At 71.9% G+C, this 56,955-nt stretch carries 50 protein-coding genes and 1 pseudogene (1 of these 51 only partly in view); 25 read left to right on the top strand and 26 right to left on the bottom strand.

The window, feature by feature from the left end; translation table 11 throughout:
- On the top strand, positions 1-236 hold the 3' end of the coding sequence (locus DMB66_RS39615; RefSeq protein ID WP_125809256.1) for a DUF456 domain-containing protein. Its footprint begins 262 nt before the window's first position; the window shows 236 of its 498 coding nt (coding positions 263-498); the start codon falls outside the window, past its left edge; it ends in the stop codon at positions 234-236.
- Positions 237-238: 2 nt separating this feature from the next.
- Here the strand turns inward: DMB66_RS39615 and DMB66_RS39610 are convergent, their stop codons facing one another.
- Complete coding sequence (locus tag DMB66_RS39610) at positions 239-1,573, bottom strand: D-alanyl-D-alanine carboxypeptidase (protein WP_370320103.1); 1,335 nt, start codon at positions 1,571-1,573, stop codon at positions 239-241.
- Between the two features lie 77 nt (positions 1,574-1,650).
- A complete protein-coding gene (locus DMB66_RS39605) occupies positions 1,651-2,085 on the bottom strand; it encodes a hypothetical protein (RefSeq protein ID WP_125809255.1) in 435 nt (144 codons plus the stop codon).
- Positions 2,086-2,317: 232 nt separating this feature from the next.
- On the opposite strand from DMB66_RS39605, the gene DMB66_RS39600 reads away from it, so the two are divergent.
- Entirely contained in the window at positions 2,318-2,671 is a 354-nt protein-coding gene (locus DMB66_RS39600; RefSeq protein WP_125809254.1) for an Lsr2 family protein, read from the top strand.
- 931 nt (positions 2,672-3,602) lie between these two features.
- Here DMB66_RS39600 and DMB66_RS39595 read toward each other — a convergent pair.
- The 4 genes from DMB66_RS39595 to DMB66_RS39580 all read right to left on the bottom strand — a co-directional run bounded on the left by DMB66_RS39595 (position 3,603) and on the right by DMB66_RS39580 (position 6,714).
- Positions 3,603-4,466: an LLM class flavin-dependent oxidoreductase gene (locus tag DMB66_RS39595; RefSeq protein WP_125809253.1), complete on the bottom strand. Its 864-nt coding sequence runs from the start codon at positions 4,464-4,466 to the stop codon at positions 3,603-3,605.
- A 14-nt stretch (positions 4,467-4,480) separates the two neighbouring features.
- Positions 4,481-4,948 carry a MarR family winged helix-turn-helix transcriptional regulator gene (locus tag DMB66_RS39590; protein ID WP_125809252.1) on the bottom strand — a complete coding sequence of 156 codons (468 nt, stop codon included), beginning with the start codon at positions 4,946-4,948 and terminating at the stop codon, positions 4,481-4,483.
- Between the two features lie 97 nt (positions 4,949-5,045).
- Complete coding sequence (locus tag DMB66_RS39585) at positions 5,046-6,173, bottom strand: PP2C family protein-serine/threonine phosphatase (RefSeq protein WP_233625165.1); 1,128 nt, start codon at positions 6,171-6,173, stop codon at positions 5,046-5,048.
- Between the two features lie 124 nt (positions 6,174-6,297).
- The gene (locus DMB66_RS39580; RefSeq protein WP_125809250.1) at positions 6,298-6,714 is read right to left on the bottom strand and encodes an ATP-binding protein; all 417 of its coding nucleotides are present in this window, start codon (positions 6,712-6,714) and stop codon (positions 6,298-6,300) included.
- A gap of 43 nt (positions 6,715-6,757) precedes the next feature.
- Between DMB66_RS39580 and DMB66_RS39575 the strand changes: the two genes are divergently transcribed.
- Both DMB66_RS39575 and fgd read left to right on the top strand, forming a co-directional pair.
- Positions 6,758-6,955 (top strand): hypothetical protein, encoded by a 198-nt coding sequence (locus tag DMB66_RS39575; RefSeq protein WP_125809249.1) that lies wholly within the window; start codon positions 6,758-6,760, stop codon positions 6,953-6,955.
- Entirely contained in the window at positions 6,952-7,950 is a 999-nt protein-coding gene (gene fgd / locus DMB66_RS39570) for a glucose-6-phosphate dehydrogenase (coenzyme-F420) (RefSeq protein ID WP_125809248.1), read from the top strand. Before DMB66_RS39575 ends, fgd begins: the two co-directional genes overlap by 4 nt.
- Here fgd and DMB66_RS39565 read toward each other — a convergent pair.
- Positions 7,947-9,035 (bottom strand): glycosyltransferase family 2 protein, encoded by a 1,089-nt coding sequence (locus DMB66_RS39565; RefSeq protein WP_125809247.1) that lies wholly within the window; start codon positions 9,033-9,035, stop codon positions 7,947-7,949. The two genes, fgd and DMB66_RS39565, sit on opposite strands and share 4 nt — an antisense overlap.
- Before the next feature lie 377 nt (positions 9,036-9,412).
- Here DMB66_RS39565 and DMB66_RS39560 point away from each other — a divergent pair, with 377 nt between their 5' ends.
- Positions 9,413-10,069 carry an HAD family phosphatase gene (locus DMB66_RS39560; RefSeq protein ID WP_233625164.1) on the top strand — a complete coding sequence of 219 codons (657 nt, stop codon included), beginning with the start codon at positions 9,413-9,415 and terminating at the stop codon, positions 10,067-10,069.
- 38 nt (positions 10,070-10,107) lie between these two features.
- Here DMB66_RS39560 and DMB66_RS39555 read toward each other — a convergent pair whose 3' ends face one another.
- Complete coding sequence (locus DMB66_RS39555) at positions 10,108-10,539, bottom strand: hypothetical protein (protein WP_125809246.1); 432 nt, start codon at positions 10,537-10,539, stop codon at positions 10,108-10,110.
- 130 nt (positions 10,540-10,669) lie between these two features.
- Positions 10,670-12,553, bottom strand: a complete 1,884-nt coding sequence (locus DMB66_RS39550) for a Xaa-Pro dipeptidyl-peptidase (RefSeq protein ID WP_125809245.1) — start codon at positions 12,551-12,553, stop codon at positions 10,670-10,672.
- Positions 12,554-12,707: 154 nt separating this feature from the next.
- On the opposite strand from DMB66_RS39550, the gene DMB66_RS39545 reads away from it, so the two are divergent.
- From DMB66_RS39545 to DMB66_RS39535, 3 genes are all read left to right on the top strand, one after another.
- Positions 12,708-14,378 (top strand): sodium:solute symporter family protein, encoded by a 1,671-nt coding sequence (locus DMB66_RS39545; RefSeq protein ID WP_233625163.1) that lies wholly within the window; start codon positions 12,708-12,710, stop codon positions 14,376-14,378.
- Between the two features lie 27 nt (positions 14,379-14,405).
- The gene (locus DMB66_RS39540) at positions 14,406-14,714 is read left to right on the top strand and encodes a hypothetical protein (protein ID WP_125809243.1); all 309 of its coding nucleotides are present in this window, start codon (positions 14,406-14,408) and stop codon (positions 14,712-14,714) included.
- A 113-nt stretch (positions 14,715-14,827) separates the two neighbouring features.
- Entirely contained in the window at positions 14,828-15,073 is a 246-nt protein-coding gene (locus DMB66_RS39535; RefSeq protein ID WP_233625162.1) for a hypothetical protein, read from the top strand.
- Between the two features lie 26 nt (positions 15,074-15,099).
- Here DMB66_RS39535 and DMB66_RS39530 read toward each other — a convergent pair whose 3' ends face one another.
- On the bottom strand, positions 15,100-16,227 hold the full coding sequence (locus DMB66_RS39530) for a sorbosone dehydrogenase family protein (RefSeq protein WP_199752894.1): 1,128 nt from the start codon (positions 16,225-16,227) through the stop codon (positions 15,100-15,102).
- Positions 16,228-16,379: 152 nt separating this feature from the next.
- Here DMB66_RS39530 and DMB66_RS39525 point away from each other — a divergent pair, with 152 nt between their 5' ends.
- The 6 genes and pseudogenes from DMB66_RS39525 (at position 16,380) to ggt (ending at position 28,918) form a co-directional block, all read left to right on the top strand.
- Complete coding sequence (locus tag DMB66_RS39525) at positions 16,380-19,442, top strand: M14 family metallopeptidase (RefSeq protein WP_125809242.1); 3,063 nt, start codon at positions 16,380-16,382, stop codon at positions 19,440-19,442.
- Positions 19,443-19,545: 103 nt separating this feature from the next.
- Positions 19,546-21,039, top strand: coding sequence for an alpha/beta hydrolase (locus DMB66_RS39520; RefSeq protein ID WP_125809241.1), 1,494 nt, complete (start codon positions 19,546-19,548; stop codon positions 21,037-21,039).
- 62 nt (positions 21,040-21,101) lie between these two features.
- On the top strand, positions 21,102-22,874 hold the full coding sequence (locus DMB66_RS39515; protein WP_125809240.1) for an ABC transporter ATP-binding protein: 1,773 nt from the start codon (positions 21,102-21,104) through the stop codon (positions 22,872-22,874).
- A complete protein-coding gene (locus tag DMB66_RS39510) occupies positions 22,871-24,790 on the top strand; it encodes an ABC transporter ATP-binding protein (protein WP_125809239.1) in 1,920 nt (639 codons plus the stop codon). Before DMB66_RS39515 ends, DMB66_RS39510 begins: the two co-directional genes overlap by 4 nt.
- Before the next feature lie 73 nt (positions 24,791-24,863).
- Positions 24,864-26,797, top strand: a pseudogene (locus DMB66_RS39505) (acyl-CoA dehydrogenase family protein).
- 318 nt (positions 26,798-27,115) lie between these two features.
- The gene (gene ggt, locus DMB66_RS39500; RefSeq protein ID WP_370320092.1) at positions 27,116-28,918 is read left to right on the top strand and encodes a gamma-glutamyltransferase; all 1,803 of its coding nucleotides are present in this window, start codon (positions 27,116-27,118) and stop codon (positions 28,916-28,918) included.
- Positions 28,919-28,955: 37 nt separating this feature from the next.
- On the opposite strand, the gene DMB66_RS39495 is transcribed toward ggt, so the two are convergent.
- From DMB66_RS39495 to DMB66_RS39450, 10 genes are all read right to left on the bottom strand, one after another.
- Positions 28,956-29,621 (bottom strand): hypothetical protein, encoded by a 666-nt coding sequence (locus DMB66_RS39495; RefSeq protein ID WP_125809237.1) that lies wholly within the window; start codon positions 29,619-29,621, stop codon positions 28,956-28,958.
- On the bottom strand, positions 29,618-31,063 hold the full coding sequence (locus DMB66_RS39490; protein WP_125809236.1) for a selenium-binding protein SBP56-related protein: 1,446 nt from the start codon (positions 31,061-31,063) through the stop codon (positions 29,618-29,620). The genes DMB66_RS39495 and DMB66_RS39490 overlap by 4 nt, the downstream gene beginning before the upstream one ends.
- Before the next feature lie 59 nt (positions 31,064-31,122).
- Positions 31,123-33,342 (bottom strand): ATP-binding protein, encoded by a 2,220-nt coding sequence (locus tag DMB66_RS39485; protein ID WP_233625161.1) that lies wholly within the window; start codon positions 33,340-33,342, stop codon positions 31,123-31,125.
- A 644-nt stretch (positions 33,343-33,986) separates the two neighbouring features.
- Complete coding sequence (locus DMB66_RS39480; protein WP_158647523.1) at positions 33,987-34,493, bottom strand: Uma2 family endonuclease; 507 nt, start codon at positions 34,491-34,493, stop codon at positions 33,987-33,989.
- Between the two features lie 275 nt (positions 34,494-34,768).
- Entirely contained in the window at positions 34,769-35,452 is a 684-nt protein-coding gene (gene trmB, locus DMB66_RS39475; protein ID WP_125809234.1) for a tRNA (guanosine(46)-N7)-methyltransferase TrmB, read from the bottom strand.
- 77 nt (positions 35,453-35,529) lie between these two features.
- Positions 35,530-36,513: a PD40 domain-containing protein gene (locus tag DMB66_RS39470; RefSeq protein ID WP_125809233.1), complete on the bottom strand. Its 984-nt coding sequence runs from the start codon at positions 36,511-36,513 to the stop codon at positions 35,530-35,532.
- A gap of 132 nt (positions 36,514-36,645) precedes the next feature.
- Positions 36,646-37,251 (bottom strand): hypothetical protein, encoded by a 606-nt coding sequence (locus tag DMB66_RS39465; RefSeq protein WP_125809267.1) that lies wholly within the window; start codon positions 37,249-37,251, stop codon positions 36,646-36,648.
- Positions 37,252-37,420: 169 nt separating this feature from the next.
- Positions 37,421-38,041, bottom strand: coding sequence for a dihydrofolate reductase family protein (locus tag DMB66_RS39460; protein WP_125809232.1), 621 nt, complete (start codon positions 38,039-38,041; stop codon positions 37,421-37,423).
- Positions 38,041-38,547 carry an SRPBCC family protein gene (locus DMB66_RS39455; protein WP_125809231.1) on the bottom strand — a complete coding sequence of 169 codons (507 nt, stop codon included), beginning with the start codon at positions 38,545-38,547 and terminating at the stop codon, positions 38,041-38,043. The genes DMB66_RS39460 and DMB66_RS39455 overlap by 1 nt, the downstream gene beginning before the upstream one ends.
- Positions 38,548-38,550: 3 nt before the next feature.
- The gene (locus tag DMB66_RS39450; RefSeq protein WP_125809230.1) at positions 38,551-38,892 is read right to left on the bottom strand and encodes a helix-turn-helix transcriptional regulator; all 342 of its coding nucleotides are present in this window, start codon (positions 38,890-38,892) and stop codon (positions 38,551-38,553) included.
- A 159-nt stretch (positions 38,893-39,051) separates the two neighbouring features.
- Between DMB66_RS39450 and DMB66_RS39445 the strand changes: the two genes are divergently transcribed.
- From DMB66_RS39445 to DMB66_RS39425, 5 genes are all read left to right on the top strand, one after another.
- Positions 39,052-40,764, top strand: coding sequence for a glycosyltransferase family 39 protein (locus DMB66_RS39445; protein ID WP_233625160.1), 1,713 nt, complete (start codon positions 39,052-39,054; stop codon positions 40,762-40,764).
- A gap of 77 nt (positions 40,765-40,841) precedes the next feature.
- Entirely contained in the window at positions 40,842-41,399 is a 558-nt protein-coding gene (locus tag DMB66_RS39440; RefSeq protein WP_125809229.1) for a helix-turn-helix transcriptional regulator, read from the top strand.
- Positions 41,396-42,625 (top strand): MFS transporter, encoded by a 1,230-nt coding sequence (locus DMB66_RS39435; protein WP_233625159.1) that lies wholly within the window; start codon positions 41,396-41,398, stop codon positions 42,623-42,625. Before DMB66_RS39440 ends, DMB66_RS39435 begins: the two co-directional genes overlap by 4 nt.
- Positions 42,626-42,746: 121 nt before the next feature.
- Positions 42,747-43,262, top strand: coding sequence for an AAA family ATPase (locus DMB66_RS39430; RefSeq protein WP_125809228.1), 516 nt, complete (start codon positions 42,747-42,749; stop codon positions 43,260-43,262).
- 28 nt (positions 43,263-43,290) lie between these two features.
- On the top strand, positions 43,291-43,755 hold the full coding sequence (locus tag DMB66_RS39425) for a hypothetical protein (protein ID WP_125809227.1): 465 nt from the start codon (positions 43,291-43,293) through the stop codon (positions 43,753-43,755).
- On the opposite strand, the gene DMB66_RS39420 is transcribed toward DMB66_RS39425, so the two are convergent.
- Together DMB66_RS39420 and DMB66_RS39415 are read right to left on the bottom strand one after the other, a co-directional pair.
- Positions 43,734-44,396 carry a response regulator transcription factor gene (locus tag DMB66_RS39420; protein WP_199752893.1) on the bottom strand — a complete coding sequence of 221 codons (663 nt, stop codon included), beginning with the start codon at positions 44,394-44,396 and terminating at the stop codon, positions 43,734-43,736. The genes DMB66_RS39425 and DMB66_RS39420 overlap by 22 nt on opposite strands.
- On the bottom strand, positions 44,393-45,643 hold the full coding sequence (locus DMB66_RS39415) for a HAMP domain-containing sensor histidine kinase (RefSeq protein ID WP_125809226.1): 1,251 nt from the start codon (positions 45,641-45,643) through the stop codon (positions 44,393-44,395). The genes DMB66_RS39420 and DMB66_RS39415 overlap by 4 nt, the downstream gene beginning before the upstream one ends.
- A 118-nt stretch (positions 45,644-45,761) precedes the next feature.
- On the opposite strand from DMB66_RS39415, the gene DMB66_RS39410 reads away from it, so the two are divergent.
- Genes DMB66_RS39410 through DMB66_RS39395 form a run of 4 tightly spaced genes read left to right on the top strand, consistent with a single transcriptional unit; the run spans position 45,762 to position 49,532 of the window.
- A complete protein-coding gene (locus DMB66_RS39410) occupies positions 45,762-46,496 on the top strand; it encodes an ABC transporter ATP-binding protein (protein ID WP_125809225.1) in 735 nt (244 codons plus the stop codon).
- The gene (locus DMB66_RS39405; RefSeq protein WP_125809224.1) at positions 46,493-48,010 is read left to right on the top strand and encodes an ABC transporter permease subunit; all 1,518 of its coding nucleotides are present in this window, start codon (positions 46,493-46,495) and stop codon (positions 48,008-48,010) included. The genes DMB66_RS39410 and DMB66_RS39405 overlap by 4 nt, the downstream gene beginning before the upstream one ends.
- On the top strand, positions 48,007-48,783 hold the full coding sequence (locus tag DMB66_RS39400; RefSeq protein ID WP_233625158.1) for an ABC transporter permease: 777 nt from the start codon (positions 48,007-48,009) through the stop codon (positions 48,781-48,783). The genes DMB66_RS39405 and DMB66_RS39400 overlap by 4 nt, the downstream gene beginning before the upstream one ends.
- A 29-nt stretch (positions 48,784-48,812) precedes the next feature.
- Positions 48,813-49,532 carry a leucine-rich repeat domain-containing protein gene (locus DMB66_RS39395; RefSeq protein WP_233625166.1) on the top strand — a complete coding sequence of 240 codons (720 nt, stop codon included), beginning with the start codon at positions 48,813-48,815 and terminating at the stop codon, positions 49,530-49,532.
- A gap of 63 nt (positions 49,533-49,595) precedes the next feature.
- Here the strand turns inward: DMB66_RS39395 and DMB66_RS39390 are convergent, their stop codons facing one another.
- From DMB66_RS39390 to DMB66_RS39380, 3 genes are all read right to left on the bottom strand, one after another.
- The gene (locus DMB66_RS39390) at positions 49,596-51,137 is read right to left on the bottom strand and encodes a methyl-accepting chemotaxis protein (RefSeq protein WP_125809222.1); all 1,542 of its coding nucleotides are present in this window, start codon (positions 51,135-51,137) and stop codon (positions 49,596-49,598) included.
- 67 nt (positions 51,138-51,204) lie between these two features.
- Positions 51,205-52,116: a proteasome assembly chaperone family protein gene (locus DMB66_RS39385; RefSeq protein ID WP_125809221.1), complete on the bottom strand. Its 912-nt coding sequence runs from the start codon at positions 52,114-52,116 to the stop codon at positions 51,205-51,207.
- Positions 52,117-52,247: 131 nt separating this feature from the next.
- Positions 52,248-54,593 carry a bifunctional diguanylate cyclase/phosphodiesterase gene (locus tag DMB66_RS39380; protein ID WP_125809220.1) on the bottom strand — a complete coding sequence of 782 codons (2,346 nt, stop codon included), beginning with the start codon at positions 54,591-54,593 and terminating at the stop codon, positions 52,248-52,250.
- Positions 54,594-54,791: 198 nt separating this feature from the next.
- On the opposite strand from DMB66_RS39380, the gene DMB66_RS39375 reads away from it, so the two are divergent.
- Both DMB66_RS39375 and DMB66_RS39370 read left to right on the top strand, forming a co-directional pair.
- Positions 54,792-55,493, top strand: coding sequence for an EcsC family protein (locus tag DMB66_RS39375; RefSeq protein WP_233625157.1), 702 nt, complete (start codon positions 54,792-54,794; stop codon positions 55,491-55,493).
- A gap of 73 nt (positions 55,494-55,566) precedes the next feature.
- On the top strand, positions 55,567-56,166 hold the full coding sequence (locus tag DMB66_RS39370) for a hypothetical protein (RefSeq protein ID WP_125809219.1): 600 nt from the start codon (positions 55,567-55,569) through the stop codon (positions 56,164-56,166).
- Here the strand turns inward: DMB66_RS39370 and DMB66_RS39365 are convergent.
- A partial coding sequence (locus DMB66_RS39365) for an NAD(P)-dependent oxidoreductase (protein WP_148112801.1) occupies positions 56,154-56,955 on the bottom strand: 802 nt, incomplete at its 5' end. The two genes, DMB66_RS39370 and DMB66_RS39365, sit on opposite strands and share 13 nt — an antisense overlap.

Raw genomic sequence — 56,955 nt, 5'->3', positions numbered from 1 at the left:
CGCTGCTGATCGGGGGAGTGCTCGGGATCGTCGGCTTCTTCGTGGTGCCGGTGGTCGGCCTGGTGCTCGGCTTCATCCTCGGCCTGTGGGCGGCCGAGCGGCTCCGGCTGGGCCCCGGTCAGGCCTGGCCGTCGACCCGGCAGGCGCTGGGTGCGGTCGGCTTGTCGCTGCTGGTGGAGTTCGCGGCGGCGCTGGGCATCGCGGTGATCTGGGTCTTCGGCCTGCTGGCCACCTAGCGTTACGGGGAAGGCGGCTCGGTGTTGCCGGCGCCGGTGTCGGTGCTGGTGTTGCCCGTGCGGCGCCGCAGATGCCGGCGGCGGCGCTGGGTGAGCAGCAGCAGGAGCGGCGTGGCGGCCAGCACGACCGCGAGCGCCGCGGCGAAGCCCAGGGACATGCCACGGCTGGTGGCGGCGCGGGTGGCCGCGGGGGCGGGCTGCTGGCCGTCCGGCTGGGCGGGAGGCGCGCTCGCGGCGGTGGCCGTACCGTGCGGGTCGGGGCCGCCGGGCTCGACCAGCTTGCCCACCGACGCGTCCTTGGGCAGCTTGAAACCCCAGTCCAGCAGGGCGGCGCCCTGCTGCCAGCCGCGCAGTGGCGCGGCCTCCGCGCCCAGCAGGGTGGCGACCAGCCGGCGGCCGTTGCGCTCGGCACCGCCGACGTAGCTGTGCCGGGCCAGCTTGGTGAATCCCGTCTTGCCGCCCAGCGCACCCGGGTAGTTGTAGATCAGCTTGTTCTCGTTCTGGATCTGGAAGCCGCCCTTCTTCAACTTCTTCTGGGCGGGGATCTGGGTGCGCTCGGTGAGCGCGTACTTGCGGAAGTCGGGCTTGGCGAAGCACTGCCGGGCGATCAGGGCCAGATCGTACGAGCTGGTGAACTGCCCCGGCCCGTCCAGGCCGGACGGCGTCTCCGCATGGGTCTGGTAGGCACCCAGCCGCTTGGCCTCGGCATTCATCGCCGCGACTGCGGCGGGCTGCCCGCCCCTGCCGCCGCCGAGCCGGGCCAGGGTGTTCGCCGCGTCGTTGCCGGAATTGAGCAGCAGGCCGAGCCACAGCGTGCTGACCGGATAGCGGCCGCCCTTGAGCAGGCCGACCGCCGAGCTGTACGGCTCGATGTCCAGGTCGCCGTCGGTGATGGTGGCGACCTGCTTGGGGTTGAGCTTGTCCATGACGGTCGCCACCAGCAGCAGCTTCTGCACGCTGGCCGGGGTGCCGTAGACGTGCGGTCCGCAGCCGCCGAGCACCTCACCGGTGTCCAGGTCGGCGACCAGCCAACTGGTCGCGGTCAGGGCGGGCGGCTTCGGCGCCCCGCGCGGCACGATCAGGCCGTCGGTGTCCAGCGCGTCGCCGCCGACCGCGCGCAGCACCGGGTCGTCCGCGGGCGGGACCGGCCGGGCCGGGCGGCCCGCCGGGGGCTTGACCTTGGGTCGCGGGCACGGCACGGTCGCGGCCTTGCCGGCTGCCCGCCCCGGCGCGGCTTGAGCCCGCTGAACCGATGCGGCCTGGCTCGGGGTGGCCAGGCTCGGGGTGGCCAGGATCGTGGTGGCGAGTGTGGCGGTGGCTGCCAGGGCCGCGAGGATCCGCCGCCGGGCCGGGGCAGGGCTGTCGAGATGCCGCACGGCGTTGTCGGGATGCTGCACGGCGTTGTCGAGATGCCTCACGGCCACACGGCTCCCGCGTCGAGTCGGCGCCGCAGCAACTGCTCCAGCGGCATGGTCTCGCCGTCGCCGCCGCCCGCGCCGACGATCAGCCGGGGCGCGCTGGGCGACACCTCCGTGCCGGTGAAGCGGGCACGCAGCGAGGACGGCACGGACAGGACGTAGAACCCGCCGTCCTCCCCGACCGCGACCGAGCGGTTCGCCTTCAGATACCAGCCGCGCAGCCGGGTGCGGTAGGTCGCGTGGCCGTCGAAGGCCCGGGCGCGGAGCACGGCGGGCGGCAGGCCACGCTCGGCCGCCCGGCGCACGAAGTCGGCGAGCAGCTTGCCGGCCTGTTCCGCCTCGGCGGCCCGGCCGGCCTCGAATGCGGCGGCGTGCCCGGCGACGGCCTGTCGGCGCTGCTCGTCCCAGGCGGAACGGTCGTCGGCGTCCATGCCGACGACCCTAACGGCATCCGCGCGCGGCCGGCCACCCGGGTTTTCCGCCGCCGATCGCTAACCACGCCGCCCCACGATTCCTGTGAATAGCGAGGTCGCATTTCGAAGGCGGGCGGGCCGATAATTGCCCGGGCTCTCCGGTATTCTGTGAAATTCAGGCGAACAGTTGCGCGCGGAGTGCGTCTCAGGCGAGACTAGGCGCGTTCTTCGGATTACGTCAGGAGTCGTTATGGCGCGGCAGGTAATCACGACCCTCATCGACGACCTGGACGGAAAGCCGGCCGACCGGACGGTCGAGTTCAGCCTCGATGGCACGAGCTACACCATCGACCTTTCCGAGGCCAATGCCGGCAAGTTGCGCAAGGTACTGGACCCGTTCATCGAGGCGGGCACGCGCATCGGCCGGGGTGGTTCCGGCCGCATCGCGGGTCGTCCGGCGAGTGGCGCGAGCCGCACGGCGGGCAGCCGCGACGAGAACAGGCTGATTCGCGAGTGGGCGGCCGAGAACGGCCACCAGATCTCCGAGCGGGGCCGCATCCCACAGGGCGTCAGCAATGCCTATCGGGCGGCGCACGGCCGCTGATCTTCGGCGGCCGCCAAGGGGCCGGGCGAACCGTCGTTGGTTCGCCCGGCCCCTTGGCGTATCCCCGGCGCCAGATCGAGGCACACCTCGATCGTCAGGCATCGCCGCTCGGTGGCGGTAGGTATCGCCGCTCGGTGGGGGTGGGCGTCGCCGCTCGGTGGGGGTGGGCGTCGCCGCTCGGTGGGGGTGGGCGTCGCCGCTCGGCGGCGGTGGGCACCCCTACCCCGGCGCGGCCTTTGCTCTGCTTCCCCATCGGAAACGCCCTCGGCTGGTGCCCGGCGCCGACCGAAAAGCAGAACCATCCGGTGTTTCCCATGGGGAAGCAGAGCAAAGGCCGCTGTCGGCAGCCGCAGGCCGGCCGGACGCGTCGACACCGGAGAACAAACGCCGTAGCGGTACTAAGCGGCACTCCGGCCGGCCCGGCTCAATCCCGCGACCTGCCGGCAGGCAAAGAGGCGCCCGGGGTAGCCCCAGCCAATCCCGCAGCCGGCGGCCCGGCTAAGACGGGCCGCCGGCCGCGGCAAAGGGGCGCTCCGGGCATCTCCCGCAATCCCGCACCGAGCGGACCGGGTAAAGGCAAAGGACCACGGGCCCCTAAACGGCGGCCGGGCCCCGCCTTAACCTCGGCCCGGCCCCTAAACGGCGGCCGGGCCCCGCCTTAACCTCGGCCCGGCCCCTAAACGGCGGCCGGACCCCGCCTTAACCTGGGCCCGGCCGCTAAACAGCCGCCGGCCGGGCTAACGACCCGGGCCGGCGGCAAAGGCCCGGCCCGGTGAACGGGGTATACCGAGCCGAGTTGTGGCAATGTGTGCATGCTTGGTGACCGTAGGCTCCGGCGGTCGTCAGGTGAATGGCCGCGCCGCCGCCATTAGGGCCTCGCGGCGGCGAATGACCGCGACCGGAAAGCTTCCGGTCAGTAAGGGTGGGCGGTTCAGGAAACGCGGAGTTCGGGCAGCATCGGCGCGACTGTTTCCAGCACCTTCTCGTCGCCGGCGTACCAGCTCGACTTGCGGGGCCAGTGCGCTATCACGTCGGTGAAGCCCAGCTCCGCCGCGCGGCCCACCGCGTCCGTGAAGGCCTCCGCGCTGCTCAGCGAGAAGACCGGGGACGAGTCCAGGTTCAGATAGCGGTCCATGGTGCGCCCGGCCGCCGCCTCGCTGAAGCGGGCGCTGACCTCGGCCACCGAGCGCCACCACGTGGCCTCGTCCGTGGCCTGCGCTCCCGTCGTGACCCAGCCGTCGCCGTACTTGGCTGCCAGCCGCAGCGCGCGGGGGCCGTTGGCCGCCACCACGAGCGGCGGGCGTGGCTGCTGCACCGGGCCGGGGATGCTGCGGGCGTCCACCGCGCGGTAGTACGTACCCGCGAAGTCGGTCCTGTCGTTCTCCAGCAGCTGCGTGAGCAGCGCGAGAAACTCGGTGAAGCGGTCGATCCGCTCGCGCGGGGTCAGCTCGGCCGCGCCCAGCACCGCGGAGTCGAAACCGGCGCCGCCCGAGCCCACGCCCAGCAGCAGCCGGCCCTGCGAGATGTCGTCCAGTGCGGTGATCTCGCGGGCGAAGTGCACCGGGTGCCGGAAGTTCGGCGAGGCCACGAACGTGCCGAGCCGGATCCGCCGGGTCACCATCGCCGCCGCCGTCAGGGTCGGCACCGCGTCGAACCAGGTGCCGTCGGCCAGGTCGCGCCAGCCCAGGTGGTCGTAGGTCCAGGCGTGGTCGAAGCCGTACTCCTCGGCCAGGCGCCAGCGCCGGCCCGCGACGGACCAGCGTTCGTCGGGGAGGATCACGATGCCGATGCGCACGGAAGGACGCTATCTCACGCCGAGCGCAGGCCGTCCTGGTCGTCCTTGGCCGTCGCCGCGCCGGTCGCGGTGTCGAAGGCCGCCAGCGCGCGGACCAGCTCCAGCCGGCCGGTGGGACTCATCCGTTCGAGCACCTCGGCGAGCGCCGCCCGGCGGCGCTCGCGCAGCTCCTCCAGCAGCAGATGGGCCGCCGGGGTGAGCAGCAGCCGGACCTCGCGGCGGTCCCGGGGGTCCGGCACGCGGCGCAGCAGGCCGGTGGCCTCCAGCCGGTCGCACAGCCGGCTGGCCGAGGACGGCACCACGTCGAGGGCCTCGGCGAGGCGGCTCATGTTGGTGTGCTCGCTGCGCGAGATGATCGTGAGCACCCGCAGTTGGGCCGGCGGCACGGCCGGGGACTGCGCGAGCCGGGCGCTGTCGAGCACACCCAGCAGCGACTCGACCGTCGACTCCACCGCCGCGGCGACGTCCGTGACGCGCTCCATGCCGGTCCTCTTCGCGCTGGAACTCAGTGGGGTGCTGAGATTCTGGGCCGTTCGGCCGTACCTGGTCATCGGCCCCCTCAAGCGTGGACCACGACGGTCAGCGCCGCCAGTCGAGGCAGACAGTCACCGCGTCGTCGTCCGGGTCCTCGCCCGCGTGATAGTCGCGCAGGCCGCGCATCACCGTACCCACTGCCTCGGTGGCGGGCTGCAGGCGCGTCCGGCGCAGGGCGGTCAGCAGGGCGGTTTCGCCGTACGGCACCCGCCCGCGCGGGCTGGCCGCGTGCACTCCGTCGCTCACCACGAGCAGCCGGTCGGCCGGTTCGAGCCGGAATCGCTGGATCTCGTACCGGGTCTCGCCGAACATGCCCAGCGGCAGTTGTTGCTCCAGGTTCACCGTGTGGATCCCGCGCTCCCGGGCGATGACGGCGCGCGGCGAGCCGGCGTCCACGGCCGCCACCTGCCCGCCGACCAGGTCGATCTCGAGCAGCAGGGTGGCGGCGTGCGCGGCCCCGCCGTAGCGGGCGTGCAGGGCGTCACTGGCCAGCTCGGCCTGCTCGACGATGTCGGAGCCGGAGCGCCGGGCGTTGCGCATCGCGTTGACCGCGACGGCGGTGAGCACGGCGGCGTCCAGGCCGGCGCCGTGGCCGTTCAGCACGGTGAGGGTGAGCCGGTCACCGGTCACCGTCCAGTCGAAGTGGTCGCCGTAGACCGCGTACGCCGGCTCCAGCTGCCCGGCGACCAGGAAGCGGCGGTCGCCCAGCGAGCGGCCCGGCAGCAGCTCCCACTGCAGTTCCGCGGCCATGGTCAGGCGCTCCCGCCGGGCCACCCGGCGGTACCGGTCGGTGACCTGGTCGGCCGCCCGCAGGGCGACGGCCAGCTCGTCCGCGACGGCCGAGAGCTCGCCGGTCAGCCCGCTGCCCGGCGGCAGCGAGGTCTCCACGACCAGTACGCCGAGGCGCTCGCCCCAGACGGTCAGCGGCAGGTACGCCCGGTTGGCGTCGACCAGCGGCCGCTGGCTGCCGAAGCAGCGCACGGCGAGGGCGTTGCCGGCCGGCCCGTCCGGTTCGAGCAGCGGCCAGAGGCTGGTCATGGCCAAGTCGCCGAGCAGCGCCTCGACCCGCCCGGCCGCGTAGTGCCGGCGCAGGTGGTCCGCCACGACCTCGGGAAGCCGGTCGGGCGGCGCCGCGCGCAGCAGTGCCCCGACGGGCGTCGGACGGTCGGACACGGTGACCTCCCTTTCCCAGCAGGCACGGAGCAGCCACGGCCACAGGAATATTTGCTGTACGGCAAGGATGATAGGACCACAATGCATCGGCACGGGGCATCGGGTGCGGGGAGTGGCTGGTCGCTCAGTGCGAGCCCGGACCGCCCGCCAGCGCGAAGGTCTTCTCGAAGTGGATGAGGCTGCCGCGGCGGGGCGTCGACTGCATCCGTACGTTGTCGCTCAGCGCCTTGATCAGGAACAGCCCGCGGCCGCGCTCACCGCCGGGTTCCGGATCGTTCACCGCGTTCGCGTCGAAGCCGGCTCCGTTGTCGGCGACATCGATCGCGCAGCGGTCCTCGGCCACGTCGAGGCGGACCTCGATGCCGTCCGCGCCGGTGGCGTGCCTGACCACGTTGGCGCAGGCCTCGGCCAGGGCCAGTTCCAGATCGTCGCCGTCCTGGCGGTCGACCGGGAAGGCGGAGAGGGCACACCGCAGCAGGCGGCGCACCGCCGGCACGCTTTCGACCTCCCGCGGCAGGTTGAGCCGGACCGAGATACGCATGCGACTCCTCCTCACCGTTGCTGGGCCTGAGCCGTGTCGACCTGTGACTCTGATGTGCCCGCTGAACGGCCGCGCTAACCCGCTGTGGCCGATCTCGCAGCGTGCCGGTCCGGGCGGCGGCCGGCTGGACCGGTTCATCACGGGGCGCGCGAAGGAGAAAGACCTTCGCGTCGATTTCATCACGGTGCACTGGCACGGCCCCGATTTCGGCGCCGCCGCGCGGGATAGGGTCGAATCATGATTCGGTTCGGCTACAAGGCATCGGCGGAGCAGTTCGCGCCGCGTGAGTTGCTCCGCTACGGCATCCAGGCCGAGCAGCAGGGCTTCGACTCGGTGTTCGTCAGCGACCACCTGCAGCCGTGGCGGCACGACGGCGGGCACGCGCCCGCCGCGCTGCCCTGGCTCGGTGCGCTCGCCGCGAGCACCGAGCGGATCCTGCTCGGCACCAGCGTGCTCACCCCGACGTTCCGCTACCACCCGGCGGTGGTCGCGCAGGCGTTCGCCACCCTCGGTTGCCTCGCGCCCGGCCGGGTCATCCTCGGCGTGGGCTCGGGGGAGTCGCTCAACGAGGTCCCGCTCGGGCTGCAGTGGCCGGACGGCAAGGAGCGCTTCGCCCGCCTCAAGGAGGCGGTCACCCTGATCCGGCGGCTTTGGACCGAGGACAGGGTGACCTACGAGGGCACCTTCTACCGCACCGAACTGGCCACCATCTACGACAAGCCCGAGCAGCCGGTGCCGATCTACATCGGCGCCTCCGGCCCGGCCGCGACCCGGCTCGCCGGGCGCATCGCCGACGGGTTCATCACCACCAGCGGCAAGGGCCACGAGCTCTACACCGACACGCTGCTGCCGGCCGTCCGGGAGGGCGCCGAGAAGGCGGCCCGCTCGCTGGACGACGTCGACCTGATGATCGAGGTCAAGGTCTCCTTCGACCCCGACCTCGAGCAGGCGCGCAACGACACTCACTACTGGGGTGCGCTGGCCCTCTCGCCGGAGGAGAAGACCGGCGTGGAGGACCCGATCGAGATGCAGCGGCGCGCGGACGCGCTGTCGGTGGACCGGACGGTCACGCGCTGGATCGTCTCCTCGGACCCGGACGAGCACGCGGCGAAGGTCGCCGAATATCTCGACATGGGCTTCAAGCACCTGGTCTTCCACGCGCCGGGCCCGGACCAGGACCGCTTCCTGCGCGTGTACGGCGAGCAGATCCTGCCCCGGCTGCGCGACCGGGCCTAGTCCCGGAAGTTCTCGCCCGGCACCGCACGCAGGTGTGACGGGCCGTACCGGTGCTCGTCCCGGCCCTCGCCCTGGATCACGGTGAGGTCGGGGCGGCCCGGTTCGCCGCGCCGCCTCTCCTGCCGGCGCCCGTCGCGGCCGGGTGGCGGCACGGAGTGCCGGGCCGCGTGCCGAGGCGCCGGTGGCTCGTAGCCGGCCGGGCCGGAGTCGACGGCCGGCGGCGCCGACTGCGGCGCCGGGGCTTCGTAGCGCGGGGCCCCGCCGGCGCGCCGCCTGCCGCGGATGGCCTCGTGGCGCTGCGGTGCCGGCCGGCGCCCGATCTTCCAGCGGCGGACGTATTCCGCCCAGGCGGTGCGCAGCGCGCGCAGCACGGCCGGGAGCAACTGGCGGGGCCGGTCGTCGTTGTGGATGGGTGGGTAGCCGACGGTGGCGACCTCCACCACCCGCAGGCCCTGGGTGGCCATCCGGAGGGTGGTCAGGGTGTCGATCTCCGGCCCCTCGCCCCAGGCGAGCCGGCCGCGCTTGGGTCCGCGCGCGTCGGGGGCCGGCAGCTCCAGCGCCGGCAGCAGCACCCGCCAGTAGGCGTTGTAGCCGCAGCTGAGGTCGGTGTAGCGGGTGCCGAAGAAGACGTTCACGACGCGGCACAGCAGGGCGTGGCCGAAGCGCTCCGGGGCACCGGCGTCGCGGTGGTCGCCGCCGGAGCGGAAGCGCGAGCCGTGTGCCGCCTCGGCGCCGGAGAGCAGGGCGTCCACGAAGCGGGGGATCTCCTGGGGGTCGGCCGAGCCGTCGGCATTGAGAGTGACAACGATGTCGCTGGTGCTCGCGGCAAAGCCGCAGACCAGCGCGTTGCCCTTGCCGGAGCGGGTCTGCCGCACCACGATCACGTCGGGGCGGACCTCCCGGGCCACGGCCACCGTGTCGTCGCGTGACCGGCCGTCCACCACGACGACCTCGTCCACCGGCGGGAGGTTCTCCAGGATCAGCGGCAGGTTGTGTTCCTCGTTGAGGGCTGGGATCACGACGGTCACAGTTGGCGGCGTCGACCACGAATCGTGGGTCGCGTGCTGGCGCGGCGCGGGAGGCATGGCGGTGGCTCCTCGGCGGTGTCCGGCCGGTTTGGGGGTGCCGGCCTGTGGTCTGGTGGTACGGAGTTCCTCGGTGGGGGACCGGGCAACAACTTACCAATCGACTACGGTGCGTCAACCGGTTGCGTGTGTCACTCTGCCGGAGCCGGGTGATGACCATGGATGCGCTGCTCGGGAGCTGCTTAACCGGTTGAGTGGTCGACAATCCGGGCAGGTTGCCCATCACGGAGAGTCATCCCGTGATGGGGTATATCCATATAAACGTCATTTTCCGGCTGCTCGGAGATTCGTACCGAATTGGCCTCGGGTGCCGGCGGCGCCGGCGCGGCGATAGGGTTCGGGGCGGGCCACCCGCCCCGAGGAGAGGAAGAGTCTCAGTGACGGTGCAGGCGGTCGTCTTCGACCTCGACGGGGTCATCATCGACACCGAGGAAGTCTGGGAGGAAGTGCGCCGCGGCTACGTCGCCGAGCACGGCCGCGAGTTCCTCCCCGACACCCAGACCCGGATGATGGGCATGAGCACCGGTGAGTGGTCCACGCACCTGAGCGCGGAGGTGGGCGTGCCCCGCAGCCCCGAGCAGGTCGCCGCGGACGTGCTCGCCCGGATGGCCGAGCGATATCGCGCGGACCTGCCGCTGATCCCGGGCTCGGTCGCCGCGGTCCGGCGCATCGCGGAGCGCTTCCCGGTCGCCCTGGCCAGTTCGTCCGCCCGGATCCTCATCGACCAGGTTCTCGCCACGGCCGGGCTGACCGGCACGTTCCGGGTGACCCTGTCCACCGAGGAGGTGCCGCGCGGCAAGCCGGCGCCGGACGTCTACCTGGCCGCGGTCGAGCGCCTCGGCCTCAACCCGGACTTCTGCGCGGCGGTCGAGGATTCCAGCAACGGCCTGCGCTCGGCGGCGGCGGCGGGTCTCGCGGTGATCGCGGTCCCGCACGGTGTCTACCCGCCGGCGGCCGACGCCCTGGCGCTGGCGAGCCTGGTGGTCGACAGCCTGGACGAGCTCACCGTCGAGGCGGTCGAGAAGCTCCGCTGACCGAACGAACGGCCGGGGCGGCGCGGCTGCCCCGCCGGTCACGACCGGACGGCGTACCGGGCGTAGTCCGGCAGGTCGATGCCGGCGCTGCGCTCGCCGGCGATCTTGTAGGTCAGCGTCCGGAACCAGCCCTGGTTGTGCAGCCAGTTGCGGATCGCGAGGCCGCGCGCCGTACGCGGGGCGAGGAACCGGCCGGTGCCCGCGCCGCCCCGCTGCGCGCGCCGGGCGAACGAGCCGAGCCGGGCCTCGTAGCGCGGGAAGGCCACGGTGTGGTCGCCGCCCGCCGCGGCCAGTTCGCCCGCGAGTGTGTAGGCCGCCACCAGCCCCGTACCGGTGCCCATGCCGCCGATGGTCGCGCCGCAGGCCGCGTCCCCGACCAGGGCGACGCGCCCCCGCGACCACGGCTTGATGTCCACCCGGCAGATCTGGTCGAAGTACAGGTCGTCGGCCTGCTCCAGGGCGGGCAGCATGCTCGGCACCGCCCAGCCCTGATCCGCGAAGCGCTCCCGGCCTGAACCGCATCCTCGACGGCCTCGAAACCCTCATCGACCGGCGCGCCGCGCGTGGCTGAGACGGCGGCGCGCCGGATCGACGGAGTGACTACTGCGGCAGCTGCAGGCGGTGCGGCCGCGTCCGGCGATCCGCCGGGGAGACCGGTGTGGTGACGATCGTCGCGTCGGCGGGCGCCGGTGCGAGGGTGGCGCGACCGGTGACCGGCAGGGTCAGCCGGCTGGCGGCCAGGTCGACCGTGACGGTCGCCCCGGTGTTCGGCGCCTCGGTGAACTCCGGGTCGCTCTGGGTCAGGATCAGGCCCAGCGTGTGCCCGGCCGGCACCGTCACGTCATAGGCGCTGACCGGGACCGTCACCGTGTACCAGCGGCCCGGCCGCAGCGGCGTGGTGAAGCGCAGCGACACGTGGTGCGCCGCGTCCAGCCAGCCCCGGGTCAGCACCTCGTGGTCGGTGGTCACCACCCGCTCGGCCACGTCGAAGTAGCAGGCGTCGTCGGCCGGCGTCGATGCTCCCCAGCAGGATTCCGTGGTCAGCGTCCGGACGCCTTCACCGCGGTCGTAGTCGACCCGGGTGGCCGTGCCGTAGTCGACCAGCCGGGCGGTGAGCTGGGTGGTCGGGCGGTCCACCCGGACCCGCAACCGCACCGAGGGCGAGCCGGAGATGCGCAGCGGCGCTGTCAGCGGCCCGTACAGCAGGGCGAGCCGGCCCGCGACCTCGGTGGATGGCGAGGCCACGGCCGCGTCCTCGGTCAGCGAGGCGTCGGTGTACGAGGCAGTCCCCGCCCCGAGCGGCACACTCACCTTCCGGGTGCCGGGCAGCGGCCAGTCCCGGGCCTGGGTGAAGACGCCGGGCGCGGTCTCGATGGTCGCCCGCGGCGCGGCCAGCACGCCGTTGCGCAGGCCCTGCAGCCAGTAGTCGAACCACTGGTGCAGGGTGGCCACCCACTCCGCGCGGCGCACGTCGAACGGGTCCACGTGACCGGTGCGGTGCAGCCAGATCTTGCGCGGCACGCCCTGCTCGGCCAGTTCCTGCCACCACGCGGCGAACTGCGGGGTGGTCACGTTGAGGTCGTTCACGCCGTGCACCACGAAGACGCTCGCGTGCACCCGGCCGGCCGCCGGGCGGTAGTCGCGGGCCCGCCAGAACGCGTTGTAGTCACCGGTGTCGTCCGCGCTGTCGGTGGCCAGCGAGGAGGTCACCGCCGTGCACTCGGCGAGCCGGTCGCTGACCACCTGCTGCAGGTAGCCCGGGTAGCCCGAGGCGCGCAGCGAGCCGTTGTACCGCATGTAGTCGTACCAGCTGGAGATGGCCGAGATCGGCACGATCGTCTCCAGGCCGCGGACCCCGGTCGCGGCGACGCCGTTGGCCACCGAGCCGTCCCAGGACTTGCCGATCATGCCGACCTTGCCGGTGCTCCAGGACCGGGCCGAGACCGGCGTGCCGTCGGCGGCGAAGCCCTTCGCGCGGCCGTTGAGCCAGTCGACCGCCGCCCGGGCGCCGGCCACCTCGGCCGGCCCGCCGACGTCCTCGCAGCCCGTCGAGCGGTTGGTGCCGCTCAGGTCGACGGCGGCGAACGCGTACCCGCGGGGCACGAAGTAGTTGTCGTAGAAGAGCGGTGCCTTGCTGATCACGCCCTGCGCGTCGTACTCCTTGAGCTCGCCCTCGTTGCCGCGACCGCAGCAGGCGTAGTAGGGCGAGGCATCCATGATCACCGGGACCTTGACGCCCGGCGCCGTGCGCGGGCGGACCAGGTCGACCGCGACCCGGTCGGGCACGCCGTCCTGGTCGGCGTCGGTGGGGGTCTGCACCCACACGCTCTCGCGGATCGCATCGGCGTAGTCGTAGACGGGCACGGTCTGCCCGCCGCGCACGAAGGGCAGCGGGGGTGCGGCCGAGGCGGGCGCGGGCACGCTCAGGAGACCGGCGAGCGTGACAAGAGCGACAAGCAGGGCTCGGGGTACGGCAAGAGGCATGGCGGTCCTTCCAGTGCCGACGGACATCTATGCCATTCGATCGCACGGCCGGCCCCCGGAGAAGGACGACCGTCGATTTATCCGCCGGGGACGGGCAGGTGTGAAGGATCTTCGCCACGGGTACCGGCCACAGCGACCGCAACAGGAGGTGCCCGTGGAGACGCTCGCGGCTGAAGGGCTACGGCTCGATCTCGACGTATTCGACTACCTGATCCTCGCGATCTACTTCGCGACCGTCCTGGGTGTCGGCTTCGCCGCCCGCCGGGCGATCAAGACCAGCGCCGACTTCTTCCTCTCCGGCAGATCGATGCCCGCCTGGGTCACCGGCCTGGCGTTCGTCTCGGCCAACCTCGGCGCCCTCGAGATCATCGGCATGGCGGCCAACGGCGCCCAGTACGGCCTGATGACCCTGCACTACTACTGGATCGGCGCCGTGCCGGCCATGGTCTTCCTCGGCATCGTGATGATGCCTTTCTACTACGGTTCCAAGGTCCGCAGCGTCCCCGAGTTCCTGCGGCTGCGGTTCAACCGGCCGACCCACCTGTTCAACGCGCTCAGCTTCGCGATCGCCCAGGTGCTGATCGCGGGCGTCAACCTGTACGCCCTGGCGCTGGTCCTGGACGCGCTGCTCGGCTGGCCGCTCTGGCTGTCGATCGTGATCGGCGCGGCGATCGTGCTGACCTACATCGGCATCGGCGGGCTCTCCTCGGCGATCTACAACGAGGTGCTGCAGTTCTTCGTCATCCTGGCCGGCCTGATCCCGATCACCGTCGTCGGCCTGGTCAAGGTCGGCGGCATCGACGGCCTGTTCGACGCGGTCCGCGACAGCAAGCTCGGCGACGCGGCCCTGCACACCTGGCAGGGCACGGCGAGCTCGGCCAACCCGCTGGGCGCCAACTGGATCGGCATCGTCTTCGGCCTCGGCTTCGTACTCTCGTTCGGCTACTGGACGACGAACTTCGCCGAGGTCCAGCGGGCGCTCTCGGCCAAGGACATGAGCGCCGCCCGCCGCACCCCGATCATCGGCGCGTTCCCGAAGCTGCTCATCCCGGTGGTCACGGTGATACCCGGCCTGATCGCCATCATCACGGTCAAGGGACTCGGCGCCGAGGAGGGTGACCTCGTCTACAACAACGCCATTCCGCTGCTGATGCGCGACCTGCTGCCCAACGGCGTGCTCGGGGTCGCGGTGACCGGCCTGATCGCCTCGTTCATGGCCGGCATGGCCGCCAACGTGAGCGGCTTCAACACCGTGTTCACCTACGACATCTGGCAGACGTACATCCGCAAGGGCCGCTCCGACGACTACTACCTGCGGATCGGCCGGATCGCCACCGTCGGCGGCATCGTCGTCGGCATCGGCACCGCGTTCATCGCGGCCAGCTTCAACAACATCATGAACTACATCCAGGTGCTGTTCTCGCTCTTCAACGCCCCGCTGTTCGCGACCTTCATCGTGGGCATGTTCTGGAAGCGGATGACCGCCTGGGCCGGCTTCTGGTCCCTGCTGCTGGGCACGGCGTCGTCGCTCACGCTCTACCTGCTCTACCTGGCCGACGTGGTCACCTTCAACTCCGACCTGGAGGAGAGCTTCTGGGGCGCGGGCCTGGCGTTCTTCACCGCCGTGGCGATCGCGGTCCTGGTGACCCTGGTGACCGAGTCCAAGCCGGAGAACGAACTGCGCGGCCTGGTCTACGGCCTGGGCGGCACCTCGGCCTCGGGCGAGGTGATCCTGGCCGGGGACAAGGTCTGGTGGCGCAACCCGGCCCTGCTCGGCGGGATCGCCGTGGCGCTGGCCTTCCTGCTCTACATCCCCGTCTGGTGACCGGCGCGAGCCACGAGAGGAGTCGTCATGTCCGAGGAGACCAACGGTCCGGAGGATCTGGAGAAGGTGTCGGCCGCGGCGCGGCTGTTCGACGTGCGCCGGGTGATCGGCGGGCTGTTCGTGGTCTACGGGACGATCGTCACGCTGCTGGGCGTCTTCGACAGCGGCGCGGAGATCAGCAAGGCGCAGGGTGTCCGGATCAACCTCTGGATGGGCCTGGCCATGCTGGCGCTCGGCGCGTTCTTCCTGCTCTGGCTCCGGTGGCGGCCGGCCGAGGTGCGCGCGACCCGGGATCCGGCCGACGAAGCCGGTCCGCGGGAGCCCACGGGCGACTGAACGGCCACCGCGGCCGTCCGTTCGACGGAGAGGGCGGTGCGGCTCGGGTGCAACCTGGTTGCACCCCCGCCCCGACCTTCCGATTCACCGGGGGAGCTTCCGATACTCGTGGCATGGAACCCCTCGCCTCAGTAAGCCTTGCCAGTGGCGCAGGTCAACGGCCCATTGGCTGGCAGATGCAGCTTCGCGTTGACTATGCGGTCAACAAGGTCATGCAGACGCATCGCGGCCAGTCCGAGGATGCGATCGCGCAGGCCATCCAGGATCAGCTTCGAAGTGTCGGCGTGGTGCCGAACGGGAAGCAGATCGCCCAATACGCCGCGGTGATCTCCAGCTTGCCGCTGCTCCCGCCGAAATAGTGTCCACAGCTTCCCGGCTCGAAAGCTCACCGAGCCGGGAAGCGCAAAATCCTGTCGTCGCCATCCTGTACGTCGCCGCGGCCGTCTCTGTTCGAGGTGGTGAGCCACAAGGCGCCGTCCGGCGCGACGGCTACGGTTCGTAGCCGTCCGTACCGTCCGGACAATTCCGCCTTGGGCTCGCCGCCGCCGAGCGGCACGGTCCATAGTCGCTCCCCGCGCAGGCCGGCGGCGTACAGGGTGTCGCCGACGATCGCCGCCCCGGACGGGGAGGCCTCGTCGGTGCCCCAGGTCACGATCGGATCGAGGTACGAGCGGCCGCCGCCCTTGCCCTCGACCTCGGGCCAGCCGTAGTTGCCGCCCGGCTCGATCTTGTTGACCTCGTCGAAGCGGTTCTGGCCGAACTCGACGCCGTACATCGTGCCGTCCGCCGTCCAGGCGAGGCCCTGCACGTTGCGGTGTCCCAGGCTCCAGACCGGCGAGCCGGCCGTCGGGTTGCCCGGCGCCGGCCGGCCCTCGGGAGTGAGCCGCAGGATCTTGCCGTTGGTGTCGCCCGCGTCCTGTGATTCGGAGCCGTCGCCCGCGTCGCCCGTGCCCACGTAGAGCATCTTGTCGGGGCCGAAGGCGATCCGGCCGCCGTTGTGGATGCCGGCCTTGTCGATCCCGTCGAAGATCACCTCCGGGGCCCCGCCGTCGATCTTGAATCGCACGATCCGGTTGTCGTCCTCGGCGGTGTAGTACGCGTACACCCACTCGGTCTCGGCGTAGTCCGCGGCGACGGCCAGGCCGAGCAGGCCACCCTCGCCATCGGCCGAGACGCCCGGCACCGTGAAGACCCGTTGCGGCTTCGTCCGGCCGGTCCGCACCCGCAGCACGTCGCCGCTGTCCCGCTCGGCGACCAGGGCGCTGCCGTCGGGCAGGAAGGCCAGTCCCCACGGCACGTCGATGCCGGTCGCGACGGTCTCCGGCGCGTTCAGGTCGGGGGTGCCGCCGCCGGTGGACGGCGCGGCCGAGGAGGGCGCGTCGGAGGCGGCCGGGATGTCCCGGGGCTCGGGCGCGGCCGTCGGCTCGTTGCTGGAGCAGGCGGTCAGCAGTGCCGCGCCGGCGGCAGTCATGGCCAGTTTCCAGCGCTTACTCGTCCGATTGGCGGTTGACATCCGCCCACCGTGCCTCGCCTTTCTGAGAGAAAGCTGAATGGGTGCGGGCCGTTATCAATTCGTCACCGATACAGACAGGTGCATGCTTGACAGTCTCCGTCGACGGCCGAGAGGGTCCACACACGACCTTCCCACCCATGGAGGCTCACGCCATGAACTCAGCCCGCCGGGCTACCGCCTGCGCGTTATCTCTTCTGACAGTGGCCGCCGCGGTCCTGTCAGGGATCGCGCCGGCGGCCGCCATACCAGCCGACGATCACCTCCAGGTGTACGTCGGCACCCTCGACGCGAAACAGCTCGAGCGCCTCCGCGCCATCGGCATCGATCACGATGAAAGTGCCGTGACCGCCGCGGCCGACGGCAAAGTGACCGTGCAGCCCATTCTCGGCAAGAGTCAGGCCGACGCCCTGATCAAGGCCGGCGTGCCGCTGACCCCGAAGCGGACCACCACGGCGATGCGCAAGCAGGCCGCCGCCGCACCGACCGTCTTCCGGCAGTACAACGCGCCCGGCGGCATCCGGCAGGAGTTGGCCGAGACCGCCGCCCGCAACCCGCGCCTGGCCAAGCTGGTCACGGTCGGCAAGTCGCTGCGCGGCGTACCCATCCAGGCCGTGAAGGTGACCCGCGACGCGCGGGTCGTGCCTGACGGGCGCCGCCCCGCGGCGCTCTACCTCGGCGCGCAGCACGCCCGTGAGTGGATCACCCCCGAGATGACCCGGCGCCTGATGCACCACGTCATCGACGGCTACGGCACCGACCCGGCGCTGACCAAGCTGCTCAACACCACCGAGCTGTGGTTCCTGCCGGTCGTCAACCCGGACGGCTACGACTTCACCTTCACCAGCGAGGACAACCGGCTCTGGCGCAAGAACCTGCGCGACAACAACGGCGACGGCGAGATCACCCTGGGCGATGGTGTCGACCTCAACCGCAACTTCGCGGAGAAGTGGGGCTACGACAACGAGGGCTCGTCGCCTGACCCGTCCAGCGAGACCTACCGCGGCCCGAGCGCTGCCTCCGAGCCCGAGACCAAGGCGCTCGACGCCCTGTTCAAGCGGGTCGGCTTCGAGTTCCTGGTGAACTACCACTCGGCCGCCGAGCTGCTGCTCTACGGCATCGGCTGGCAGGTCAACACGCCCAGCCCGGACGACCAGATTCAGATCGCCCTGGCCGGCGACGACGCGAACCCGGCCGTGCCCGGCTACGACCCGGACATCTCGGCCGAGCTCTACATCACCAACGGTGACACGGACTACCACGCCCAGGTGCGCACCGGCGCGCTCGGGTTCACCCCGGAGATGAGCACCTGCGAGACGATCTCCAACAAGTATCCGGACGACCAGTGGAACGCGGCGGACTGCCAGAGCGGCTTCAACTTCCCGGACGACGAGAAGCTGATCCAGGAGGAGTTCGTCAAGAACGTGCCGTTCGCGCTCTCGGTCGCCCAGTCGGCCAAGGACCCGGCCAACCCGGTCTCGGTGGTCGGGCGCAGCACCGCCGACCTGACCGTGGACGCGTTCGACACCTCGTACGGCTCGAGCCAGCAGGTCGCCGTGGTCGCCAAGCGCAGCCTGCGCGACGTCACCCTGCACTACAAGATCAACGGTGGGCGTGAGCGCACCGACGGGACCAGGGAATGGCGCGGCGGCGAGCGCTACGGCGACGGCGTCGACGAATACTTCGCCGAGCGCCGCGGCACCGTGACCAAGGCCCGGGCCAAGGACAAGGTGCAGGTCTGGTTCACCGCCCGCAACGGCCGCAAGACGATCAAGTCGGCGCCCTTCACCTACACCGTCGCCGACAAGATCGGCGGTGACGTGCTGGTGCTCGCCGCCGAGGACGTCACCGGCATCTCGCCGGCCAACACCGACGGCGCGACCAGCGCCCGGTATGCCGCCGCGCACGTCGCGGCCCTCAAGAGCGCCGGCCGCTCGGCCGACGTCTACGACATGGACACCCGCGGCCGCAAGGCGCCGCACCCGCTCGGCGTGCTCTCGCACTACAAGACCGTGCTGTGGGAGACCGGTGACGACATCATCCCGCGCGCGCCGGGTCAGCCGGGCGGCACGGTTGCCCGCTCGGCCCTGGAGACCGAGCAGGCGATCCGGGACTACCAGAACGAGGGCGGCAAGCTGCTGCTCAGCGGCAAGTACGCCGGGTTCGCCCAGGCCGCCAACGGTGCCTACGTGTATCAGCCCAACGGACCGGGCGAGTGCCTCTCGGCGACCGACCCGACCTGTCTGCCGCTGGGGAACGATTTCCAGCAGTACTGGCTGGGCGCGTACTCGTACGTCAGTGACGGCGGCACGAGTCCGGCCGGCACGCCGCTCCCGCTGGTCGGCACCGAGGGGCCCTTCGCCGGCTTCAGCGCCACGCCGACCGGTAACCACACCGCGTTGCTCCTGACCACGGCGAGCTTCCTGCCGAACGACAAGTTCCCGCAGTTCGGCAACTCGAACGCCCCGATCACCTGGCAGCTGCCCGGCGCCGCGCCGTACGACCCGTACGACGGCGACTGGTATCTGTGGAGCGGGCAGTCGGACGTGTCGTACAAGCGGCTCACCAAGACCGTCGATCTGACGGCGGCGACCGCCGCGCGCCTGAAGTTCCAGACCTCGTTCGACACCGAGGCGGGCTGGGACTACATGTTCGTCGAGGCGCACGTCGTGGGCACCGACGACTGGACGACGCTGCCGGACGCGGGCGGGCTGACCACCACCGAGACCGGTGACAGCTGCGCGGCCGACATCGACACGATCCACCCGTTCCTGCTCCACTACCAGGGTGCGGATTGCTCCGCGACCGGCACCACGGGCACCTGGAACGCGGCGACCGGCACCAGCTCCGGCTGGAAGGAGTTCGACGCCGACCTGAGCGCCTACGCGGGCAAGCAGGTCGAACTGTCGATCTCCTACATGTCGGACTGGGGCACCCAGGGCCTCGGCGTCTTCCTGGACAACGTCCGGGTCGAGGTCGGCGGCGCGGTGGCGCAGCAGACCTCGTTCGAGACGGACCTCGGCGGCTGGACCGTCGCCGGGCCGCCCCCGGGCTCGGGTCGCAACAGCAACGACTGGGCGCGCAGCCAGCTCGCCTTCGACTCCGGCGCCGCCGTGACCACCACGGACAGCGTCTACCTGGGATTCGGCATCGAGGGGCTGTCCGTGACCGAGCGGGCGGACCTGGTCCGCCGGGCCCTGCGCCACCTGAGGAGGTAATCCTCTTTCGGAGGTAAACCGCCAGAACCGCAGATCGCGCCGCGCGCTTGCTCTAGACAGGAGGCGCGCGGCGCGCCTGCCGGGCAGGGCGGAGAGACAACCGGTGCGAGCAAAGACCCGGCCGATCCTGGCCGCGTTCCTCACTGTCCTGGCAGCGGTGGCCTCGGTAGCGACCCCCGCGCACGCGGTGCGCGCGGGAGTGCCGCAGTGGACGCCGTGCCCGGAGGACAAGACCGCCCAGTGCGCCACGCTGAGCGTCCCCATCGACTGGGCGCAGCCGTACGGGCCGTCGGTGGCGATCGCGCTGGCCCGCCGCCCGGCCGCCGACCCGCGGAACCGGATCGGCACGCTCGTGGTCAACCCGGGCGGACCCGGCGGTTCGGGTGTCGACTTCACCCTGGACAGCACCTCGTTCTTCAGCGCGGAGCTGCGCAAGCGCTTCGACATCGTCGGCTTCGATCCGCGCGGGGTCTCCCGCAGCCACCCCGTCGTCTGCACCACGACGGTGCTGACCGCCGCCCCGCCCCCGGCGATCGACAGCGCCGCGGCGTACGACACCGTCGTCGCGTACAACCGCCGGCTCGCCGCCGACTGCGCCGCGCGCACCGGCCCGCTCTACGGGCACGTGGACACGCTCAGCGTGGTGCGGGACCTGGAGGCGCTGCGGGCCGCGCTGGGCGAGGAGACGTTCAGCTTCTACGGCGCCTCGTACGGCACGCTGCTCGGCGAGCAGTACGCCGAGCGCTACCCGCAGCGGATCCGCGCGATGGTGCTGGACAGCGTCATGGACCACACCGTCGACCTCGACGGCTTCCTCAGCGCCGAGGCCGCGACGGCCCAGGACTCGTTCGACGAGTTCGTCGCCTGGTGCGCGCGCCGCACCGAGTGCGCGCTGCACGGCCAGGACGTGCGGAAACTCTGGGCCGGCCTGCTCGCCTCCGCCCGGCGCGGCACGCTGCGGGACCCGTACGACACGGCGTACCGGCTGAGCTTCCACGAGCTCGTCGGCGTCGCCTTCGGCTCGATGTACGACCCGCAGTGGCACTCGCTCGGGATCTTCATCAGGGAGGCGGCGGGCGGCGCGGGGACCAGGCTGGCCCGGGCGGCCCCGGTCGACGTCAGCGAGCACAACTTCCACGCCGTCTTCTGCGCCGACTGGTCCATGCCGGTGGCCGGGTACGCCGACCTGCGCGCCCGGCTCGACCGGGTCGCCGCCACCTCGCCGCAGATGCCCTTCTCCCCGCTCGCGCTCACCTCGCTCTACGGGTGCCTGGGCCGCCCCGGTGGCACGGCCAATCCGCAACGGGCGCTGTCCCCGGCGCGGACCGGCCCGGTGCTGCTGGTCAACGCGCGGCACGACCCGGCCACCCCGTACGCCTGGGCCCGGCACGTCGCCGCCCAGCTCGGCCCGCGGGCGTCCCTGCTGACCTACGAGGGCTGGGGGCACACGATCTATGGCCGCACCGCCTGCGTGACCGGGGCGGTGGACCGCTACCTGCTGACCGTCCGACCGCCGGCCGCGGGGACCGCCTGCCCGGGCACGGAGCCGAAGGCCGCGGGCGTCGGCGCCATTGCGCTGGGACGGAGGTATCGTTAGCCTGGCTAAGTAACCGGAGGAGGCGCCGTGTCCGATTCTTCCGCCCTCGCCCCGGCTCGCTGTTGAGCCGCCGCGCGCCCCGCGCGGCCATCGACCCCGACCAGCGCAAGTCCTGGCTGCGCCGGGCGCTGCCCCTGGTCAAGGCCCACCGCGGCCTGCTGATCACCTCGCTCGTGCTCTCCTTCGCCGGGCTGATCGTGCAGGTGCAGATCCCGAACCTGGTCCGGATCGGCATCGACCGGGCGATCGTCGAGCGCACCGCGAGCCTGCCGGTCTACGTCTGGTGGATCGTCGCCCTGGCCCTGCTGCAGGGCGTGATCACCTACTTCGCCCGGCTCTACCTGCTGCGCACCGCGTACGAGCTGGAATACGACCTGCGCAACATCGTCTACGCCCACCTGGCCCGGATGCCGTTCGGCTTCTTCGACCGGGTCCAGTCGGGTGAGCTGATGTCGCGGTCCAGCTCCGACATCCGCGCCGTGCAGATGTATCTCTCCTTCGGCCCGTCGATCCTGGTGCAGTGCCTGATCGCGGTGGTCGCGTTCGTCCTGATGCTGTCGATCAACGTGCCGCTGGCGATCGTCGCGATGGCCACCATGCCGATCATCGGCTTCCTCGGCCTCGGCATGCGCAAGGCGATCTTCCCGGTCTCCTGGCTGATCCAGGCCCGGCTGGCCCGGCTCGCCACCGTGGTCGACGAGAACATCCAGGGCGTGCGGATCGTCAAGGCCTTCGCCGCCGAGGGGCGCCAGCTGCGCACCCTCGCCGAGGCGGCCGACCGGATCCGCTGGGCCTACCTGCAGGACGCCCGGATCCGCAGCCGGTGGACGCCGGTGCTGGACAACCTGCCGCGGCTCGGGCTGGCCCTGGTCCTGCTCTTCGGCGGGATCCTGGTGATCCGCGGCGAGACCACGGTGGGCGCGATCGTGGCGTTCAACTCCTACGTGCTCATGCTGCAGCCACCCTTCCGGATGCTCGGCATGATGATCATGATGGGCCAGCGGGCGTCGGCGTCGGCCTCGCGCATCTACGAGATCCTGGACACGCCCAGCGAGGTGGTGGACCCGCCCGAGCCGGTCGACGTGGTGCTGCGGGGAGACGTGTCCTTCAGCGACGTCCGGTTCACGTACCCGAACGGCACGGTCGCCCTCGACGGCCTGAACCTGCGGGTGCGCTCCGGCGAGACGGTCGCCGTCGTCGGCGCCACCGGCTCCGGCAAGTCGACCCTGGGCCGGCTGCTCGCCCGGTTCTACGACGTCGGCGCCGGCCGGATCAGCATCGACGGGCACGACGTGCGCGGCCTGCGGCTGGCCGGGCTGCGCGACCAGGTCGGCATCGTGCCCGACGAACCGTTCCTCTTCTCGCTCTCCCTGCACGACAACATCGCGTACGGTCGCCCGGCGGCCGACCGCGAGTCGGTGGTCGCGGCGGCGGTGGCGGCCGGGGCGGACGATTTCATCGCCGCGCTGCCGGAGGGGTACGACACGGTGGTCGGCGAACGCGGCTACACGCTCTCCGGCGGGCAGCGCCAGCGCGTCGCGATCGCCCGGGCGCTGCTGGTGAACCCGCCGGTGCTGGTGCTCGACGACGCGACCAGCGCCATCGACGTGACGGTCGAGCAGCGCATCCACTCCTCGCTGCGCGCTCTGATGCGGGGCCGGACGACGCTGATCGTCGCGCACCGGCTCTCCACGATCAGCCTGGCCGACCGGGTGGTGCTGATGGAGGGCGGCCGGGTGATCGCGGACGGCACCCACTCCTCGCTGCTCGCCACCGAGCCCCGCTACGCCGGCGTCCTCGCCTCCGCCACCGACGCCGGGTCGGTGGCGGCGTGAGTGTCTTCGGGGGTGGTTTCGGGGGGTTCAGCAGCGGTGGGCGGCCGTCGATGGGGGTGGCCGGCCGCAAGGGCAACGGGCTGCCGTTCGCCGGCATCCCGTCCGACCTGGCCGAGGGCGTCGCCAGGCTCGAGGCGCGGGAGCCCGACCACGGCGACCCGCGGGCGCCGTTCGACCCGGTCGCCGACGGCGGCGGCCGGGTCACCCTGCGGCGGCTGGTCGCCGGCCACCCCGGCGTGCTCGTCGCGGCCCTGCTGGCGGTCCTGCTGGAGACCCTCCTGCTGCAGGCCGGGCCGTTCCTGCTGCAGGTCGGCATCGACCACGGCATCGCGGCGAGGAACCTGAACGTGCTGGTCGGCGCCGCGGTCGCCTTCATCGTGGCGGTGCTGGCGACCGGCCTGGCCACCACGATCCGGATGCGGCAGAGCGGCCGGCTCGCCGCCTCCGCCACCCGGGACCTGCGCACCCGGATCTTCGCCCACCTGCAGCGCATGTCGCTGGACTACTACACCAGCGAGAAGGCCGGCGTCACCATGACCCGGATGACCTCCGACGTGGAGGCGCTGCAGTCGCTGCTGGCCGACGGCTTCGCCCAGTTCGGCATCCAGGCGCTGACCATGGTCGTGGTCACCGGCGTGCTGTTCCACTACAACGCCGGGCTCGCCGTCATCACGCTGCTGCTGGTCGTGCCGCCGCTGCTGATCGCCTCGCTGTGGTTCCGCCGGGCCGCCGACCACGGCTACAACCGCCAGCGCGACGCCATCGCGGCGATGTTCGCCGACCTGTCCGAGAGCCTCAACGGCGTCCGGGTGGTCACCGCGCACAACCGGCAGGACCGCAACATCGTGGCGCACCGCGAGGTGGTCGGCGGATATCGCGACGCCAACGACTTCACCGGCCGGATCAACGCGATCTACGGCCCCGGCACCTCGGTGATCGGCCTGCTCGGGATGGCGGCGTTGCTGCTGATCGGTGGCCGCATGGTGCTGCGCGGTGCCCTGACCATCGGCGAACTGACCGCCTTCGTCCTCTACCTGAACGCCTTCTTCCAGCCGGTGCAGCAACTGGTCCAGCTCTACACCTCCTACCAGCAGGCCCGCGCGGCGGTCGGAAAGATCAACGGCCTGCTGGCCGCGCGACCGTCGGTGGTCCAGCTCCCGGCAGCGGTGGACCTGCCACCGGTACGCGGCGAGATCGTCTTCGCCGACGTCACGTTCGGCTACCTCCCGGACCGCCCGGTGCTCAGCCACGTGGACCTGCGGATCCGTCCGGGGGAGACGGTGGCGTGCGTCGGCCCGACCGGCGCGGGCAAGTCCACCCTGGCCAAACTGGTCACCCGCCTCTACGACCCGACCGGGGGCAGCATCCGGATCGACGGCCACGACCTGCGGGAGGTGACCCTGGCCTCGCTGCGCCGGCAGATCGGCGTGGTGCCGCAGGAACCGTTCCTGTTCGCCGGCACGCTGCGCGACAACATCGCCTTCGCCCGCCCGGCGGCCACCGACGCCCAGGTGTGGGCCGCTGTCGACGCGGTCGGCCTGCGTGACCTGGTGGAACGCTCCCCGGAAGGGCTGCGGACCGCACTGCACGAACGAGGCCAGTCGGTGTCGTCCGGCGAGCGGCAACTGCTGGCGCTGGCCCGAGCCTTCCTGGCCGAACCCCGGGTGGTGGTGCTGGACGAGGCGACGTCGAGCCTGGACCTGCGCAGCGAACTGCGGGTGGAGGCGGCCCTGGACCGGCTCCTGGAGGGCCGCACGGCGATCCTGGTGGCCCACCGGCTGTCCACGGCGATGCGCGCGGACCGGATCATCGTGGTCGACGACCACCGCATCGTGGAATCGGGAAGCCACGAGGAACTGGTGGCGGCCGGCGGACGCTACGCGGCGATGTTCTCCACCTGGGCCGCTCCGCAGTGATCGACATCGCCGGGGGGCTACCCAGCGGTAACACCGCTGGGTAGCGTGGCTGCTACAGGCCGCTCCGCGGGGAGTGGGGATACCAGCCGTACCTTCGGGTGTAGGGGGTAAGCCGTGACCAAACCGGCCGATGTCTCGGAGAAGCAGGCGCGCAAGGTGGCCGAGGAGGCTCGCCAGTCCGAGTGGCGCAAGCCGAGCTTCGGCAAGGAGTTGTTCCTCGGGCGGTTCCGGCTCGACCTGATCGATCCCTGGCCCGTCGCGGAGCCGCGCCCCGACGCGGAGGAGTTCCTCGCCAAGCTGGAGGCCTACCTCCGGGCGGAGGTGGACGGGCCACGCATCGAGCGCGAGGCCAGGATCCCCGACGACGTCTTCCACGGCCTCGCCCGGCTCGGCGCGTTCGGCATGAAGATCGACAAGGAGTACGGCGGCCTCGGGCTCTCCAACCTGCACTACTGCAAGGCGCTGGAGCTCATCGGCTCGGTGAGTCCCGCCGTCGGCGCGCTGCTGTCCGCGCACCAGTCGATCGGCGTGCCGCAGCCGCTCAAGATCTTCGGTACGCCCGCGCAGAAGCAGGCGTTCCTGCCCCGGCTGGCGGCGGGTGAGGTGTCCGCGTTCCTGCTCACCGAGTCGGACGTCGGCTCCGACCCGGCGCGGCTGGGCACCGTCGCCGAGCCCGTCGAGGGCGGCTACCGGCTCAACGGCGTGAAGCTCTGGGCCACCAACGGCACGGTGGCGACCCTGCTGGTCGTGATGGCCCGGGTGCCCGGCAAGGGCATCACCGCGTTCGTGGTGGAGGGCGACGCCCCCGGCATCACGGTGGAGCGGCGCAACGAGTTCCTCGGCCTGCGCGGCCTGGAAAACAGCGTGACCCGGTTCCACGACGTCTTCGTGCCGGCCGAGAACGTCATCGGTGGTCTCGGCAAGGGCCTCAAGATCGCGCTGACCACGCTCAACACCGGCCGGCTGTCCCTGCCCGCGATGTGCGTCGGCGCGGCGAAGTGGTCGCTGGCCGCCGCCCGCGAATGGTCGGCCGAGCGGGTGCAGTGGGGGCGCGCGGTCGGGCAGCACGAGGCCGTCGCAACGAAGATCGCCTTCATCGCGGCCACGACGTACGCGCTGGAGTCCACGCTCAACCTCTGCTGCGCCATCGCCGACGACGACCGCAACGACATCCGGATCGAGGCCGCGCTGATCAAGCTCTTCGCCAGCGAGCTGGCCTGGCAGGTCGCCGACGAGCTGCTCCAGATCCGGGGCGGCCGGGGCTACGAGACGGCCGCGTCGCAGGCGGCCCGCGGCGAACGCGCGGTCGAGGTCGAGCAGGTCCTCCGGGACCTGCGGATCAACCGCATCTTCGAGGGCTCCACGGAGATCATGCACCTGCTCATCGCCCGCGAGGCGGTCGACGCGCACCTGTCGGTCGCCGGCGACATCATCGACCCGGAGGCCGGGCTGGGCCAGAAGGTGCGCGCCGGCGCGCGGGCCGGCGCCTTCTACGCGCGGTGGCTGCCCACCCTGACGGTCGGTCGCGGCCAGGCACCGAACGGCTTCGAGGAGTTCGGTCCGCTGGCCCGGCACCTGAGGTACGTCGAGCGCGCCTCGCGGCGGCTGGCCCGGTCGACGTTCTACGCGATGTCGCGCTGGCAGGGCAAGATGGAGCACAAGCAGGGCTTCCTCGGCCGGATCGTCGACATCGGCGCCGAGTTGTTCGCCATGTCGGCCGTGTGCGTGCGGGCCCACGCGGAACGGCAGGACCAGCCGGCGGGCAGGGAGCTGGCCGACCTCTTCTGCCAGCAGTCCCGGCTCCGGGTGGAGGCGCTGTTCGCCGCGCTCTGGGACAACACCGACTCGCTGGACGTGAAGGCGGCGCAGCGCGTCCTGGACGGGCGCTACGCCTTCCTGGAGCAGGGCCTCGTCCCGCGATCGCCCGACGGGGCCTGGGTGGCGGCCTGGCAGCCGGGCCCGGCGACGGCGGAGGACGTCCGCCGCCGGATCCCGCCCGCCACCTGATCACCTCGCGGAATCGCTCCGGACCACGCGGAGGCCGAGCAGCCCGCCCGGGAGTGCGCGGCGCAAGCGCGCGCGGTGCTGCGGGCGAAGTCGAGGTTGCGGGCGATCGACCCGTCCGGCGCCGGACCCCCGGGGCGTGGTGTCATACCACTGGGCCAACCCCATCGGCACGGAGAACGCCGCCAGGACCACTGCCAGGCAGGCCGCCACGGAGCGCTCTCCCAGACCCGGACGAGCGCTTCCGGGTGGCGGGTTGTGCCCACCCGCCACTACCGGTAGGCAGGAGACTGTCCACACTGTTCCCATCGCTTCGGAGGCATGATGCGGTATCCGATCGCGCTGGCCATGGCGGCCACGCTCACCGCGACCACTGTCGCCCTCGTGCCCGCCGCGGCCTCCGCCCACGGCGGCGCCCCACCCAAGGCCCCCACCGCGACCGGCTACGGCGGCGCCGTCTCGACCGTCGATCCCACCGCGACCGCCGTCGGGCTCGACGTGCTGCGCCGGGGCGGCAACGCGGTCGACGCCGCCGTGGCCGCCGCCGCGACGCTCGGGGTCACCGAGCCGTTCTCCGCCGGCATCGGCGGCGGCGGGTTCTTCGTCTACTACGACGCCAAGCATCGCAAGGTGCACACCATCGACGGCCGTGAGTCCGGGCCGGCCACGATGACCGAGAACATCTTCGTCGACCCCGCCGACGGCCTGCCGTACGACTTCCAGGAGGCCCGGGTCAGCGGCCTCGCCGTCGGCACCCCCGGCACCCTCGCCACCTGGGAGGCCGCGGCCGGCAAGTGGGGCACCCGCTCGCTGGGCAGCCTGTTGCAGCCCGCCGCCAAGGTCGCCGACCGGGGCTTCGCCGTCGACGCCACCTTCCAGCAGCAGATCGCCGCCAACGCGGCCGCCTTCGGCCAGTTCGACGCCACCAGCGAGCTCTACCTGCCCGGCGGCGCGCCGCCCGCGGTCGGCTCCACCCAGCGCAATCCCGACCTCGCCGACACCTACCGGCTGATCGCCAAGCGCGGCACCGGCGTCTTCTACCGTGGCCCGGTGGGCGCCGACATCGTCCGCACCGTGCAGCACCCGCCGGTCGCCGCCAACCCGACGAGCCCGTGGGCATACCCGATCCGCCCCGGTGACCTGCGCCTTTCCGACCTGGCCAACTACCGCCTGCGGTTCCCGGCGCCGACCAGGTCGGACTACCGCGGCCTCGACGTCTACGGGATGTCCACGCCGTCCAGCGGCGGCGTCGCCGTCGGCGAGGCGCTGAACATCCTCGAGCGCACGGATCTCTCCAAGGTCGCCACCACCCAGGCCCTGCACCAGTATCTGGAGGCGACCGCGCTGTCCTTCGCGGACCGCAACCGGTACGTGGGGGCCTACACGCCGCAGGCCACGCTCGACAAGCTGATCAGTGACCGGTGGGCCGGCCAGCGGGCCTGCCAGATCGATCCGGCCCGCGCGCTGATCAAGCCGGTGCCGCCGGGCGACATCACCGCCTCCGGTTGCACGCCGGCCCTGGTCGGCGGCCCGGTCGAGGACGGACAGAGCACCACCAACCTGACCGTCGCCGACCGCTGGGGCAACGTCGTCGAATACACCCTGACGATCGAGCAGACCGGCGGCAACGCCATGGTCGTGCCCGGCCGCGGCTTCCTGCTCAACAACGAGATGACCGACTTCAACTTCACCGGTACGCAGGGCAGCGCGCCGGACCCGAACCTGCCCGGCCCGAACAAGCGGCCGCGCAGCTCCATGTCGCCGACGATCGTGCTCAAGGACGGCAAGCCGTTCCTGGCCCTGGGCTCGCCCGGCGGCGCGACCATCATCACGACCGTGCTGCAGGTGCTGGTCAACCGGGTCGACCTGGGCATGTCCCTGCCGGCGGCGATGGCGGCGCCGCGCGCGTCCCAGCGCAACTCGCCCGGCATCCAGGCCGAACCGGCCTTCCACACCCAGTACGGTCCCGCCCTCACCGGGCTCGGGCACACCTTCGGCGCGGACGTGGCGGAGCTGGGCGCGGCCACGGCGATCGAGTTCTCCGCCGGCGGCAAGCTGATCGCCAGCGCCGAACCGGCGCGGCGGGGCGGCGGCGCGGCGGCGGTCGTCCGGACGCGCCGCTGAGTCGTGGGCCTGTCCTGCCCGTGCGGCAGGGCAGGCCTCAACCCGTCAGGGCGATCGTCAGTGCCCCAGCCGCGACCATCACCGCGGCCCACACCTTGTCCATGTTGAACCAGGCCCGCCGCAGCACGCTCAGGCCGACGAACTCGTAGACCAGCAGCGCGCAGGTCGCCATCACCGCGAACATCGCCACCGTGTGCACGCCCGCCGCGAGCAGCCCGTCCAGGGCCGCGGCGGGCGTGCCCGCTTCGCCTTGCCGGGCGGCGGCGGCGAAATGCGCGGTGTGACCGGCCTCGTGCGCCGGCACCGATGTGGTGGCCAGCACCGGCAGCAGCATCAGGCCGGCGCCGTGCGCGGAGGACATCAGGAACGACCAGCCGGCCAGTTGCGCCGCCGACAACCGCATCCCGGCCCACCGAAAGTGCCGGGCCGAGAGCAGCCGCCACAGCCCGAAGCAGACCAGGACGACACCGCCGACGGTCGCCACCGTGGTGCCGGCCACCACCGACTCGGTCGCCGACACCACGGCCGCGACGATCGCCACCGAGGCCAGGTGCCCGGCGGCGATCGGCGGCAGCGAGCGCAGCAGCACCGGACGGCTGCGTTCCTGCATGCCACGCGCCACCGCGAAGAGCCAGCCCATCGCGGGGTTCAGCCCGTGGAAGGCGCCCAGCGCGGCCAGCACCGCGAGCTGGCCAGCTGTCACGGGAAGCAGTACGAGTCGGACGACGCGTCGCCACCCTGCAGCCGTACCTGATGGACCCGCCGGCCGCGGAACTCGGCACCGTGCGGGAAGAACCGCGGGTCCAGGGTCATGCCGCCGTTCTCGGTGTCCACGTCGATCTTCGCCAGCCACGCGCCCACGCCGTCCGGGAAGAACTGGTCGTCCCAGGAGCCGTACAGCGAGTTGGTGACGTAGACCCGCTTGCCGTCGCGGGACACCTCGACCATCTGCGGGCCGCCCGCCAGCCGCTCCTGCGGGAACGACGGGTGGGCCACCCGGCCGACGACGCCGCCGAGCCGGATCGAGCCCGTCTGCACCGGATGGAACGGGTCGCTGACATCGAACTGTTTCAGCTCGCCGGTGCCCCAGCACGAGACATAAAGGAACCGGTCGTCCACCGACAGGTCGATGTCGGTGATCAGCGGCGGGACCGCGCCGAACGGCTGCAGCGCCGGCGGCAGCGCGGCGGCGTCCGCGGGCTCGGCCGCCACGTCGATCACCTTCGTGACCGTGAACTCCCCATCCGACCACCCCGCCGCCGCCCTTGACCGGTCTGAAGGCTGCCTCCTGCGGTGCCACACCCACACCGAGGCCGAAAGATCCTCGACGCTGGTGACGACGCCGACGAAGCCGTATTCCTTGCGCGGGTCGTGGGCGGGCCGCAGTTCGAGCGTCATCTGATACTGATCACCGAGGTCGACCGTCTGGGTCAGGTTGCGCTTGGCCAGATCCCAGAAGTGCAGGCGGTGGCCGTACTTGCGGCCCAGCAGCAGCTCCGGCACGAGACCGTCCTCGATCATGGACGGGGTGCCCCACTCGGAGGAGACCAGCACGTCGCGGGTCAGGTGCCACCAGAAGTCGTAGGCCAGATACTGGTCACCGCGGTCGTTCTCCCACGCGCCGCGTACCTCGAAGGTGGTGTGGTCCAGCACGGCGATGCCGCCCGGTCCGTCGGCGGCGGCGCCGCCGACCGCCGAGACGTAGATGCCGTCCGGGCCGCAATGGATGGTGTGCGGCCGCGAATAGCCGGCCTTGCCGGCCAGCTCCTCGGCCGCGATCTCCTTGACCAGTACGGGGTTGCGCGGGTCGCCCTTGGTGTCCAGCACGTAGATCCGCGACGAGCGCAGGCCGGGCACGATCAGGTAGCGCCGCTCGACATGCGGGTGCGGCGCGGTGGGGCACAGGGCGCTGCTGCACGCGTTCCAGCCGAAGTGGTGCAGCTCGTCGCCGGTGTGCGGCAGATCGGTCCAGCCGACGACCGTGCCGTACGCCGCGGAGGCCGGGTCGGTGTCCACGACGGCGATGGCGTCCGGCTGCTCGGCCGAGCGGTCGAACGCGGCGATGTATGCCAGCTGCTCGGTGGGCGCGGCGGCGGCATCACGCGGAGAGGGATAGAACGTCGGGTCGGGTGTCCACCTCGTCATGGTGGTCATCCTGCTCCGGGCGCGATGCTGTGAACAGGGTCACAAGTGTCAGGGTGTTGTCAACGGGCGTCGAGCGGCAGCCGGACCAGCACGGTCGTACCGGGGCCCTCGTGCTCGCTGAGCTCGATGCTGCCGTGGTGCCGCTGGACGACCGCGCGGCTGAGCGTCAGCCCCAGCCCGGTGCCGGGGATCGCCCGGTCCCGCGCCCGGCTGGTGCGGTACAGGCCGGTGAACATCTTCTCGCGTTCCTCCTGCGAGACCCCGATCCCGGTGTCGGAGACCGCCAGCTCGGCGGCCCGGCCGACGGTCCGCAGCCGCACCGTGATCCGGCCCCCGTCCGGGCTGTACTTCACGGCGTTGCCGAGCAGGTTGTCGACAACCTGACGCAACCGCCGCCGGTCACCGGGCAGGACGAGCTCGGCGGGCAACTCGTCGACGATGGACACCGGCTCGCCGGTGACCGCGTCCCGGGTGCGGGTGACCGACTCCCGGATCACCTCGACGAGATTGATGGGGGTGAGCTGCACCGCAGCGTGCCCGGTGTCCAGCGCGGAGAGCTCCAGCAGCTCGTTGATGATGTGCCGGAGCTGGGTAGAGTTGCGGTCGATCACCTCGAGCAGCCGTGGCCCGTCGGCCACGAGCGTCTCGGCGTCGGCGTCGCGCAGCAGCTCGGTGTAGGCGGCGATGGACGTGAGCGGGGTGCGCAGCTCGTGGCCGATCAGGGCGAGATACTCGTTCTTGGTCCGGATGAGCTGCCGCTGCAGATCCTCGACCAGCCGCCGCTCGATAAACTGGGCGATCTGCGCCGAGATCCCGGACATGAGCGCGACCAGCTCGTCCTCGGGATCCTCGATGGTCTCGGCGAAGGCGGTCAGCACCCCGAGCGGCTCCAACCCGTTGCGCACCGGGATGGCGAGGGCGGTGTGCAGCTGCGAGGACGCGGCGGTCTCCGGCGAGATCAGGCTCTGCGGCCGGCCGACGTCCCGGATCCACAACGGCTTGCCGGCCTGCCAGGACCGCCCGGCCAGCCCGGTGCCGTACGGCAGCTCGGCGGGCACCTCGATGTCGGCCTGCCAGCTCGGCGAGTGCCAGCTCGCCGCGGACCGGACGACCCCGGCGGCGTCGTCGACCAGCCACAACTCGGCATGGGTCCAGCCGAGCGTGCCGACCACGGCCTCAAGCACGCGAGGCCCGGCGGCCTCAACCGTCGGCGCGGCGGCGAGGGCGGTGACGACGGCGAGCTCACAGGTGCGGAACCGCTCGGCCCGCCGCTGCCGGGTGACATCCTGCACGGCCTGAACGGCGCCGACGGTCTCGCCACCCGGCCCGAGAATCGGCTGCGCGTCGATCAGGTAGTAACGGGTCCGCCGGCCCCGGCCCTGAAACACCAACTCCTCGTTCCGAAGCCGCTCACCGCGAAGCGCCCGAAACAACGCGACATCACCGGACGCGACGGGCTGCCCGTCGCCGTCGGTCAACGCGGCATCGCCGTTCCCGACGGACCGGCCATCCCTACCGCTTGGTTCTTTGGTTGTGGTGGTGGGTTGGTTGTTTCTGTCGGTTGGTTCGGTGGTTGTGGTGTTGCTGGTGGTGGTGGGTTGGTTGTTTCTGTCGGTTGGTTCGGTGGTTGCGGTGTTGCCGGTTGCGTTGGGTTTGCCGTTCCCGTCCGTCGGCCGGGCGGCCGCGGCGTTGTCGGAGAGGCCGGCGGTCATCCGCGGGCCACCCCATAGCCGTTGCATGCGCGCGTTGACCAGGACGATCCGTCCGTCGGCGTCGCAGGCGGTGACGCCGTCGTGCAGGTTGTCCAGGACGGCGTCGAGAAATCGTCGCTGCCGATCGACTTCCTGCCGCCCCTGCTGCTCGGTGATGAGCAGGGTGCCGAGCCGCGCGGCGTCACCGACGGCGGCGACATCATCAGCGGACCATTCGCGCGGCTGGGTCTCGAGCGCGCAGCAGATCCCGAGCACCGCACCGGACCCGTCCCGGATCGGCTGCCCAAGATAGGCGCCGGTGAGGCCGAGCCGGCGGACGGGCGAGCTGGCGGGAACCCGCGGATCGGTAGCAAGATCATTGATGATCAGCGGCTGCCCGTCCGCGACAATCAGCCCGGCGAGACTGTCCTGCAGCAGCGTGTCGCCAACCTGAGCCCAGGGAACCAGCAGCCCATGGCCGCCGTAGATCCGCAGCAACTCGCCGTCAACGAAATGCACCAGGCTGCCGGAGGCGTGCGCCGCCCGGGCGATGAGCGCGGCCAACTGATCGCCGGCGCCGTTATCCATCCCCTCAGCACGCGCTGAGAGCCTGTCCGGCCAGGGCCGGTGGGCGCCGGGCGCCTGGTCCGCCCGCCCGGCCCCGCCTGACGCGGCCTGGGTCTGCGAGGACTTGGCCGGCCAGGTTTTGGCCTGCGAGGTCTCGGCCTGTGCGGATTTCTCTGGCGCTTTCTCGGTCTGCACGGTTCTGCCTGCCGCTTTCCCAGCCTGCGCGATTCCGTCCGGCGCTGTCTCGCTCGACGCGGCAAGGGCTGGTGTGGTCGCCGCCGCAGCCGTGCCGGCGGGCCGGGTGCCCGGCGCCCCCGGTATGGCGAGACGCTCGAGGCCAAGATCACTTCGCGGCATGCTTGGACCTCCGCCCCTCAGCCTACGGGCGGCAAGGCCATAAAAACGGCAAACCGGCGGGAACCGACCCGACCCGACCCGGCCCGACCCGGCGCTGTGGTCGGGCTGGCGCTCCGATCGGCCCGGTGTTGGGCTCGCGGTCGCTGTGATGTTCCTGGTTCGATCCCAGCGAGCTCCACACAAACGCGTACTGCACGCCGGCAAACCCCTGGTCAGATGACATCTACCCAAGGGCGTCGCCGGACGGCGGCAATGGGATGCCGCCCACGACAGAGCACGTCGAACCACCGGCTCGTCGACCTGTTTGTTCAAATGTCAGGGGTTGAGGCCAGGAGCCAGGTGAGCGGTTGAGGCCCTGTCGGGTCAGGCTCGTACTCCGCGGCTTCGTTCAGGACGTTTCGGTGCACGGTCGCTCCGCCGTCACGCTCAACGATCCAGTACTGCGGGATGCCGGCCTTCGCGTATTCGGCCTTTTTTGTGATCCGGTCAACGATCTCGGACCCGCTGGAGACCACTTCGACAGCGAGGAGGAGCCCGGACGTGCCGGCGTAACTCGACCGGGCACGACGGGGCGGCATACCTTTCGCCCACACCGTCAGATTCGGTACGCGGCCACCGCCGACATCGATGCCGCAGTCGGCAGCGATCTGTTCGGCTTCGTAGCCGTGGCTGGCCAGCCAGAAAATCATGCGCATCACTAGCAGCGCGTGTTCAGGGTCCGCGGGGGGCATGACCGACAGGACTCCCTCAGGACTCAGCTCGTACCGGTGGTTCTCATCGGCTGCTGCCATGTTCGCGACGTCGCTCAGGGTCACGTGCGTCGGCATCCTCGCGCCAAAGGCTTGAGCGCTCACCTGTGCCCCCTCTGCGATCCCGAAAGCCATGCACGGCCCACCGGCTGTCTCTAAAATACCCGCCCGCCGGACATCCAGGCGCGACCAAACTGCACGTGCCCGTCCTTGGACGGCGTGGCGGCGATACGGCGGGTTGGTGAGCGCTGAACCGGTCAGGGGTATCCGTCGGCGGACGGCCGACAGTGTCACGATCAGGCCCTGAGCTGTGGATATGCGGTTCGCATCCTGAGCGGGATTCAGTTCCTGCGGTAGATCAAGTCGAAGATTTCCCGGCCGGAGGTGACTCCTCGCCGTTCGAACTTCGTCTCCGGGCGGTGTGCCGGGCGCGCCGCGAAGCCGTCATGGGGATTGGTCAGGCCCGGGTCGGCGTCCAGGGTCTCGGCCATCGCCGCCGCGTAGTGGGCCCAGTCCGTCGCGCAGTGCAGCGTGCCGCCCGGCCGGAGCCGGTCGCGCAGCAGGGCGACGTTCGCCGGTCGGATCAGGCGGCGCTTGTGATGGCGGGCCTTGGGCCACGGGTCCGGGAAGAACGCGTGCACCGCGTCCAGGCTGCCCATCGGCAACTTGCGGACCAGTTCCATCGCGTCGCCGAGCGCGACCCGGACGTTGGTCAGGCGCTGCTCGCCGATCAGGGCGAGCAGGTTGCCGATGCCGGGCGTGTGCACCTCAACCGCCAGATAGTCGCGCCCCGGGTCCGCTGCCGCCATGGTCGCGGTCGTGTCGCCCATGCCGAAGCCGATCTCCAGCACCTTGGGCGCCTCCCGGCCGAACAACCCGCTCAGGTCGAGGGGAGTCCGGTCGCCGTCGAGCACCGTGAGCCCGTAGACCGGCCAGATGTCGGTCATCGCCTCCGCGTGCCGCCCGCTCATCCGGCCGCGCCGGGGGTGAAACGTCCGGATCGGGCGCTCAGTCGTATCGCTCATCAGGCTGTCTAAGATACGCAGCGGCCGGCGCCCGCCGGTGGGCCGGCCGACCAGCCGTGGGGGACTGACTGGCTCGACTACTTCACCGGCTGGACGCTCGGCTGGGAGCCCTCGTGGAACGGCGTCCGGACGCCCGTCGCCAGGTTGACCATCATGACCCAGGAACCGTTGCGGTAGGTGCTCGTCGCCACCCCGCGGGTCGCGTCCACGTAGGCGAGCTCGCGGTCCTGGCTCGCGCCGACCGTGCGCTTCGCTCCCGTCACCGTGTCGTATTCGACCACGTGCACCGGCTCGTTGTCCGCCGCTGTCTCGCCCTGCTGGTACGCCGTCCAGGCCAGCTTCGCCCCGTCGGCGCGCCAGCTCGGGACGACCGCGAAGCCCGAGGTCTGCAGGCTGCCGCCGCCGTACGCCGCCACTGTCTTCTCGCCCCCGGTCGCCACCGTGCCCACGGTCAGGCACGCGTCGTATGTCGATTCGCAGTCGCCGCCGCGGAAGGCGAGCCGGGTGCCGTCGGGTGACCAGGCCACCGCGTCGTCGGAGCGGAGCCGGTCGCTGAGCGAGCTGGCCGGGGCGGCTTTCGCGGTGGCGGCGGGCTCGGCCGGCAACTCCTCGTCGCGGCAGTAGGCCGGGAAGACCACCGTGGGGGAGGCCCCGGCCGTGGTCGCCGAGATCCGGTAGACGCCCGGGCCGCCTGAGCAGGAGAGCGACGCGAACGCGACGGTGGCGCTGTCGGGCGACCAGGACGGGCCGGACGCGGCGCGGGTGGTCAGCCGGCGCTTGGCGCTGCCGTCGGCCTTCATGACCCACAACTGGCCGGCCTTGAGCAGGGCGATCGAGCTGCCGTTGGGCGAGAAGCGGGGGCGCGACCAGCCGCCGCCGGTGGTCAGCTTCGTCTCGGTCGCGCCCTTGCTCACCCACACGTCGCCGGCGCGGACGTAGGCGACCAGGCCCGGCATGGCCGGTGCGGCCGCCGCGGCGGGTGCTGTCTGGAAGAGCGCACCCGCCGCGGCCCCTAGGACTGCCAGCACGATGTTGCCTGTGACCCGCGTGATAACCCGCATGTCCGAACGCCCCCCGACGTTGTCTGCCACCTACACCGGAGACATCGTCGCAACCGCGCTGCACCTAAGAAGTTCCCACGCCGAAACGGGAAGAAATGCGGACCATTCGGGTATCTCGGGCGTGCCGATCGGTTAGGCGGCGGTGGTGGCCCACATGGCGGTGAACGCGGCGGCCTCGCCGGCCAGCCAGCTTTCCACGTCGTGCGGCTTGGCCGCCGGGTCGATCCGGTGTGCGGTGCCGCGGCGCAGATCGACCAGCACCGGCTCGGCGTTGGGCAGGATCTGATCCATGTGCCGGGCCATCAGATGCAGCGTCGCGGTGATCACCTCCGGGGTGGGCGGCAACTCGTCGAAGTGCAGCCGGACCGCCTCGCGCCGACCGTCGGCGTACCGCAGGCCGAAGTGGGGGTTGATCTTGACGGCCAGCGGGCCGACCGAGGCGAGGGCCTCGCGGGTCTGTGCGAGGTTGACCTCCTCCGGGTCGCCGAGGGAGTGCAGGTAGGTCGTCGCCCCGGTGCTGACGGCCTCGTAGAGCGGCTTCCACCGGGGCTTGACCAGATCGACGACACCGTTGAGGTAGCTGCCGCCGGTGCGGAAGGCGATGTCGGCCTTGAGGGCCTTGACGAGCTGGCCGTGCGGGTTGAAGCCCGAGCGGCGCTCGCGCTGGCGGCGCAGCCCGCCGACGAAGGTGGCCTTCGCCGGCCCGGTGCGTGCGACGTAGCGGGTGAACCCGAGCATCGTCGCGTACGGCGGAATGATCGGAGTGGTTGTGGACGAAACGGGCGTCGTCAAGGTGATCTCCCCGCAGCTCAGCGCTTGTTTTAGTACACACATTCTAATCGACGGGTACGACATTCCCAAGCCTGCTGCGGGGACGCTGATTGTCGCTTTTGCGCGACCCGTGCGCCTATCGCTCCCGGACGGCGTAGGTCAGGTGTGTCACCCTCGGGGAGGGCTCCGCGCGGACCGGCTCCAAGGCCACGCGGGCCGCGTCCACGCCCTCGAACAGGCGGATTCCGGAGCCGAACAGCACGGGTGAGAGCGCGATCGAGAACTCGTCGATCAGGCCGGCGTTCAGGTATTCCAGGATCGTCGCGCCGCCGCCCGCGATGCGGACGTCCCGGTCGCCGGCGGCCTCGCGGGCCCGGTCCAGCGCGGGCTCGATGCCGTCGTTGACGAAGTGGAAGGTGGTCCCGCCCGGCCGCTCCCAGGGGTCACGCTTCTCGTGCGTCACGACGAACACCGGCGTGTGGAACGGCGCCTCCGCCGGCCACATCTGCTCGCCGGCGTCGAACATGCGCTTGCCCAGCACGCTCGCGCCGGTGCGTTCGAACGTCTCCCGCACGATGTCGTTGTCGCGCCCCTCCTCGCCGCCCTCGCCGAGCTTCAGGTTCTCCCGGAAGAACCGCTGCGGGAAGATCCACTGCTGCAGCTCCAACCACTGCTGCCCCATCAGCTCCCCGAGGGACTCGGGCGCGATGAAACCGTCCAGCGACATCGACACGCTGAAGAACACCTTCCCGGCCATCAGTCCTCGGCTCCCTTCCGGGCGATCTCGACGACGTAGGCAGCCAGGTTGCTCAGGGTCTGCCGGCCGCCCTCGATCGCGTGGTATTTCTCGACCGCCTCGTCGCGCAGCTCCTTGGTGGGGAACACCGTGCGCATCTCGATCCGGGTCGCCGCCCCGTCCGGCTCGAACGTCAGGGCCGACTCGAAGGCGTTCGGGTCGTCGCGGGACTCGCCGTGCAGCAGTGCGATCCGCTCCGGTGGGGCGATCTCGGTCCAGGAGATCCACTCCTGGTAGTCCGTCCCGTCCGGTCCGTGCATCACGAAGTCCCAGACTCCGCCGACGCGGAACTCGAACGCCCGCGTGGTCGTGGTGAACCCCTCCGGACCCCACCACCGCGACAGGTGCCGCACCTCGGTGAACGCCTCGAACACCAGCTCCCGCGGGGCGTCGATGACCCGGGAGAGCACGATCTCCCGGTCGGCCGTCGCGGACTGCGCCGGCGCTCCTCGTCCCGTCGCGCTCATCGCCTACTCCTCCTGCTGTGTCTGCTTCAGGTCCTGCACGTACGCGTCCAGCCGGTCGAAGCTCTCGTTCCAGAACCGCTCGAACCCGCCGGTCCACTCGTGGACCGGCCGCAGCCCGCGGGCGTCAATGCCGTACAGCCGTTGCTTGCCTGCCCTGCGGTCTCGCACCAGCCCGACCTCGCGGAGCACCCGCAGGTGCTTGGACGCCCGCGACTGGCTCATCCCCAGCTCCTGGGCCAGGTCGGTGACCGGCCGCTCACCCGCCCGCAGCAGCACCAGGATGTCCCGGCGCTGCGGCTCGGCGATCGCGTTGAACGCGTCCGACGTCGTCGCTGCTCGTGCCATGGCCACCATCATATTCCCATATCGGCACGCGTCAAGCCGAGCTGAATCGGGCGGGCCTTCTCGCCTTCGCGGGTGATCTTTCGGGCCGGCCGGCCCTACCTCGCGTGCAGCACCCCGCGAGAGCGCCACAGGCAGTGCGCCGTAGTCGTCGTACTGGGTATGACGACCTTCACTGCCGCACCGCCAGCATCGCCGGGCACGCTGGTCCGGCGGATGGCCGAGCTGCGGGAACTCGCACGAAGTCGCCGAATGGCCGTGGATCTCGAGGAGCCGGCCGCCGTCGCACCGGCCGCGCCGCGGCCCCGCCGCCGCTGGCTGGCACCGCTGCTCATCGTGGTGTTGCTGGGGCAGATGGCGGCCGCCATGGTGGTCACCTCGGTGCAGCAGACGCCGACCATCGACGAGCCGGTCTACGTCGGCACCGCCGTCACCTACCTGGAACAGCACAGCCTGCGTTACAACCCCGAGCACCCGCCGCTGGGCAAGCTGATCATGGCGGCCGGGCTGGCGTTCGCGCAGCCCCGGCTCGATCCGGCGTTCCGCGGCGACCAGACCGACCTCGGCCGGCACGTGCTCTACGAGGCCGGCAACGACCCGTACCGGCTGATGTTCCTGGCCCGGCTCCCGATCATCCTGCTCACGCTGCTGTTCGGGCTGGTGGTGTTCGCGTTCGCGCGAGACCTCGCCGGGCCCGCGGCCGGCGTGCTGGCGCTCGCCCTGTACGCGTTCTCGCCGGACGTGATCACGCACGGCTCGCTCGCCACCCTCGACGTGCCCGCGGTCGGTTTCCTGCTCACCGCGACCTGGCTGGTGTGGCGGGCGCGGCAGCGTCCGCTGCTCTACCTGCCGCTCGCCGGGGTCGCGCTCGGCGCCGCGCTGGCCACCCGGATGAGCGTGCTGCCCGCGGTGCCGGTGCTGCTGATGCTGGCGTTCCTGGCGCTGCGGCGGCTGCGCGGGCTGGCGGCGGCGGCCGGTGTCGGTGTCCTCGCGGTCGCCGTCGTGTGGCTGGTCTACCTGGCCGTCGACCCGGCGCTGCGCTGGGCGCAGCCGGCCGGCATGCCGGCGGAGACCGGGCTGAAAGGCATGCTCGTCGACTGGCTGCCGGTCCCGGAGGCCTATCGCGACGGCATGCGGGTCCAGTTCGCGTTCGAGAATTCCACCTTCAGCGGGTTCCTGTTCGGCCGGCACTACCAGGGCTCGCTCTGGTACTACCTGCCGGCGGCCCTGCTGGTGAAGACCCCGCTCGGCCTGCTCGTGCTCTGGCTCGCCGGCACGGTCACGCTGCTGGCGGTGCCGAGGCTGCGGATCGCGGCGCTCTACCTGCTCGTGCTGCCGGCCGTGCTGCTGGCGGTGGCGATGACCGGGTCCCGCGACTTCGGCACCCGCTACGTGATCTTCCTGCCCGTCTTCCTGGCCGTGGCGGCGGGCATGGTGCTGACCGTGCGCTGGCGCTGGGCGCACATCGGCGCCGCGGCGCTGGCGCTCTTCGTCGCGGTCAGCTCACTGCGCACCTTCCCGTACTACCTGCCGTACTCGAACGAGGCCTTCGGTGGGCCCGCTGCCACCCACCGGTATCTGCACGACTCGAACGTCGACTGGGGTCAGGACCTCGGCCGGCTCGCCGATCGGCTGCACCAGCGGTATCCCGGGGAGCCGGTCTGGCTGGTGTACAAGGGCGCCGGCGTGCCGTCGGCGTACGGGATCACGGCGAAGGACCCGCTCAAGGTGCCGGCGGCCGACGTCAGGGGCCTGCTGGTGGTGTCGGACAGCTCGATCGCCAAGGCGACCGGGCGGCTCGCGACGCTGCTGCGCGGCAGCGGCGACCCGATCGACGAGGTCGGCCACTCGATCACCATCTATCGCCGCCCCTGACGGATCGCCCGGCGGACCCGCGCGCCCGGCGCGGGCCAACAGTTGAGAATAAGTCTTTGCATAGATATCTTCTCATCATGGCTGATCGGCAACCTCGGCTCCTCTCCGACATCGAGGCCCTCAAGGCTCTCGCGCACCCGCTGCGGCAACAGCTGCTGACCTGGCTCCAGCAGCGCGGCTCGGCCACCTCCGCCGACCTCGCCGTCGCGTTCGACGTGGACCGCGGCGCGGCCAGCTATCACCTACGCCAGCTGGCCCGGTTCGGATTCGTCGAAGAGGACACCGAACGCTCGGCCGGCCGCCGGCGGTACTGGCAGGCCGTCCCGCAGGACATGCGGCTGCCCCGCCGCCCGGCGGATCCCGAGGTCGCGGCGGTGGCCTTTGAGATCGGCCGCCAGTGGCTGGAGCGCTCCGAGAACGACCTGCACGCCTACCTGTCCAACCGGGAGGGATTCGGCGAGTTTGCCGACGCCGCACAGCACTCCTTCGGCGGCACCGCGCTCACTGCGGAGGAGCTGACCCAGTTCGGCGAGGAATACATCACCTTCCTTAACCGCTGGCACCGCGACCCCGCCCCCGGCCGCCGGCACGTCACTGTCCTGTTCCACGCCTTCCCCACGCCGGACCCGACGTGACCCCCGCGACCACGGCGATCAGGCCGACCCTGTGGCGCAACCGCGACTTCGTCACGCTCTGGAGCGGCCAGGTCGTCGCCACCCTCGGCGCCCGGATCAGCGCGACCGCGATGCCGCTGCTCGTGCTGGCTACGACCGGATCACCCGCCGACGCCGGCCTGGTCGGAGCCGCCGCCACGGTGCCCTTTCTCGTCGCCAACTTGCCGGCCGGGCCGCTGGTGGACCGGTGGAACCGCCGTCGGATCCTGCTGATCAGCCAGGTCGTGGCCGGTCTGGCCATGGCCACCGTTCCGATCGCCCTGTGGCTGGGCATCCTCACGGTCGCCCAGCTCGTCGTGGTCGCGTTCGCGCAGGGCGTGTGCTCTGTCTTCTTCGGACTGGCGGAGAGCGCGTCGCTACCGACCATCGTGCCGGCCGCATTGCTGCCCACAGCCCTCGCCCAGAACGAGGCCCGCAGCCGGGGCGCGGCCCTGGCCGGTGGGCCGCTCGGCGGTCTGCTCTTCGGGCTGGACCGTGCCCTGCCCTTCATAGCGGACGCGATCTCCTACGCCGCAGCGTCCATCGCGCTGCTGTTCCTCCGCAAGGATCTACAGAGCGCGGCGACCGCACCCGCTGAGCCCTTCTGGCGGGCGACGGTCTCGGGTCTGCGCTGGATCTGGCGCCACCCGCTGATCCGCACCGCGATCCTGCTGATCGCCGCCAGCAATCTGGTCTTCCAGGCCCTGATCCTGGTCATCGTCGTCCTCGCCCAGCGGCACGGCGCCACGGCCGGCGACATCGGCACGATGCTCGGCATCTATTCCGGTGGCGGGCTGATCGGCGCCCTGGCGGCGGGCAGACTCCACCGATACTTCACACCCAAGCTGGTCATCATCGGCGTCAACTGGTGCTGGGCCGCGCTGCTGCCGCTGTTCCTGCTCGCCGAGGACCCGCTGCGGATCGGCGCCATCGGCGCGGCCACCGCGTTCATCGGACCTTTGTGGAACGTCGTGATCGTCAGCTACACCGCGCTGCTGGTGCCCAATGAACTGCTGGGCCGCGTCAGCAGCGCAGCGATGACACTCTCCTGGGGCGTCATGCCCATCGGTTCCCTCGGCGCCGGCCTGGTGCTGACCATCGCGGGCCCGACCGGCGCCGTCCTCGTCCTCGCCGGCATCATGCTCGTCACAGCGATCGGAGCGACGATCAGCCCGGCTGTCCGGCACGCCCAGCCGTTACCCGGCTAGCCGGCGGCCGGTCGCGGTGCCGGCTCGCAACCAGGGGTACGAGTGCCGGCTGGGCGGTCATCCAGCGGGCGCGGATTTCGACACCCCGTCCGCCGAGCATCGGGATGACACGATGCCGGCCATGATTCTTTGGATCAACGGCGCCTTCGGGGTGGGCAAGACGACGACGGCGAATCTGGTGACGAAGCGGCTGGACGGCGCCCAGGTCTTCGACCCCGAATACGTCGGCTACCTGCTGAAATCGTTCGTCGAATCCCCGACCGGTGACTTCCAGGACCTCCCGCTCTGGCGCCACCTCGTCGTGCAGACCGTGACGGGCCTGGCCCAGCACCATCCCCGTACCTGGGTCGCCCCGATGAGCCTGATCAACGCGGCCTACCGCACCGAGATCTTCGACGGCATCCGCGCCGCCGGCGTCGACCTCCGCGAGGTCATCCTGACCGTTGCGGAACAGCGGCTGCGCGATCGCATCGACGAAGATCAGGTGGACACGAAGGCCCGCCGCTGGCGACAGGACCATGTCGCCCGAGCCCTGACGACCTTCGCCGGCCTGACCGACGCTCACTTCATCGACGCCTCCCAGCCTCCGGAACAGGTCGCCGAAGCCGTGGCAGCACACGTTCGGCGCCAAGCCTGACTTGACGCTGTGCGGTACAGATTCGCCCATGCTCCGAATGACCCGCCCGGTCCCGGTCGCGGCGGCCGTGGGGGCCGGGCTGGGCGCGATCATGACCGCCCTCGCCTGGATCATCCACGACTGCGAGCAGCTGAACCAGAGTGACGACTGCCAGAGCCGCGCCCTGGCCATCCTCGTCGTCGCGATACCCGTGATGGTCCTCGCCGGGTTGGTGGCGCTCGACATCGGCGTCGGCGGCTGGCGGGGTCCGGTGATCACGCTGGTCGGCGGCACGGCCGCGCTGGCCGGACAGCTGCTGGCAACCCACTACGGCGGCGGTGGCATGCACACGATGTGGGCGGCTGCGCCGATCGGCGCCCTTGCCTTCTGCAGCGTCGCCTACGCCGTTGAGCGGACCTCGCCACCGCTTGTCCGCCTGGCCGGCGGGGTCGTGCCGCCCGCCGTCTATATCTGGGTCTGGGTCCTGTTGAGTCACGAGTCGGCGACGCGGTAGCCGACGCCGGCCTTGGTGGTGATGATCTGCGGGTCGCCGAGCTTGCGGCGGAGGCGGCCGATCGTGACCGTGACGGTGTTGGTGAACGGGTCGGCGTTCTCGTCCCAGACCTGCTCCAGCAGCGACTCGGCGCTCAGGAACGCGGGCGCCGCCCGCAGCAGAGCCTCCAGCAGGGCGAACTCCTTGACCGACAGGTCCAGCCGGCGGCCGTCGCGGGTCGCGGTGCGCCGGGCCGGGTCGAGCTCCAGCCCGGCCGCGCGCAGCGTCCGCGGCTGCGCCGACGGGCGGCGGCGGGCCAGGGCGCGGACCCGCAGCACCAGCTCGGGGAAGTGGAACGGCTTGGCCAGGTAGTCGTCGGCGCCGAGCGTCAGGCCGGTGACCCGGTCGCCGGGCGCGCCGGCCGCGGTCAGCATCAGGACCATCGGGCGGCCGTCCCGTTCGGTGATCATCTGGCAGAGGGTGTCGCCGTGCAGGCCCGGCAGGTCGCGATCGAGCACCACCACCTCGTACGGCGCGAGGTCCAGCTTCTCGGCGGCCGTCAGGCCGTCCAGCGCGACGTCGACGGCCATCCCCTGGTCGCGCAGGCCCTCGGCGACCACCTCGGCGAGCGCCCGCGCGTCCTCGACCACCAGCACCCTCACCCGGCCTCCCCCTCTCGGGGCACCGACGCAGGGGATACCGACGCAGGGGGCACCGACGCAGGGGGCACCGACGCAGGGGACACCGACGCGGGGGACACCGACACAGGGGGCGCCGGCGGAGGGGGCGCCGGCGGCATCAGCGGCAGCCGGATCGCCACGTGCAGGCCGCCCTCGGGCCGGGCGCGCAGCACCAGCGTGCCGCCGTGCGCCGTCGCGACGGCCGCCACGATCGACAGGCCCAGCCCGGTGCCGCCGCCGGCGGTCCGCGCCACGCCGAGCCGCTGGAACGGCTGGCCGAGCCGGGCGACCTGCTCCGGGTCGAGCGGCGGGCCGCCGGTCTCGACGGCCAGCAGCGCGGTGCCGGCCTCGGGCGCGGCGACCACCCGGATCCAGCCGTCCGGCACGTTGTGGGTGATCGCGTTGTCGATCACGTTGCCGGTCATCCGGGTGAGCAGCACCGCGTTGCCGTAGGTCCAGGCGTCCCGCCGCACCTCGGCTCGGACGGTCAGCCGCTTGGCCTCGACGTCGGCGGCGCGGGCCGACATCACCTCCGCGACCAGCGCGCCCAGCGAGACCGGTTCGCGGTCGGCGAGCGCGCCGTGCTGGGTGCGGGCCAGGGTGAGGAAGCCGTCGAGCAGCCCGTCGACCCGGTCCAGTTCGGTGCGCAGCCGGCCGGCGAGCGCCACCGTCTGCGGCGGCACCGGCCCGGGCTTCGCGACCGCGACGTCCAGCGACGCGCGCATCGTGGCCAGCGGGGTGCGCAGCTCGTGGGAGGCGTTGGCGACGAACCGGCCCTGCGCCGCGAACGCCTGCTCCAGGCGTTCGAGCAGGTCGTCGATGGTGTCGGCGAGCGCCTTGACCTCGTCGTCGGGGCCGGGGGCGGCGAGCCGTTGGTGCAGGTTGTCGGCGGTGATCCGGCGGGTGGCGGCGGTGATCGTGCGCAGCGGGCGCAGCACCCGCCCGGCGACCGCGCGGCCCAGCAGCACCGAGGCCGCTCCCATCACGGTCAGCGCGATCACCGAGCCGCCCAGCAGCTGCCGGGCCTGGTCCTGGCGCACGGACTCCAGCCGGGCCTCCAGCTCGGCGATCCGCGCGGCGGAAGCGCCCGGCTGTTGTCGCTGCGCAGGCTCGACGTGGGTGGTGGTGCGGGAGATCGTGATGAGGCCGGTGAGGCCGAGCAGCGCGACACCGGAGAGCATGAACAGCACCACGTACATGATCGTGAACCGCCGCCGAGCCGTCCGCATCCCGTTCCCCCTGCCGCGCCGCCGACCGGCACGTGACCAGCATGCCGGTCCGCACCTAACAGCGGAATGACGGCGGGCGTTCGGCCGCCGTTACGGCGTGCTCCGTAGAACCAGGGCCATGGAAGCCACCATCGAGGTCTCCGACCTCCGCAAACGGTACGGGCGCACCGTCGCCCTGGACGGCATGTCCTTCACGGTACGGCCGGGGCACGTCACCGGCTTCGTCGGCCCGAACGGCGCCGGCAAGTCCACCACCATGCGAGTGGTCCTCGGCCTCGCGGCCCCGGACGCCGGCACCGCGCTCGTCGGCGGCGTGCCCTACCGGACGCTGCGCCGGCCGCTGACCCACGTGGGGGCGCTGCTCGATGCCGGGGCGCCGCAGCCGAGCCGCTCCGCCCGCAACCACTTGCTCTGGCTGGCCCACTCGCAGGGCTTCGCCGCCCGGCGGGTCGACGAGGTGCTGGAGCAGGCCGGGCTGGGCGAGGTTCGCCGCCGCCGGGCCGGCGGCTTCTCGCTGGGCATGCGGCAGCGGCTCGGGGTCGCCGCCGCGCTGCTCGGCGACCCGCCGGTGCTGATGCTGGACGAGCCTTTCAACGGCCTCGACCCGGAGGGAATCGTGTGGATGCGCGGGCTGCTGGGCACCCTGGCCGCCCAGGGGCGGGCCGTGCTGGTCTCCAGCCACCTGATGAGCGAGCTCCAGCACATCGCCGGGCACGTGGTGATCGTCGGCCGGGGCCGGGTCCTCGCCGACACCACGGTTTCCGAACTGCTGGCGGCGGCACCGTCGCTTGAGGACGCCTACTTCGCGCTGACCCGCGACGCGGTCGAGTTCCGCGGGGAGGTGACCCGATGATCGAGTTCGGCCGGCTCGTGCGGGCCGAATGGACCAAGTTCCGGACGGTACGCGGCTGGGTGCTCGGCACCGTGGCCGCGGTCGTGGTGACCCTGCTGCTCGGGCTCTTCGTCGCGTCGAACAGCCACGCGTCCTGCTCGAACGGGACCGTCGACATCGAGTGCCCGACGCCACCGGCCGGCCCGGACGGCCAGCCGGTGCGGGACAAGTTCTACTTCGTGCACCAGCCGCTGGCCGGGGACGGCGCGATCACGGTACGGGTGACGTCGATGACCGGCATCATCACCTACCCGCCGCCCGATCACGACGAGATCGTCCCCGGCCTGGTGGAGTGGGCGAAGGCCGGCGTCATCGTCAAGGACGGCACCGCCCAGGGCTCCCGCTACGTCGCCCTCATGGTCACCGCCGAGCACGGCGTACGGATGCAGCACGACTTCACCCACGACACCGGGGGCCGGCCCGGCGCCGTATCCGCCGACGCCCCGCGCTGGCTGCGGCTGACCAGGGTGGGTGACACGCTGACCGGAGCGGAGTCGGCCGACGGTGCCTCCTGGACCAGGGTCGGCACCGCGCCGCTGGCGGGAGCAGCCGAGATCGGCCTCTTCGTCACCTCACCCAGCGACCTCACCGTGCACGGTGGCGTCGGAGGCGGTACCGCCACGGCCCGGCTGGCCAAGGCGACCGCCACCTTCGACAACATCGGACTGACCGGCACCGCGCCCGGCGGCGAGTGGCTCCGCGACGACGTCGGGCACGTGCTGGGCCCGGACGGCACCCCCCACCATCCGGGCGGCGTCGAGGTGGCGGGCGGCGTCATGACGGTGTCCGGCAACGGCGACATGGCACCGCTCGTGGGCGAGTCCGGGCCCGGCGTACAGCTCGTCCTGATCGGACTGGTCATCGGCCTGATCGTGGTGATCGTGGTGGCCGCCCGCACCGTCTCGACCGAGATCAGGCGGGGCCTGATCTCGGTGACGCTGCTGGCGAGCCCGCGGCGGGCCCGCGTCCTGGCGGCGAAGGCCGTCGTGCTCGGCGCCGTCACCTTCGTCGCCGGTACGGCCGCCGCGGCGCTGGTCATCCCGCTCGCCTGGAATGTGCTGCGGGACAACGGCTTCCGGCAGCCGGGGTTGCCGGTGGCCACCATCGCGCGGGTGGCCACCGAGGCCGGTCTGCTGGTCGCCGGCACGGCGCTGCTCGCGCTGGGGCTCGGGGTGCTACTCCGGCGCGGGCTGGCCGCGGTCGGCGTCGCGGTGGTGGCGGTGGTGTTGCCGTACCTGGCGGCGGTTATCGGCGGCCTGCCGACGGCGGCGGCGGAATGGCTGTTGCGGCTGACCCCCGCCGCGGCCTTCGCGATCCAGCAGGTCGCGCCCGAGTACGCGCACGTGCTGGCGAACTACACGCCCGGGTCCGGCTACTACCCGCTGCCGGCGTGGGGCGGCCTCGCCGTCATGGCCGGCTACGTCGCGCTGGCCCTCGGCCTGGCGTCCGCGCGGCTGCGCCGGAGCGACGCGTGAGCGAGCCATCGACTCAGCGCCGGGTGCTGCACGCCGAGTGGACGAAGCTGCGCACCGAGCCGGCCGCCCGCTGGCTGCTGCCGGGCATCGTGGTGGCGACGGTGCTGACGAGCCTGTTCGCGGTCGCCGCGGCGAGCTGCGAGGGGCGCGGCTGCGGTTTCGATCCGGCGGTGCTGAGCCTGACCGGGGTGCAGCTCGGCCAGGCTCTCGTCGTGCTGCTGGCCGTGCGGGCGATCGGCGGCGAGCAGGGCACGGGCCTGCTCCGCACGACGTTCATCGCCGCTCCCCGCCGGACAGTGGTGCTGGCCGCGAAGGCGGTCCTGATCGGCGGCCTGGTCCTGGCCGCCGGGACCGTCGCCGTGCTCGGCTGCCTGGCCGCCGGCCGGGCGATCCTGCCCGCCAACGGCATCGCCGCGCCGTCGCTGGCCGACGGCCCCACGCTGCGCGCGGCCGTCGGGTCCGTGCTCTACCTGGCGCTGATCGGGCTGCTCGCGCTCGGCGTCGCCGCCGCGATCCGGGACTCGGCGGCCTCGGCGGGGGCGGTGTTCGCCCTGCTCTACGCCGTGCCGCTGGTCGCGGCGGCGATCAGCGACCCGGAGCTGCAACGGACGCTGCGCCGGCTCGCGCCGACGACGGCGGGCCTCGCCGTCCAGGCCACCACCGGCCTGGACGACCTCCCGATCGGCCCCTGGGCGGGCCTCGCCGTCCTCGCCGGCTGGTCCGCCGCGTCCCTCCTGCTCGGGGCCCTGGTCCTCCAGCACAGCGACCCCTGACGCCACCTAGCATGAGACGCGTGCAGGGGATGGAACAGAGCCAGATCGAGGCCGCCCGCGTCGCGCGGTCACCGACACTCGACCTGTCCAGGTGTGGGCTGCACGAGCTGCCCGAGGCAGTGCGTCAACTCACCCACCTCGAGTCCCTCGACCTGCGGTTCAACAATCTTGAAGACCTGCCCGGCTGGCTGGCGGATCTCGATCGGCTGGTCGAGCTCAATGTCCAGGCGAACCACCTGGAACAGGTGCCCGGGGTGGTCGGCTCGCTCTCCGGGCTCCGCGCGCTCGACCTGAGCGAGAACAACCTGGAGGGCGAGCCGCTCGATTTTCTCGGCCGGCTGACGAACCTCACCGAACTCGCCCTCATCGACACGCGGTCGGACCGGCTTCCGGAGAGCATCGGCAACCTGACCCGGCTCACCGACCTGGACCTCTATCTCGGCTGGTTCACCGACTCGCCGGAGAGCCTGCCGGACACTCTCGGGCAACTCACCGGCCTGACCCGGCTGGAGCTCTCCCGCAACGGCCTGACCTCGGTTCCGGAGTGGGTTCGCCGCCTGACCAACCTGCGGGTGCTCGGCCTGTGGATGAACGAGATCGCCGAGATCCCGGGGTGGATCGGTGAGCTGACCGAGCTCAGGGAGCTCTCGCTCCCTTGTGGACCGGAGGATGAGATCCTGGCGGTGCTGCGCGGGCTCCCCAACCTCCGGAAACTCAATCTGGACGGCGAGGACGTGGACCTCGGCTGAGGTCGTCCCCCTGTGCGGGTGTGCGCTCTGAGCGAGGCGGCCGGGCAGGCTGCCGCTGAAGGCCTAAGGCCGCAGCGCCCCGGCCATCCGGGCCTGCTCCTCCAGGACGTCGTTCATCCGGGCCTGGACCGCGTCCATCTGCCCGATCGTGTCGCTGGTGACGAGGATGCCGGCGGAGACCGTACGGGCGCTGTTCTGGATCCCGGTGATCTGCTCGGCGACCCGCTGGGTGGCCTCGGCGGTCTCCCGGGCCAGATCCTTGACCTCGCCCGCCACCACCGCGAAGCCCCGGCCGACCTCGCCGGCCCGGGCCGCCTCGATCGTGGCGTTGAGCGCGAGCAGGTTGGTCTGGTCGGCGATCGACGAGATGATTTTGATGACGTCGCCGATCGCCGTGGAGGCCTGACCGAGCGCCTCGACCTCGTTCGTCATGTCCGAGGCGCGGTCGACCGCGTCCTGGGCCACCCGGGTCGCGTCGTCGCTGGCCGCCCGCAGCCGCGAGACGGTGTCCAGCAGGGCCCGCGCGCTCTCCTGGGCCGATTCCGCCGCCCGCACGATGTCGAGCCGCTGGGACACCAGCTCGGCCACGTTGCGCAGCGCGGAGGCCCGGGTCTCGGACAGCTCGATGAATTCGGTGGTGAAGAAGTCCATCGTGCCGACGATCCGGCCGTGACTGACGATCGGTAGGCAGACGCCCGAGCGCACTCCCGCGCGCTGCGCGGCCGGTGCCCGTACGCAGTCGGTGAGCTCGCCGATGTCGCGGACGAAGACCAGGTCCCGGGCGCGCCAGGCGCGGCCGGAGAGCCCTACTCCCTCGGCGAAGGTCGCGGCCAGCGTCACCTTGCGGAACTCATCGCCGGCCGAGCCCGACTCGACCTGGAAGCGCAGCACGTGCTGCTCCTCGTCAACCTGCCAGTACGAGCCGTACGCCCAGCCGAACGACGTCCGGACCGAGTCCAGCGCGATGCGCAGCGCGGACGCCGGGTCCTTCGCGTCGCCGAGGGCGGTGACCACGTTCGTCACGGCGAGCCGGTCCTCGGCGACCTGGCGCAGTTCGGCGGTCGCGACGGCGTTGTACCGGGCCTGCTCGGCGATCCGGGCGATCGACGCCCACTTCTCGCTGCGCGGCCCGTCGATGTACAGCGGTTCGGCCGAGTAGTACTCCAGCACCGCGACCTGCTGGTTGCGGTGCATGACCGGGATGACCACCGCGGCAGTCATGCCGGTGCGGTTGGCGACCTGGCAGCGCGGGCAGTCCGCGCAGTCGGTCATCGAGCCGAGGTACACGAACTGCTTCGTGCGCCACGCCCGGCCGACGAGGTCGGCGTCGGCCGGCACCGTCCCGCTGGGGGAGGCGGCCCGCATCTCCGGGGTGAGCGGCCCGGTCTCGTACTCGATATGGACGTTGCCCTTGCCGTCGGGCAGCCAGACCGCGCCGTAGCTGAAGTTGTGCGACACGACCGTGCTGTCCACGGTGATCCGCCAGGTCGACGCCAGGTCCTGGGCCCGGTCGAGGTCCATGATCAGCTTTTCGAGGCTCTCGACATCACGGGGTATCGGGCGCAACGCCGGCTGGTCGGACCGCCGGGTTCGAAAAGGTGCCATCACCCCATCATCGGACAGCCCGGCCGTGCCGGGGTGGGAACGCCGAAGCCCGTGACCGGGCCCGGCGTCAGCCCTGGTCGCTGTCGCGGCTCTGCTCGGCCAGGAAGCGCTCCAGCTCGGCGCCGAGCTCCTCGGCCGTGGGCAGCGGTCCGTTCCCGTCGGCCAGCAGGTTGCTCTCCCGTCCGCGCAGGAACGCGTCGTACTGCTGCTCCAGCGACTGCACCAGCCGGGTCGCCTGCTCGTCGTCGGCGACCTGCTTGTCCACCTCCTGGCGGACCACCTCGGCGGCGTCGCGGAGCTGACCGGTGGGCAGGGCCAGCCCGGTGGTCCGCGAGACCGAGTCCAGCAGCAGCTCGGCGGCGGCCGGGTAGGTGGTCTGGGCCAGGTAGTGCGGCACGTGGGCGGCGTACCCCATGGCGTCGTGGCCCGACTCGCCCAGCCGGAACTCCAGCAGGTTGCCCACGCTCGCCGGGACCTGGACGCGCTGCAGCCAGGACTCGCGGTCGCCGAGCAGGCGCTGGTCGGTGGCGTGCGCGGTGACGCTCACCGGGCGGGTGTGCGGCACGGCCATCGGGATGGCGTTGAGGCCGACGGTCAGGTTGACGCCGAAGCGCTCGATCAGGCCGGTGACGGCCGCGATGAAGCGCTCCCACTGCAGGTCGGGCTCCGGGCCCGCGAGCAGCAGGAACGGGATGCCGAGCTGGTCGCGCACCAGGTGCAGGGCCAGGGCGGGCTGGTCGTAGCTCTCCCAGTGATCCTCGACGAAGATCATCGAGGGCCGGCGGGACCGGTAGTCGAGCAGCTGATCGATGTCGAAGGTCGCCAGGACCTGGCCATCCAGCTGCTCCAGCAGATGTTCACGGGAGAGCTGGATCGCACTCCCGGCGTCGACGAACCCGGTGAGCGCCTGCACGAGCACCGGCTCGTCCAGGTCAGGCAGGTCGTCGGCCAACTCGTAGAGCCCATGTGGGTCGAGCACGCTGCGGACCTCCTCGAGAAGCGCCCGCGGGGGCGGGCCTTGTGGTGGGAACACCGGGCCCCGCGTGTTCATTCCTGTCCATCCGCGCGAAGATCAGTGCGGGTCTGATCCTTCCCTACCGCCCCGGCGCGTCACACGGGGAGCACCCGGGCCGCCTCGAGGCGCTCGTTGACCTGCTGCGGGGAGAGCGGGCGGGAGAAGTGGTAGCCCTGGGCGAAGCGGTAGCCCAACCGGTACAGCGTATCCGCCTGCGCCGCCGTCTCCACCCCCTCGGCGATGGCCTGCAGGTGCAGCCCGTTGGTGATCTGGATCATCGCGGTCGCGATCACCGCCTCCTCCGAGCGCCCGCCGATCCCGTCGACGAACGACTTGTCGACCTTGAGGGTGTCCGCCGGGCAGGTACGCAGCAGCCCGAGCGAGGAGTGCCCGGTGCCGAAGTCGTCCAGGGCGACCTTGACCCCGAGCGTCACCAGGCTCTGCAGCGTGTCCAGGGCGACACCACCGTCGAACACCGCGGTCTCGGTGACCTCGACGACCAGCTTCTCCGGGTCGAAGCCGCTGTCCGCGAGCGCCGCCCGGACGTCCGCGGCGAAGCCCGGCTCGCGCAGCTGGCGGGCCGAGACGTTGACGCCGATCTCGCCGGGTGCGCCGGTGCCGAAGACGTCCTGCCACTCGGCGGCCTGGCGCAGCGCGGTTCGCAGGATCCAGTCGCCCAGCGGGACGATCAGGCCGGTGCGCTCGGCGATCGGGATGAACACGTCCGGGCCGATGAAGCCGTGCTCGGCGTGCTTCCAGCGGATCAGCGTCTCCAGCGACGTCCACTCGCCGCCGGGCAGCGCGACGATCGGCTGGTAGACCAGGGTGAAGTCGCCGTTGTCCAGGGCCTGGCGCAGCTCGGCGCCGAGCTGGGCGTCGGCCGCCTGGTCCTGCTCGAGCCGGGCGTCGTAGACCGCGTGCCGGCCCTTGCCGCGCTCCTTGGCGGCGTACATCGCCAGGTCGGCGCGGCGCAGCAGCTCCTGCGGGCTGGCCTCCGGCCACGCCTCGGCGAGCCCGATGCTGGCCTTGACCAGCAGGTCGTAGCCGAGCGCGTGCACCGGACGGGTGAGGGACTCGGCGATGCGGTCCAGCACCTCGGTCGCCTCGCCGCTGCGCAGGCCGCGCAGCAGCAGGCCGAACTCGTCACCGCCGAGGCGGGCCACCGCGTCGTCCTCGCGGACCGCCTCGCGCAGCCGCTGGGCCACCACCACCAGCAGGGCGTCGCCGACGGCGTGGCCGAGCCGGTCGTTGATCGCCTTGAAGTCGTCGAGGTCGATCAGTGCCAGGCTCAGCGGGGTGCCGGCGCCGGCCTCGGCCAGCGCCTCGCGGGTCTGCTGCTCGAACAACGTGCGGTTGGCCAGGTCGGTGAGGCCGTCGTGGCTGGCCCGGTGGGTGAGCCGGTGCTGGTAGCTGTTGAGCTCCACCAGGCTGGCGTCCACCCGGCCGAGCAGCCGCCCGTTCTCCCGCAGGGCCCTGACCTGGCGCACCACGACCAGCGCGGTCAGCAGCACCGCGGCCAGGGCGACGGTGAGCACGGCACCGCCGGCCGTGCCGCTGACCACCAGCAGCAGGGCATCGGTGGCCGCGACGGCCAGGTAGGGCACGATGCTGAAGGACCGGCGGCGGCGCTCGGGCTGGGGCGCCCCGGCGGCCCGGCGCTGGCGGTCCGCCGCGAGCGCGACGAAGAGCACCGTCGCGGGGAGGGAGATCTGCGCGCCGCTCATCCCGGGCCGTGGATCGAAGAGGAGCGCGAACAGCCCGTCGCCGGTGGAGCCGACCGCCGCGCCGGCCGCGAGCAGCCGCAGCGAGATCCGGTCCACGCCGCCGAAGCCGCTGAGCGCGACCTTGGCGAAGGCCAGCGAGCCGACCAGGCCCAGGGCGGTCAGCAGGACCATCGGTGCGACGGGCGGACCGTCGGAGGCTGTGGCGTTCACCACCTCCACGCTGAGATACCAGGCGAAGATGCCGACGGTGATGCTCATCGTCGCGGCGTCCAGCAGGAAGCGGACCACGATCCGGTCCTGGCGCGCCCGCCCGCCCATCGGCACCCGCAGCAGCGCCCAGAGCAGCACCAGCATGGCGAGCAGGTAGCAGATCGAGGTGGGCACGTCGTGCCGCTGGTCCAGCCGGCCGGGGTGCAGCACGGCGAAGCGGGCGTCACCGGCGGCGCCGAACAAGATCAGGACGCAGACGACCGCCAGGGACCGCCAGACGCGCCGGGTGACCTCGTTCAGCCCCGGGGCGACGGCGGCCTGCCGGCAGGCCCAGGCCGCAGCGGCGAAACCGGCCACGCCGGGCAGCCAGCCCCACACCACCGGGCTGTGCCGCACGGTGAAGTTCGCCGCGTAGACCGCGATCGAGACGGCCAGTACGGCGACAGCCGTGACCAGCATCGGAGTCGGCCGCAGCCGCTCCACCCGCCGTTCGTCGCCGGTCGTCATGCGTTGGTCGTCCCTCCGCCGAAGTGCGTCCCTGCCCAGGGCTCATCGGTCGGGCGGTGGACGGTATGAGGTAAAAGTGGAGCGGTGAGCGTCACCGGCCGGCTGCGGAGCGTGGGATCTTGAGAACCCTTGTGGTGCACGTGCAGCTGCACGGCACAATGGAACGAGATCCCCCCTCTCGTGACTCGGAGTGATCTGGTGAACGAACCTGCGGTACCCGCCCCTCCTCCGCCGTCGAACGCCTCTGACCAGGGCCCCGAGCCGGCCGGCCCGCCCGGTTCGCTGTGGGCCCGGATGAAGGCCGACCCCCAGTACGCGCCCGAGCACCTCGCCCTCGAAGCCGTCCGGCGGCTCGGTCCGGAGGCGCAGCGCTGGGCCGACCGGGCCCGGCAGGACGAGCCCGACAAGACGCCCGACGCGCTGGCCCAGCAGGCGGTCAGACGCTTCACCAACCACGCCCGCCTCTCCGGGGCCGTGTCCGGTGCCACCGGGCTGCCCGGCGCGGTGGTCGACGTCGGTGTGCTCGCCTGGACCCAGGCCCGGATGGTGCTGCACATGGCCGCCGCGTACGGCGCCGACCCGACCAGCTCCGAGCGCGCCACCGACCTGCTGGTGCTGCAGCGGGTGCACAAGGCCGCGGAGGCCGCCCGCCTCGCGCTCGGGGTGGCGGCGGGCCGGGAAAGGGCCAGCCGGCTCTTCGCGACCACCGCCGGCCGGCCGCTGAGCGGGGTGATGTTCCGGCTCGGCGTCAAGCTGGCCCAGATGGCCGGGGTCCGGGCGGCCAAGCGGGTGTTCGCCAAGGTCATCCCCGGCGCGGCGGTGGTGCTGGGCACCTGGGCGAACTCCGCCGCCACCAAGGATCTCGCCGGGCGCACCACAGAGCTGTACGGCCGCTCCTAAAGTCGGCTTTGGCGGTGTCGATGAGTGCTCCGTGATATATCGGGGCACCACCACCATCAGGAGTCGCTCGCCGGTGCGCAAGCGATGGCTCCTGCTGTTGGTCGCCCCGGTGCTGGTCTCGGGCTGCAGCATGTTCACCGCGCCCAGCGCCGTCAAGAGCGGCGGCACGGAGCCCGGCACGACCGTGACCGGGGGCAACGAATGGCTGGTCGTCGCGCCGGGCAGCGCGACGCCGTCACCGCGGCCCAGCACCGGCGCCGCCCCGACCCCGACCGCGACCACCGGTGGCTTCCTGCCGCTGGCCCCGGTCGCCCGGCCCACCCCGTCGGCCACCTGCGCCGCGGACACCCCGCACTTCAACAAGATCAACGCCCTGACCGTCGAGCCGGGCACCACGTCCGCCGTGGTGAGCTGGTACAACGTCGGCGGCTACAACCTGGTCGAGTTTCGGATCACCGCGACCAGCCAGGACCCGGTGTACGGCGAACAGCGCGACATCGGCTGGGTGACGATCAAGGCGGACAACCCGTGCGGCTACCTGAAGGCGACGGTCCCCAACCTGGACCGCAAGACCGGCTACGTCTTCACGGTGGACGCGGTGGTCGTGCGGCGCAGCGGTGACGGCACCCACGCGGCGACGATCTTCCGCTCGTCGGTGGTTCAGACCAAGTAGTCGGCCAGCGTGCGCTCCGGGCGGTAGCCCCGGGCGCGCGCCCGGCCCAGCTCCAGGACCATCCCGTCGGTGATCTGGTCGACGGCGTAGCGGGTCAGCGTCGGCGACACCGCGGCCACCGCCCGGGCCAGCCCGGCCGGCACGTGCCGCACCGGCACCCGCAGCGCCCGGGCGAAGACCTCGTCCCGCCGGTACGGCCGCTCGTCCGCGATGTTGTACACCCCGCCGGGCCACTCCAGCGCCGCCAGACAGGCCGCCGCCAGGTTCTCCACCGCCGTCAGGCTCATCGCCACGTCCGGTCCCGGCAGCCAGGCCCGGCCCCCGCGCACGACGCGCCCGAGCCGGGGTAGCAAGTGCCGGTCGCCCTCGCCGTAGACCGCCCGGGGCCGCAGCGCCACCGCCCCGGCCGCCAGTGCGAGCCGTTCCCCGGCCGCCTTGGTGCGGCCGTAAGCACTCCGCTGACCGTCGGCCGGGTGCTCCTCGCCGACCGGCGCCGGGTAGGGGCCGGGGCGGTACACGCTGGCACTGCTCACCCATACCACCGGACGCCCGGTCGCCGCCCGCAGCAGCCGGGCGGTCCCGTCGACGTTCACCGCCCGGAACGCCGCCTCGGCCCGGCGGCCCGGCCGGGGATCACCGACCGCCGCGGCCAGGTGCACCACGGCGTCCGCGCCGGCCAGGTCGGGCAGCTCTCGGGCGGCGTCCCAGGGCACATGCCGGCCGATCGGCCCGGGGCGGCGGCCGAGGCAGAGCACGTCGTACCCGCGGGCGGCGGCGAGCCGGGCGACG

Source organism: Actinoplanes sp. ATCC 53533, assembly GCF_003947245.1.
This window is presented reverse-complemented; position numbering and strand designations above follow the sequence as displayed.

Excerpts from the sequence above, each read along its gene's own strand:
- DMB66_RS39550 (WP_125809245.1), bottom strand. The coding sequence starts at position 12,553 with ATGCCTCTTGCCGTACCCCGAGCCCTGCTTGTCGCTCTTGTCACGCTC.
- DMB66_RS39605 (WP_125809255.1), bottom strand. The coding sequence starts at position 2,085 with ATGGACGCCGACGACCGTTCCGCCTGGGACGAGCAGCGCCGACAGGCC.
- ggt (WP_370320092.1), top strand. The coding sequence starts at position 27,116 with ATGATGCGGTATCCGATCGCGCTGGCCATGGCGGCCACGCTCACCGCG.
- fgd (WP_125809248.1), top strand. The coding sequence starts at position 6,952 with ATGATTCGGTTCGGCTACAAGGCATCGGCGGAGCAGTTCGCGCCGCGT.
- DMB66_RS39485 (WP_233625161.1), bottom strand. The coding sequence starts at position 33,342 with ATGGATAACGGCGCCGGCGATCAGTTGGCCGCGCTCATCGCCCGGGCG.
- DMB66_RS39415 (WP_125809226.1), bottom strand. The coding sequence starts at position 45,643 with ATGCGGACGGCTCGGCGGCGGTTCACGATCATGTACGTGGTGCTGTTC.
- DMB66_RS39410 (WP_125809225.1), top strand. The coding sequence starts at position 45,762 with ATGGAAGCCACCATCGAGGTCTCCGACCTCCGCAAACGGTACGGGCGC.
- DMB66_RS39395 (WP_233625166.1), top strand. The coding sequence starts at position 48,813 with ATGGAACAGAGCCAGATCGAGGCCGCCCGCGTCGCGCGGTCACCGACA.
- DMB66_RS39425 (WP_125809227.1), top strand. The coding sequence starts at position 43,291 with ATGCTCCGAATGACCCGCCCGGTCCCGGTCGCGGCGGCCGTGGGGGCC.
- DMB66_RS39390 (WP_125809222.1), bottom strand. The coding sequence starts at position 51,137 with ATGGCACCTTTTCGAACCCGGCGGTCCGACCAGCCGGCGTTGCGCCCG.
- DMB66_RS39565 (WP_125809247.1), bottom strand. The coding sequence starts at position 9,035 with ATGCCTCCCGCGCCGCGCCAGCACGCGACCCACGATTCGTGGTCGACG.
- DMB66_RS39430 (WP_125809228.1), top strand. The coding sequence starts at position 42,747 with ATGATTCTTTGGATCAACGGCGCCTTCGGGGTGGGCAAGACGACGACG.
- DMB66_RS39405 (WP_125809224.1), top strand. The coding sequence starts at position 46,493 with ATGATCGAGTTCGGCCGGCTCGTGCGGGCCGAATGGACCAAGTTCCGG.
- DMB66_RS39490 (WP_125809236.1), bottom strand. The coding sequence starts at position 31,063 with ATGACGAGGTGGACACCCGACCCGACGTTCTATCCCTCTCCGCGTGAT.
- DMB66_RS39380 (WP_125809220.1), bottom strand. The coding sequence starts at position 54,593 with ATGACGACCGGCGACGAACGGCGGGTGGAGCGGCTGCGGCCGACTCCG.
- DMB66_RS39580 (WP_125809250.1), bottom strand. The coding sequence starts at position 6,714 with ATGCGTATCTCGGTCCGGCTCAACCTGCCGCGGGAGGTCGAAAGCGTG.
- DMB66_RS39530 (WP_199752894.1), bottom strand. The coding sequence starts at position 16,227 with ATGTCAACCGCCAATCGGACGAGTAAGCGCTGGAAACTGGCCATGACT.
- trmB (WP_125809234.1), bottom strand. The coding sequence starts at position 35,452 with ATGAGCGATACGACTGAGCGCCCGATCCGGACGTTTCACCCCCGGCGC.
- DMB66_RS39540 (WP_125809243.1), top strand. The coding sequence starts at position 14,406 with ATGTCCGAGGAGACCAACGGTCCGGAGGATCTGGAGAAGGTGTCGGCC.
- DMB66_RS39525 (WP_125809242.1), top strand. The coding sequence starts at position 16,380 with ATGAACTCAGCCCGCCGGGCTACCGCCTGCGCGTTATCTCTTCTGACA.
- DMB66_RS39440 (WP_125809229.1), top strand. The coding sequence starts at position 40,842 with ATGGCTGATCGGCAACCTCGGCTCCTCTCCGACATCGAGGCCCTCAAG.
- DMB66_RS39450 (WP_125809230.1), bottom strand. The coding sequence starts at position 38,892 with ATGGCACGAGCAGCGACGACGTCGGACGCGTTCAACGCGATCGCCGAG.
- DMB66_RS39470 (WP_125809233.1), bottom strand. The coding sequence starts at position 36,513 with ATGCGGGTTATCACGCGGGTCACAGGCAACATCGTGCTGGCAGTCCTA.
- DMB66_RS39455 (WP_125809231.1), bottom strand. The coding sequence starts at position 38,547 with ATGAGCGCGACGGGACGAGGAGCGCCGGCGCAGTCCGCGACGGCCGAC.
- DMB66_RS39555 (WP_125809246.1), bottom strand. The coding sequence starts at position 10,539 with ATGCTGCCCGCCCTGGAGCAGGCCGACGACCTGTACTTCGACCAGATC.
- DMB66_RS39590 (WP_125809252.1), bottom strand. The coding sequence starts at position 4,948 with ATGGAGCGCGTCACGGACGTCGCCGCGGCGGTGGAGTCGACGGTCGAG.
- DMB66_RS39460 (WP_125809232.1), bottom strand. The coding sequence starts at position 38,041 with ATGGCCGGGAAGGTGTTCTTCAGCGTGTCGATGTCGCTGGACGGTTTC.
- DMB66_RS39600 (WP_125809254.1), top strand. The coding sequence starts at position 2,318 with ATGGCGCGGCAGGTAATCACGACCCTCATCGACGACCTGGACGGAAAG.
- DMB66_RS39465 (WP_125809267.1), bottom strand. The coding sequence starts at position 37,251 with ATGCTCGGGTTCACCCGCTACGTCGCACGCACCGGGCCGGCGAAGGCC.
- DMB66_RS39445 (WP_233625160.1), top strand. The coding sequence starts at position 39,052 with ATGACGACCTTCACTGCCGCACCGCCAGCATCGCCGGGCACGCTGGTC.
- DMB66_RS39535 (WP_233625162.1), top strand. The coding sequence starts at position 14,828 with ATGGAACCCCTCGCCTCAGTAAGCCTTGCCAGTGGCGCAGGTCAACGG.